At 36.7% G+C, this 57,671-nt stretch carries 53 protein-coding genes (1 of these 53 running past the window's edge); 21 read left to right on the forward strand and 32 right to left on the reverse strand.

Translation table 11 applies throughout. The features are described from left to right. The 4 genes from ACTJIP_RS01685 to ACTJIP_RS01700 form a co-directional block, all read right to left on the reverse strand. On the reverse strand, positions 1-160 hold the beginning of the coding sequence (locus ACTJIP_RS01685; RefSeq protein ID WP_440704038.1) for a TonB-dependent receptor plug domain-containing protein. The gene continues 4,358 nt to the left of window position 1, outside the view; only the first 160 of its 4,518 coding nucleotides appear in the window; it begins with the start codon at positions 158-160; the stop codon falls past the left edge of the window. 3 nt (positions 161-163) lie between these two features. After that, complete coding sequence (locus tag ACTJIP_RS01690) at positions 164-2,932, reverse strand: hypothetical protein (RefSeq protein WP_440704039.1); 2,769 nt, start codon at positions 2,930-2,932, stop codon at positions 164-166. Between the two features lie 63 nt (positions 2,933-2,995). Further along, positions 2,996-5,461, reverse strand: a complete 2,466-nt coding sequence (locus ACTJIP_RS01695) for a vWA domain-containing protein (protein WP_219072981.1) — start codon at positions 5,459-5,461, stop codon at positions 2,996-2,998. Positions 5,462-5,473: 12 nt separating this feature from the next. Next, positions 5,474-5,992, reverse strand: coding sequence for an RNA polymerase sigma factor (locus ACTJIP_RS01700; protein ID WP_077418605.1), 519 nt, complete (start codon positions 5,990-5,992; stop codon positions 5,474-5,476). A 198-nt stretch (positions 5,993-6,190) separates the two neighbouring features. On the opposite strand from ACTJIP_RS01700, the gene ACTJIP_RS01705 reads away from it, so the two are divergent. Both ACTJIP_RS01705 and ACTJIP_RS01710 read left to right on the forward strand, forming a co-directional pair. Continuing rightward, positions 6,191-7,393, forward strand: coding sequence for an aminopeptidase C (locus ACTJIP_RS01705; RefSeq protein WP_077418604.1), 1,203 nt, complete (start codon positions 6,191-6,193; stop codon positions 7,391-7,393). A 194-nt stretch (positions 7,394-7,587) separates the two neighbouring features. After that, positions 7,588-7,752 carry a bacteriocin-like protein gene (locus ACTJIP_RS01710; RefSeq protein WP_157885757.1) on the forward strand — a complete coding sequence of 55 codons (165 nt, stop codon included), beginning with the start codon at positions 7,588-7,590 and terminating at the stop codon, positions 7,750-7,752. A gap of 222 nt (positions 7,753-7,974) precedes the next feature. Here ACTJIP_RS01710 and ACTJIP_RS01715 read toward each other — a convergent pair whose 3' ends face one another. After that, entirely contained in the window at positions 7,975-9,036 is a 1,062-nt protein-coding gene (locus tag ACTJIP_RS01715; protein WP_440704040.1) for an NADH:flavin oxidoreductase, read from the reverse strand. A 165-nt stretch (positions 9,037-9,201) separates the two neighbouring features. Here ACTJIP_RS01715 and ACTJIP_RS01720 point away from each other — a divergent pair, with 165 nt between their 5' ends. Both ACTJIP_RS01720 and ACTJIP_RS01725 read left to right on the forward strand, forming a co-directional pair. Next, a complete protein-coding gene (locus ACTJIP_RS01720; protein ID WP_077418602.1) occupies positions 9,202-9,594 on the forward strand; it encodes a winged helix-turn-helix transcriptional regulator in 393 nt (130 codons plus the stop codon). A 108-nt stretch (positions 9,595-9,702) separates the two neighbouring features. Then, complete coding sequence (locus ACTJIP_RS01725) at positions 9,703-10,119, forward strand: carboxymuconolactone decarboxylase family protein (RefSeq protein WP_440704041.1); 417 nt, start codon at positions 9,703-9,705, stop codon at positions 10,117-10,119. A gap of 166 nt (positions 10,120-10,285) precedes the next feature. Here the strand turns inward: ACTJIP_RS01725 and ACTJIP_RS01730 are convergent, their stop codons facing one another. Then, entirely contained in the window at positions 10,286-12,718 is a 2,433-nt protein-coding gene (locus ACTJIP_RS01730; protein WP_219072984.1) for an alpha-ketoacid dehydrogenase subunit alpha/beta, read from the reverse strand. A 138-nt stretch (positions 12,719-12,856) separates the two neighbouring features. Between ACTJIP_RS01730 and ACTJIP_RS01735 the strand changes: the two genes are divergently transcribed. After that, complete coding sequence (locus ACTJIP_RS01735) at positions 12,857-13,150, forward strand: hypothetical protein (protein ID WP_047388112.1); 294 nt, start codon at positions 12,857-12,859, stop codon at positions 13,148-13,150. Between the two features lie 131 nt (positions 13,151-13,281). Continuing rightward, positions 13,282-14,091: a hypothetical protein gene (locus tag ACTJIP_RS01740; RefSeq protein ID WP_077418599.1), complete on the forward strand. Its 810-nt coding sequence runs from the start codon at positions 13,282-13,284 to the stop codon at positions 14,089-14,091. 67 nt (positions 14,092-14,158) lie between these two features. Here the strand turns inward: ACTJIP_RS01740 and ACTJIP_RS01745 are convergent, their stop codons facing one another. The 6 genes from ACTJIP_RS01745 to queA form a co-directional block, all read right to left on the reverse strand. Continuing rightward, complete coding sequence (locus ACTJIP_RS01745; protein WP_077418598.1) at positions 14,159-15,136, reverse strand: polyprenyl synthetase family protein; 978 nt, start codon at positions 15,134-15,136, stop codon at positions 14,159-14,161. A gap of 72 nt (positions 15,137-15,208) precedes the next feature. Then, positions 15,209-16,117: a hypothetical protein gene (locus ACTJIP_RS01750; RefSeq protein WP_077418597.1), complete on the reverse strand. Its 909-nt coding sequence runs from the start codon at positions 16,115-16,117 to the stop codon at positions 15,209-15,211. A 281-nt stretch (positions 16,118-16,398) separates the two neighbouring features. Then, entirely contained in the window at positions 16,399-17,349 is a 951-nt protein-coding gene (locus tag ACTJIP_RS01755) for a sterol desaturase family protein (RefSeq protein ID WP_077418596.1), read from the reverse strand. Positions 17,350-17,421: 72 nt separating this feature from the next. Further along, positions 17,422-18,456 carry a 23S rRNA (adenine(2503)-C(2))-methyltransferase RlmN gene (gene rlmN, locus ACTJIP_RS01760; protein ID WP_047388102.1) on the reverse strand — a complete coding sequence of 345 codons (1,035 nt, stop codon included), beginning with the start codon at positions 18,454-18,456 and terminating at the stop codon, positions 17,422-17,424. A gap of 34 nt (positions 18,457-18,490) precedes the next feature. Continuing rightward, positions 18,491-18,838 carry a four helix bundle protein gene (locus tag ACTJIP_RS01765; protein WP_077418595.1) on the reverse strand — a complete coding sequence of 116 codons (348 nt, stop codon included), beginning with the start codon at positions 18,836-18,838 and terminating at the stop codon, positions 18,491-18,493. Between the two features lie 40 nt (positions 18,839-18,878). Then, the gene (queA, locus tag ACTJIP_RS01770; RefSeq protein ID WP_047388096.1) at positions 18,879-19,928 is read right to left on the reverse strand and encodes a tRNA preQ1(34) S-adenosylmethionine ribosyltransferase-isomerase QueA; all 1,050 of its coding nucleotides are present in this window, start codon (positions 19,926-19,928) and stop codon (positions 18,879-18,881) included. A gap of 154 nt (positions 19,929-20,082) precedes the next feature. Here queA and ACTJIP_RS01775 point away from each other — a divergent pair, with 154 nt between their 5' ends. The 6 genes from ACTJIP_RS01775 to ACTJIP_RS01800 all read left to right on the forward strand — a co-directional run bounded on the left by ACTJIP_RS01775 (position 20,083) and on the right by ACTJIP_RS01800 (position 26,573). Beyond that, positions 20,083-20,808, forward strand: coding sequence for a hypothetical protein (locus tag ACTJIP_RS01775; protein ID WP_428168264.1), 726 nt, complete (start codon positions 20,083-20,085; stop codon positions 20,806-20,808). A gap of 25 nt (positions 20,809-20,833) precedes the next feature. Next, complete coding sequence (locus ACTJIP_RS01780; protein ID WP_045499102.1) at positions 20,834-21,526, forward strand: AIM24 family protein; 693 nt, start codon at positions 20,834-20,836, stop codon at positions 21,524-21,526. A 55-nt stretch (positions 21,527-21,581) separates the two neighbouring features. After that, the gene (locus tag ACTJIP_RS01785; RefSeq protein WP_219072988.1) at positions 21,582-23,117 is read left to right on the forward strand and encodes a M61 family metallopeptidase; all 1,536 of its coding nucleotides are present in this window, start codon (positions 21,582-21,584) and stop codon (positions 23,115-23,117) included. A 132-nt stretch (positions 23,118-23,249) separates the two neighbouring features. After that, positions 23,250-24,647: a Gfo/Idh/MocA family protein gene (locus ACTJIP_RS01790; RefSeq protein WP_077418592.1), complete on the forward strand. Its 1,398-nt coding sequence runs from the start codon at positions 23,250-23,252 to the stop codon at positions 24,645-24,647. Beyond that, positions 24,637-25,551 (forward strand): sugar phosphate nucleotidyltransferase, encoded by a 915-nt coding sequence (locus ACTJIP_RS01795; RefSeq protein WP_077418591.1) that lies wholly within the window; start codon positions 24,637-24,639, stop codon positions 25,549-25,551. The genes ACTJIP_RS01790 and ACTJIP_RS01795 overlap by 11 nt, the downstream gene beginning before the upstream one ends. Further along, complete coding sequence (locus ACTJIP_RS01800) at positions 25,542-26,573, forward strand: phosphotransferase enzyme family protein (protein WP_440704042.1); 1,032 nt, start codon at positions 25,542-25,544, stop codon at positions 26,571-26,573. The genes ACTJIP_RS01795 and ACTJIP_RS01800 overlap by 10 nt, the downstream gene beginning before the upstream one ends. A 176-nt stretch (positions 26,574-26,749) precedes the next feature. Here the strand turns inward: ACTJIP_RS01800 and ACTJIP_RS01805 are convergent, their stop codons facing one another. From ACTJIP_RS01805 to ACTJIP_RS01815, 3 genes are all read right to left on the reverse strand, one after another. Then, the gene (locus ACTJIP_RS01805) at positions 26,750-26,953 is read right to left on the reverse strand and encodes a hypothetical protein (RefSeq protein ID WP_440704043.1); all 204 of its coding nucleotides are present in this window, start codon (positions 26,951-26,953) and stop codon (positions 26,750-26,752) included. A 212-nt stretch (positions 26,954-27,165) separates the two neighbouring features. Beyond that, positions 27,166-27,660 (reverse strand): DNA-deoxyinosine glycosylase, encoded by a 495-nt coding sequence (locus tag ACTJIP_RS01810; RefSeq protein ID WP_077418589.1) that lies wholly within the window; start codon positions 27,658-27,660, stop codon positions 27,166-27,168. Between the two features lie 320 nt (positions 27,661-27,980). Then, positions 27,981-29,975, reverse strand: coding sequence for a S9 family peptidase (locus ACTJIP_RS01815; protein ID WP_077418588.1), 1,995 nt, complete (start codon positions 29,973-29,975; stop codon positions 27,981-27,983). A gap of 207 nt (positions 29,976-30,182) precedes the next feature. On the opposite strand from ACTJIP_RS01815, the gene ACTJIP_RS01820 reads away from it, so the two are divergent. Next, positions 30,183-31,049: a chitobiase/beta-hexosaminidase C-terminal domain-containing protein gene (locus tag ACTJIP_RS01820; protein WP_440704044.1), complete on the forward strand. Its 867-nt coding sequence runs from the start codon at positions 30,183-30,185 to the stop codon at positions 31,047-31,049. Between the two features lie 51 nt (positions 31,050-31,100). On the opposite strand, the gene ACTJIP_RS01825 is transcribed toward ACTJIP_RS01820, so the two are convergent. Beyond that, positions 31,101-31,445: a phage holin family protein gene (locus tag ACTJIP_RS01825; protein ID WP_047388083.1), complete on the reverse strand. Its 345-nt coding sequence runs from the start codon at positions 31,443-31,445 to the stop codon at positions 31,101-31,103. Positions 31,446-31,563: 118 nt separating this feature from the next. Further along, positions 31,564-31,986 carry a PaaI family thioesterase gene (locus ACTJIP_RS01830; RefSeq protein ID WP_047388081.1) on the reverse strand — a complete coding sequence of 141 codons (423 nt, stop codon included), beginning with the start codon at positions 31,984-31,986 and terminating at the stop codon, positions 31,564-31,566. Between the two features lie 244 nt (positions 31,987-32,230). On the opposite strand from ACTJIP_RS01830, the gene ACTJIP_RS01835 reads away from it, so the two are divergent. The 3 genes from ACTJIP_RS01835 to ACTJIP_RS01845 all read left to right on the forward strand — a co-directional run bounded on the left by ACTJIP_RS01835 (position 32,231) and on the right by ACTJIP_RS01845 (position 34,464). Further along, complete coding sequence (locus ACTJIP_RS01835) at positions 32,231-32,656, forward strand: hypothetical protein (RefSeq protein WP_198424131.1); 426 nt, start codon at positions 32,231-32,233, stop codon at positions 32,654-32,656. Between the two features lie 248 nt (positions 32,657-32,904). Then, positions 32,905-33,759 carry a helix-turn-helix domain-containing protein gene (locus ACTJIP_RS01840; RefSeq protein WP_180564155.1) on the forward strand — a complete coding sequence of 285 codons (855 nt, stop codon included), beginning with the start codon at positions 32,905-32,907 and terminating at the stop codon, positions 33,757-33,759. A gap of 204 nt (positions 33,760-33,963) precedes the next feature. After that, positions 33,964-34,464, forward strand: coding sequence for a hypothetical protein (locus ACTJIP_RS01845; RefSeq protein ID WP_180564156.1), 501 nt, complete (start codon positions 33,964-33,966; stop codon positions 34,462-34,464). 273 nt (positions 34,465-34,737) lie between these two features. Here ACTJIP_RS01845 and ACTJIP_RS01850 read toward each other — a convergent pair whose 3' ends face one another. The 15 genes from ACTJIP_RS01850 to ACTJIP_RS01920 all read right to left on the reverse strand — a co-directional run bounded on the left by ACTJIP_RS01850 (position 34,738) and on the right by ACTJIP_RS01920 (position 50,204). Further along, positions 34,738-36,864, reverse strand: a complete 2,127-nt coding sequence (locus tag ACTJIP_RS01850; protein WP_440704045.1) for a DNA topoisomerase 3 — start codon at positions 36,862-36,864, stop codon at positions 34,738-34,740. A 125-nt stretch (positions 36,865-36,989) separates the two neighbouring features. Further along, positions 36,990-37,421, reverse strand: coding sequence for a hypothetical protein (locus ACTJIP_RS01855; protein WP_077418581.1), 432 nt, complete (start codon positions 37,419-37,421; stop codon positions 36,990-36,992). Positions 37,422-37,503: 82 nt separating this feature from the next. Next, positions 37,504-38,232 carry a M17 family peptidase N-terminal domain-containing protein gene (locus tag ACTJIP_RS01860; RefSeq protein ID WP_440704046.1) on the reverse strand — a complete coding sequence of 243 codons (729 nt, stop codon included), beginning with the start codon at positions 38,230-38,232 and terminating at the stop codon, positions 37,504-37,506. 230 nt (positions 38,233-38,462) lie between these two features. Next, complete coding sequence (locus ACTJIP_RS01865) at positions 38,463-39,827, reverse strand: alginate export family protein (RefSeq protein WP_180564159.1); 1,365 nt, start codon at positions 39,825-39,827, stop codon at positions 38,463-38,465. 2 nt (positions 39,828-39,829) lie between these two features. Continuing rightward, on the reverse strand, positions 39,830-40,255 hold the full coding sequence (locus tag ACTJIP_RS01870) for a DoxX family protein (RefSeq protein ID WP_180564160.1): 426 nt from the start codon (positions 40,253-40,255) through the stop codon (positions 39,830-39,832). Positions 40,256-40,460: 205 nt separating this feature from the next. After that, positions 40,461-42,233, reverse strand: coding sequence for an amidohydrolase (locus ACTJIP_RS01875; protein ID WP_219072994.1), 1,773 nt, complete (start codon positions 42,231-42,233; stop codon positions 40,461-40,463). A gap of 58 nt (positions 42,234-42,291) precedes the next feature. Beyond that, positions 42,292-42,981 carry a hydrolase gene (locus tag ACTJIP_RS01880; protein ID WP_077418576.1) on the reverse strand — a complete coding sequence of 230 codons (690 nt, stop codon included), beginning with the start codon at positions 42,979-42,981 and terminating at the stop codon, positions 42,292-42,294. 42 nt (positions 42,982-43,023) lie between these two features. Next, a complete protein-coding gene (locus ACTJIP_RS01885) occupies positions 43,024-43,899 on the reverse strand; it encodes a pirin family protein (protein ID WP_440704047.1) in 876 nt (291 codons plus the stop codon). A gap of 319 nt (positions 43,900-44,218) precedes the next feature. After that, positions 44,219-44,803, reverse strand: coding sequence for a Crp/Fnr family transcriptional regulator (locus ACTJIP_RS01890; protein ID WP_077418574.1), 585 nt, complete (start codon positions 44,801-44,803; stop codon positions 44,219-44,221). Between the two features lie 10 nt (positions 44,804-44,813). Next, positions 44,814-45,125 (reverse strand): hypothetical protein, encoded by a 312-nt coding sequence (locus tag ACTJIP_RS01895; protein ID WP_077418573.1) that lies wholly within the window; start codon positions 45,123-45,125, stop codon positions 44,814-44,816. 59 nt (positions 45,126-45,184) lie between these two features. Beyond that, positions 45,185-46,795, reverse strand: coding sequence for a Na+/H+ antiporter (locus ACTJIP_RS01900; protein ID WP_077418572.1), 1,611 nt, complete (start codon positions 46,793-46,795; stop codon positions 45,185-45,187). A gap of 227 nt (positions 46,796-47,022) precedes the next feature. Next, a complete protein-coding gene (locus ACTJIP_RS01905) occupies positions 47,023-47,643 on the reverse strand; it encodes an alpha/beta hydrolase (protein ID WP_077418571.1) in 621 nt (206 codons plus the stop codon). 5 nt (positions 47,644-47,648) lie between these two features. Continuing rightward, complete coding sequence (locus ACTJIP_RS01910; RefSeq protein WP_180564164.1) at positions 47,649-48,602, reverse strand: ring-cleaving dioxygenase; 954 nt, start codon at positions 48,600-48,602, stop codon at positions 47,649-47,651. Between the two features lie 314 nt (positions 48,603-48,916). Further along, positions 48,917-49,213, reverse strand: a complete 297-nt coding sequence (locus tag ACTJIP_RS01915; RefSeq protein ID WP_149386463.1) for a GNAT family N-acetyltransferase — start codon at positions 49,211-49,213, stop codon at positions 48,917-48,919. Between the two features lie 58 nt (positions 49,214-49,271). Beyond that, complete coding sequence (locus ACTJIP_RS01920; RefSeq protein ID WP_440704048.1) at positions 49,272-50,204, reverse strand: ring-cleaving dioxygenase; 933 nt, start codon at positions 50,202-50,204, stop codon at positions 49,272-49,274. 681 nt (positions 50,205-50,885) lie between these two features. On the opposite strand from ACTJIP_RS01920, the gene ACTJIP_RS01925 reads away from it, so the two are divergent. The 5 genes from ACTJIP_RS01925 (at position 50,886) to ACTJIP_RS01945 (ending at position 57,118) form a co-directional block, all read left to right on the forward strand. Further along, positions 50,886-51,884, forward strand: a complete 999-nt coding sequence (locus ACTJIP_RS01925) for an EamA family transporter (protein WP_175627274.1) — start codon at positions 50,886-50,888, stop codon at positions 51,882-51,884. Positions 51,885-51,902: 18 nt separating this feature from the next. Continuing rightward, entirely contained in the window at positions 51,903-52,931 is a 1,029-nt protein-coding gene (locus ACTJIP_RS01930) for a methionine ABC transporter ATP-binding protein (protein ID WP_219072998.1), read from the forward strand. Further along, positions 52,924-53,580: a methionine ABC transporter permease MetI gene (gene metI, locus ACTJIP_RS01935; protein WP_047378236.1), complete on the forward strand. Its 657-nt coding sequence runs from the start codon at positions 52,924-52,926 to the stop codon at positions 53,578-53,580. The genes ACTJIP_RS01930 and metI overlap by 8 nt, the downstream gene beginning before the upstream one ends. Positions 53,581-53,658: 78 nt before the next feature. Continuing rightward, entirely contained in the window at positions 53,659-54,468 is an 810-nt protein-coding gene (gene metQ, locus ACTJIP_RS01940; protein WP_077418565.1) for a methionine ABC transporter substrate-binding lipoprotein MetQ, read from the forward strand. 439 nt (positions 54,469-54,907) lie between these two features. Further along, positions 54,908-57,118 carry a glycoside hydrolase family 3 C-terminal domain-containing protein gene (locus tag ACTJIP_RS01945; protein ID WP_440704227.1) on the forward strand — a complete coding sequence of 737 codons (2,211 nt, stop codon included), beginning with the start codon at positions 54,908-54,910 and terminating at the stop codon, positions 57,116-57,118. Positions 57,119-57,671: the final 553 nt, after the last annotated feature.

The following is a 57,671-nucleotide window of genomic DNA, read 5'->3' on the forward strand; positions in this document are numbered from 1 at the left end:
TAAAATACATTCCCTCACCAGGTTTATAAAAAACATGGTTGGTCTGAATGTACGTTTTTTCCTTTTCAAAGTCCTGAAATGAATGCTGTGCTTTCAAAGAAAAGGTTGAAAAGAATAAGCTCAGCAAGATGATATAGGGTGATATAAACTTGAAATTCATGGGTTAAAATTTGAGTGAAACAATACATCCAAATGTTTTAAAAGAGGGAAGGTTGAAAAAATCAAGTCCTCTTCCGTTATCCATATCATAAAAATTCTGATTGGGATCTGCTCCTTTACTGGCCTGCCAAAGCATTAGATTATTCACATAAAAAGTAAGTTTAAGATTCTGTTTTCCATAGTTGATTGGAAAACTGGAAGACAGTGAAATATTGCTGATTCTTATATAATCTGCCTTTTGAATATAGTTTTCTGCCACGCCAAGGTAACCATATCTGGACCACCGGTTTTCCTGTACATTCAGGTTGGGATCATAGAAATCTACAGGAATCTGGTTTCCCGTTCCATTGGCCTGCACGCCCTGAAAAACATAGTTTTTGATATTTCTGTCTTCTCCCGATTCAGAAGAACGGCCATAATAGTCAAGAACTGCCTGTGTTCCATTCCAGAGCTGTCCGCCTTTTTTCCATTCCCAATTGATATCTAAGGAAAAGTTTTTATAGGCAAAACTATGGGTAAATTTCATCACGAAATCTGGTGTAGGATCTGCGATAATTTTCATTCCTTCTGCTTTTTTGGGGAATCCAGACTCATCAATAATCAATTGCCTGTCAGCATTTCTTTCAAAATAGCTTCCCATGACAGCACCCAAAACCTGTCCTTCAGTAAGGGTTTTATAAATGTCTTTAAATCCTGAAACAGCCAGATTCTGATATCCGGGAGAGATACGGTCTACAATATCTTTATATTTGAAAAATGAGACTTTATGGGTTGTAAATATATCGTACCCAAGGCGAAGCCTGTCATAGGTAAAACTGAATTCATATCCACTGTATGTATGATCAGCTATGTTCTTTAATTTCAGTTGATTATTTTCAAAAACAGGAAATATATCATTTATATTCTTTCTGTTGAAATATTCTCCTTCCAAACTTACATTATAACCAAAGTTAAACCTAGTTCCCACTTTCCATTCTCTGGTATTGATATTGGATAAACCTTTGAAGCTTTCCACTTCCTGTACCGGGAAATATTGATTGTAGTTTTGTGCATTCAATAAAGTGGTGGCATAAGAAGCGTATGATCTTGTAATTTCCGGCTCTGAGCTTAGCTGTGTGTAACTTCCCAGTACTTTAAAACTGTAATTATACCAATCGAAAATGTTATTGAATTTCACATAGAAATTAGCTTTGGGAAGCCAATAGCTATTTTTAAGCGATGTATTCGAGATGTAGAATGAATTTCCAAGATTTAAACCTGCTTCAAAATCATAATCCCGGATATCCATATTATAATTAAAAATATGATCCTGCGAAGTTCTCTGATAGAGGTATTTCTGATTGATAAAACTGTTATAAACATCCGATTTTTTATCATTTAAAATAAAATTCAGGCTGAAAATATTTTTAAAATTATAATCTCCCAATGTATAGGAACCCAGTATATTGGAATGGTATGAACTGCTGTTTTGAGTTCTTTCATTCAATACTCCATTGCTAAAACCATAAGCAGAAGGTTTGTACTGATCAAAATTCCAGATGTTGTTACTTTCATAGGACTGGCTGATATTCAGTTTAAGATGATCCCAGTCTTTTATTATATTAAGGCTAAACCATCTTTCGCGGTTTTGATAACTATATTTGCTTTCCTGCTCAAAAAGAAATGAGGGATTGTCAGCATATTTGCTGTAACTTCTCTGAAAACCATTGTTTAGGAAAGTATGTTGTTCATTTGAAAAAGAAACGGGTGTTAACAATGAATTCTGATAAGCTTTGTTGAACAGCCCTATCCTATTGGTATTGGTGGCTTTATCTTCTTCGTAATTAAAAGCAAGATTAATGGAATATCCACTTAGTTCCGTATTAAGCTTGGCTTTAAAGGAATTGGCGATATCAAACTGATCGATAAAATACATTTGGTTTTTCTGCTGGCCAAGGTTCAATGACAAACGGATTTTTTCATTGTACCCATCTTTTATAAAAGCATTTACGTTCAACTGATTGTTGTATCCTACTGTTGTTTTAAAAATATTGTTGTCATATTTCTGCGCGCGCTGAAGACCATCAACCCAGGGGATTAATTTTCCATTCTGATCATATTCATAAGGTAATCCATTAAATCCTAATGTAGAAATATCGGGTCCGAAACTGAACATCTCATTGGTTTCAGGTCCTTTCCAGACAAGACTTCCGTTTTCTGATCTTCCCTGTACATATTTGCTTTGAGTTCCCGGAATAGCATTCCTGTTTTTAATATCTAATGATGTGGTAAAACTTCCGTTAAAAAGTAATGTTTTCCGATTGAGTCTTTTTACAATATAAACACTATCATTCCTTTGCTTTAATCTTCTTATCTGATCAAAATAAGAGTGTGATCTTTTACTTAAACAGGTCTTTGTTTTTTCAATACTGAAATCATCTTTAATTTCCTTTGAAACCAAACTGTCATATGTTTTACTGTAAATATTTTCTACATTTTTATTGCCTGTCTGACTTTCCAGAATGACTTTTAATTCCCTGAGCTCATAGGTAGAAATAACATGAGTATTCTTGCCTTGATTCCAAACGAGTGTGTCATAAGGTTTGGCAGCAATGATTGCAAATCCTTCCTCATCGGTCAGTTCATAAATACCACTGTTTTTATTATGAATCTTTAAAAAATTCTGTGTTTTGTCTTTAGGTGTTAAAAATTTTCCGGAATAGTATAATTGTGAATTTTGTGCCTGTAATACAGTAATGGTAAATGGCAGTAACAGCAGATAATTCTTTTTCATCAGTTATTAGTATGCTTAAAAATATAAAAAAAGAAATTTCCGGGGAAATTTCTTTTTTACAAATTATTTTTTAATTGTTTTATAACTTTCTATCAATCTTATAAACTCTGAACGATAGCCTTCTTCATCTTTATTTTTGCCTTGCTGGGCCAGATTTTCAATCTCTGAAAGATCTTTTTTGGTAATCAGTTCAGAATTTCTTAGTACCAATCCAAACCATGCTACTGAAGAAGCAAATTTAAAATCCGGACTGGCAGAAGATATTCTGTTATCAACGTTTTTAACAATCTGGCTGATTTCACGGCTGGTATTTCCATCAGGCTTTTTATAACGGAATTTTATTGTAGCCAGTTCATCTCCAAATTCTTTCGATGAGGTATTATGAGTATATTTCAGATCACTGTCTTTAGGAGTAAAGTCTGATTTTACATCTGTCGGAATCACTTCATACAAAGCCGTAACAGTATGTCCGCTTCCCAATTCTCCGGCATCTATTTTATCATTTACAAAGTCTTCATTTTTCAATTTTCTGTTTTCATAACCAATCAGGCGGTATGATTTTACGTATTCAGGATTAAATTCAATCTGGATCTTTACATCTTTGGCTATGGCGTACATACTTCCTGCAAATTCTTTTCCCAGAAACTTATTCGCCTCCTGCATATTATCAATATAGGCGTAATTCCCATTTCCTTTATCTGCAAGAGTTTCCAGAGTATTGTCTTTATAATTACCCATTCCAAAACCTAAACATGTTAAAAAGACTCCTGATTTTCTTTTATCTTCAATCAACGTTTTAAGATCTGAAGTTGAAGACATTCCTACGTTGAAATCCCCGTCTGTTGCAATAATAACACGATTGTTACCGTCCTTCACAAAGTTTTCCTGTGCCAGTTTATAGGCCAGTTCAATTCCTGCTCCTCCTGCGGTACTTCCTCCTGCCTGAAGATGATCCAAAGCTTCTATAATCTTATCTTTTTCCCCTGCTGACGTAGGGGGCAGAACCATTCCTGCACTTCCTGCATATACTACAATTCCCACTTTATCTTTGGGTCTGAGCTGATTCAGCAGAACTTTAAAGGAAGACTTCAACAGGGGCAATTTGTTATCCGCATCCATTGAACCTGAAACATCAATAAGAAAAACAAGGTTTGATGCTGGCAGATGATCCATGGGGATATTTTTTCCCTGAAGTCCTATTTTAAGTAATTTATGCTTTGGATTCCATGGCGAATCATTGTATTCGGTATTTATTGAGAAAGGCTCTCCATTTTTAGGCTGTGGATAGTCATATTTAAAATAATTAACCATTTCTTCTATTCTTACTGCATTTCCATCAACTCCCTGTCCGTTATTGATCATCCTTCTTACGTTCGAATAAGAGGCATTATCAACATCAATAGAAAACGTAGATAAAGGCTGACTGCGGGTGAGCTCAAAAGGATTTTCAACAAAGGCATCATAGCTCTCATTATTTTGAGTAACTGGTGAAATCTGTTGTTGTTTATTAATTTCTTCCTGAAGTTTCTTCAACTTTTTTCTTTCCCTTCTTGAAAGGTCTTTGGTTATTACCACAATTACTCCATTTACCCCCTTACTTCCATAAATTGCTGTAGCAGAACTGCCCTTCAGAATCTGCATGCTGTCAATTTTGTTAGGATCTAAATTTCTGAAGTCATCAGCTTTTGTCAATATTCCGTTAACTACGTATAAAGGGTTATTTTCTGGTGAAACAGAAGCTGCTCCTCTGATCAGGATCGGGTTATTGTTACTAAGAAATCCTTGATTAATGCTGTTAACTACATTTTTATTACCCGATGAAGTGCTTATCTGCAAGCCCTGAGCACTTCCCTGTAATGATGAATAAGTGGTGGACTGTGGTAGATTACTGACAGAACTACTTGTTATTGTACTGGATGTTGTTGCATAATTTCTTTTAACTGCCTTTGAATATCCCATTACTACAACCTCTTCAATACTTTTAGTCTGATTGGTATCTTTTCGCTGGCCGGTAGGAATATAATTTGTATTTCTATCAGCATATACATTTTGTTCTCTTTCCATACGGTACTCAGAGATTACCGGTTGATAGATATGATCTGAAGGTACTGGAAGTGGCAAAGGCGGAAGTGGCGGAACTTTCACAGAGTATTTAATAGGTTCCGGATTGACAGCCAGATTTTCTGCAGGTTTAATAATCTTTTTTTCTTTTTGAATATTATTCTTTATAGTACTATCTATTTTTGAAATATCTGTCTTTGTAACCGGACCTCTTAAAGTTGTATTCTCTGCGATTACAGGTTCTGCAGTCTCTTTATTATTCATAAAGTAAAAAGCTCCCAAACCAATTATCAAACTTGCGGCAATACCATATGGCAGCCAAATAGGAATTGTTCTCTTTTTTTCTTCTTTTTTATCTAATTTCTCTTCAATTTTCCCCCATACTTTTTCAAAACCAGGAAAAACAGTTGGCTCTTCTGAAAGCTTGGATGCTTCATTGAATTGTTGATCTATATGATTATTTTCCATTATTGTAAAAGTTTAAATGTTTTGATTCACTAAAAGTTCCTGCAGCTTTTTTCTTGCAAAATTGAGCTGTGATTTTGAAGTACCTTCACTGATGGAAAGCATTGCGGCTATTTCTTTATGAGGATATCCTTCAATAGCGAAAAGATTAAAGATCGCTCTGCAGCCTTCGGGAAGAAAATTCAGTAAACTCAGAATATCTTTTTCAAGGGAAAGGTTCTCTGTGGTTCCTTCAGAAGGATCCATGAAATTTTCTTCAAGAGAAATCAACAATCCCTTACTAGATCTTAATTTCTGCAGGCATTCGTTCACCGCAATTTTTCTGGCCCATGCTTCAAAGGTTTGAGCATTTTGAAGCTGGGTAATTTTCGTGAAGATTTTATAGAACGTATCTGCCAATACTTCTTCTATATCTTCATCGTTTTTCAAATAGCGTCTGCAGACTGCGTAAAGCCTGCCCGCCATTTTCTCGTAAACCTTCCGCTGTGCATTGCGGTCGTTACGCTGGCATTCCAATAATAATTCTTGTTCCATAGTCAGGAGTTATATTATTATAGATGCAGAAACTTTTGCTGGGGTTGGAAACATGGTCAACTTTTTTATTAAAATATCGAAAAAACAAATTTTAAAATAAGCCATTTAATATTTTTTTTTCATTTCAAATTTAACTTTTCCATCTGTAACAAATCTTTATTATCAACGACTCTTAATATAAATAATCTTTTTATAGTAATGAAAAATGCCAAAATTGCATCATTACTTTTTGTTTTGTCTGCAGGAAGTATGATGTTTGCCCAAGATGACTTAATCAACAAGTTAAAAAACAACCAATCACAAAATGCTAATTTTCAGTTCACAACGTTAAAAGACGTTGGTGCAACTTCTGTAAAGAACCAGGGTTCATCAGGAACTTGCTGGAGCTATTCAGGTAATTCTTTCCTTGAATCTGAAATGCAGAGAATGGGCAAAAAACCTGTAGATCTTGCTGAGATTTTTACAGCGAGAAACTCTTATCATGATAAAGCGAAATTATATGTTTTGAATAATGGCGCAATCAGCTGGGGTGACGGAGGAGAACTTCACGACGTAATCAATATGTACAAAAAGTATGGAGCAGTTCCTCAGGATGTGTACACAGGATTAAAAGCCGGACAAACTACGAATAACTTCAAGGAAATGCAGGGGAAACTGAAGCCTGTTCTTGACAGTCTTGTTCAAGCTTCTTCAAAAGGAAAACTTACAGATAACTGGATGGATTCTGTAGATGCTATTCTTGATGAATATTTAGGAAAAGTACCTGCTAACTTCACATATGAAGGGAAGAATTACACTCCGAAAACATTTGCAAAGGAAGTAGTGGGAATCAATGCTGAAGATTATGTAGAATTATCTTCTTATAAAGATTATGCATATTATGAGAAATTTGTAGTTCCGATTCCTGATAACTGGAGCCACGATTCTGATTGGAATGTTCCAATGAAAGATCTTACAGCGATCATCGACAATGCAGTAACGAAAGGATATTCTGTAGGCTGGGCAACTGACGTTTCTGAGCCTTATTTCTCTTACAAAAATGGTGTAGCTTATGTTCCGGATATGGAGCTTGATCAGATCACTGCAGAGAATAAGCAAACTTTATTTACAGAGCCTAAAAAAGATAAAACAATCACTGAAGATATGCGTCAGAAAGCACTTAATAACCTTTCTACAACGGATGATCATGGTATGCATATCGTAGGTTTGGCAAAAGATCAAACGGGTAAAGAATATTATATGGTGAAAAATTCATGGGGAGTAACCAATGATTTCGCCGGATATCTTTATGTAACAAGACCTTATGTTGAATACAAATCAACAGCGATCCTTGTTCACAAAAATGCAATCCCGAAAAGCATCTTAAAACAATTGAAACCAACTAAGAATATTGGTTTATAAGATAAAGAAATCATTTCTGCCGGTTTAAAGGCAGTTTTAGATATTTAAATCTGTTAAAACCCGCTTTCGGAAATTCCGGAAGCGGGTTTGTTTTAAAAAATAATCTTTGAAAAAATATATTTCCCATTTTAGTGTAAAATACTGTTTGATTTACAAAAAATATTATATTTGTATGAATCAACAAATTAATTAACATGAAAAATCTAAAGAAATTAACAAAATCGACATTAAAAAACATCATCGGAGGAAATGCACCACAGTGTGAAGGAGATACTGTTGCCTGCCGCCACAAAGCTGAAAATGGAGTTCCTGCCTACTGGTCATGCGAACCAGCTGCAACAGGATGCAGATTCTTATAAAATGACCTTCAAAGCCTTTAGAAGTTGTTTATAAAACAAATAAGAACCCGATTTCAGAAATTCTGAAATCGGGTTCTTTAATAAATAGGTGAAAATTAAATATAAAATAAAGTGAATTATGCTGATTTAATATCAGGTTGAATGGTCAAATTAACTTTGCAGGTCAATAAATTATGCTGTAAAAAATTGACAGCGAAGTAAATTCACTATTCGTTATTGATATTAAAATAAAACGCCCATACTTTCTGCTGAAAAATCCAAAAGAGCTTCAGTGTTTCCATCTTTGATCTTCTGTACCCATTGATGATCCTGCAAAATGGCTCTTCCTACCGCAACAAGATCGAATTCTTCATTATCAAGTCTTCTGATCAGCTCCGTAAGATCTGTCTTTTCTGTTCCCTGTCCTGCAAAAGCGTTAAGAAAATCTCCGTTCAAACCTACAGAACCTACTGTAATAGTTGGCTGTCCTGTAATTTTTTTAGCCCATCCCGCAAAGTTTAAATCAGAACCTTCAAATTCAGATTCCCAGAAACGACGCTGCGAACAGTGGAAAATATCTACACCAGCTTCTTTTAAAGGTAACAACCACTCTTCCATTTCATTTGGAGTGAATGCCAGTCTGGTTTTATAATCCTGCTGTTTCCATTGTGAAAGACGGATGATAATGATAAAATCATCTCCTACTGCTGCTCTGATAGCCTTTACAACTTCCACAGCAAATCTACTTCTTTCCTTTAATGTTTTACCGCCATATTCATCTGTTCTTGTATTAGTCACCTCCCAGAAAAATTGGTCGATCAGATAACCGTGAGCTCCATGAATTTCAATACAGTCGAAACCAAGGTCTTTTGCTGATTTTGCAGATGCTGCAAACTGTGCAATGGTATCCTGAATATCTTCAATGGTCATTGTTGAAGCCTTTTCCATTGAAACTAAAGGATAATCCTCGGACATTCTTGTATCTCCTACATGCCAAATCTGAGGGCCCATTTTACCTCCATTCTGATGTACGGTATCTATTACGTTTTTCCAGCCGTTTAAAGCTTCTGTACCATAGAAATCAGGAATATGCTGCATGTTTTTTGATCCCGGTCTGTTGATCACAGTTCCTTCGGAAAGAATCAATCCTACTTCTGAAGCGGCCCTTCTCCCATAATAGTCTGCAATATTCTGAGTTGGAACTCCATTGTCAGACTGTGCTCTGGTCATAGGAGCCATTACGATTCTATTTTTAAGCTGTAAATTTTTGTATTGAAACGGTTTAAATAATGATGATGTGCTCATATTTAAATTTATATTTTATAATTGTTACACAAAGTAACTAATAATAGTTCGTTTTTGTATCTTTTATTAAAAAAATAGTGGTAACTTCGCAGTAACTTACATTAGTAACATCAAAGTAACGTATGAAATTTTGGTTCCATATGCTATTTAAATAATAATTTTTCTATGAAAAAGAATGAATTAATGCAATACAGCTGTCCTCTGGGTAAGGCAATGGCCGCTTTAGGAAGCAAATGGAAACCTATTATAGTTCTTGTTATTAAAGACAGGAAGTTACGTTTTGGAGAACTGGCAGTACGCATTAATGTCATTTCCAGAAAGGTATTAACGGATCAACTGAGGGAAATGGAAGCCGATGGACTGGTGATCCGTGAAGAGTTTAAGGAACTCCCTCCAAGAGTAGAATATTCTCTTACAGAAAAAGGACTGGCATTGTTACCGATCTTATATTTACTGGAGGAATGGGAAGCAAAATATCAGGTGAAAGGACAGCATGAAAATAAAGACTGTGCTTTTTTGAATGAAGAAGTAAAAAATAAAAAGGCTGTCAATCTTTGATAGCCTTTTGTATTAAATTGTACTTTCAAAAAGGTAAGTATATAACGAAAAGGTAAGCATATAGGTTCAAAGCCATTTCTGATGCAAATTTGCAGAAAATATTTCATTATGAATTACAAAGAAATTGCAAAAGAAACCATTGGAAATCTATACAAAGCCCACAATAGCATCCGAAAGTCCGGTATTGATGAAAAACTGATCGCTCTGGTAGAACTGCGTGTCTCTCAAATCAATGGATGTGCTTATTGCTGTAGTTATCATGCTAAAGAATTGTCCGATTTTGGCTTTGAACAGGATGCCATTAACAGACTTCCAGGTTGGAAACATACCAATGCCTTCAATGATCAGCAAAAGCTTGTTTTAGAATGGGCTGAAGCTCTCACTTACATCAAAGATGATTGGCAAACGACCAAAGCAAAACTGATAGAGCAATTTACAGAACGGGAAATTGTAGAACTTACAGCAAGTATAACGTTGATGAATACTTTGAATAAGCTGAGGATTGCTTTGGCTGAGAAGGATTAAGAAAATTAAAAGGCTGTCAATGTAAGATGGCTTTTATTTTTACCATTATTAATATCAAATATAAAAGTCTAATTTTCATCATTTATCATTAAACTATTCAAACAAATATAAAACAAAAAACCGCTCCCAAAAAGGAAGCGGTTTTTAAATTTATCTAAAATCCCAATTAGAATATCGCAGGATATTTCTGAGGATTTGTTTCATTAAACATTGCGTAGATTTTTTCTACCATATCGTCTGTAGACGGCTTACTGAAGTAGTCACCATCACTTGCATAGGCAGGTCTGTGATCATTTGCAGAGATCGTCAACGGATCTGAATCCAGATATCTGAATGCTTTTTGCTTTTCAAGAATCTGCTGTAAGATGAATCCTGTAGTTCCTCCTTCCACATCTTCGTCAATCACTACTAATCTGTTGGTTTTCTTAACACTTTCAGCTATTTCGTGAGATAAATCGAAAGGAATCAATGACTGAATATCAATTACTTCTGCCGAAATCCCTAATTTTTCCAATTCGTTAGCTGCTTCTGTTACAATTCTCCACGTAGAACCGTAAGTGACCAAAGTAACGTCTTTTCCTTCTTTTGTTACTTCAATTTTACCTACAGGAACGGTGAATTCTCCTAAGTTATCAGGTTGTTTCTCTTTCAATCTGTATCCGTTCAGACATTCTACGATGATCGCAGGTTCGTCAGCCTGAAGCATAGTGTTGTAGAATCCGGCAGCTTTAGTAAGGTTTCTAGGTACCAATACCAGAATTCCTTTTGAAAGGTTAAGAATACCTGCCATTGGAGAACCTGAATGCCAGATTCCTTCTAATCTGTGACCTCTTGTTCTGATGATCAATGGAGCTTTCTGCCCTCCTTTCGTTCTATAGTGTACGGTTGCCAGATCATCACTCATTCCCTGTAAACAGTAAAGAACATAGTCCAGGTACTGGATTTCAGCGATTGGTCTCAAACCTCTCATTGCCATACCAATTCCCTGTCCAAGAATGGTTGCTTCACGGATTCCTGTATCAGCGATACGTAAAGCACCGTATTTTTCCTGCATTCCTTCCAATCCCTGGTTTACGTCACCAATGTTTCCGGTATCTTCACCAAAAATTAAAGTTTCAGGATATTTTTCAAAAATTTTGTCAAAGTTATTTCTGATCACTACTCTTCCATCAACATCTTCAGAACTGTCGGAATATACCGGCTTAATCTCCTGAATGTTTTCAGACTTCCACTCCGACTGAGAGTATAAGTGAGATGAATAGTTGTCTTTTTCAACAGCAGCCACTTCATTGTATTTCTGCATCAATTGATTTCTTTCTGCAGAGTTCGTTCCTCTTGTTGCCAGTAAAGCTTTTCTTACTAAATGGAAAATATCCTTTTTAGCTTTTGAAACAAGCTTATTGAATTGAGAAATGTATGTTTCAACTTCAGCATTCTGCCCTTTAAGGCTTTCTACTAAAGGTAAAATAGACTGAATAAGTTCTGATACTGCTTTCTGATAGTTTTCCCAAGCCGTTTTCTGTCCTGCTTTTGCTATCTTTTTTGCTTCTTCATCAATGGCTTCAAGCTCCTCAGTAGTAGCAATCACCTCTTCATTTCCATCAATTTCAATAGAATAGTTCAGAATCCATTCTTTAAATTTTGCCAATCCGTCAAACTCAGCTTCCCAAGCCAGACGTTCTTCATTTTTATATCTTTCGTGAGATCCGGATGTAGAGTGCCCCTGAGGCTGAGTAACATCAATTACATGAACCACTACCGGTACACTTTCTGTTCTTGCAAAATGTTCTGCCTTAGCATATGCATCCAATAATGCAGGATAATCCCAAGCTTTCACCTGAATGATTTCACATCCCTGATTATCTCCTTCTTTTCTCTGGAAACCGCTTAGCATCTCACTGATGTCAGCTTTTGCTCTTTGATTTTTAGTAGGAACTGAAATTCCGTATCCATCATCCCAGATAGAAACAATCATAGGAACCTGAAGTGCACATGCCGCATTCAGAGTTTCCCAGAAATGACCTTCTGCTGTAGAAGCATCTCCAATTGTTCCAAAAGCTATTTCGTTCCCTTCTCTTGAGAATTTTTCTGAACCTTCAAATTTTACACTTTTATAAATTGTAGAAGCCTGAGCCAATCCCAATAATCTTGGCATTTGTCCTGCTGTAGGAGAAATATCCGAAGAGATATTTTTCTGAGCCGTCAAATCTTTCCAGCTTCCGTCTTCATTTAAACTTCTTGTTGCAAAATGCCCGTTCATTTGTCTTCCAGCTGAAGCAGGCTCTCTTTCCACGCTTGTATCTGCATACATCTGTGCAAAGAAACTTTCTACCGTTAAGGCATCTATTGCCAATGCAAAAGTCTGATCCCTGTAATATCCTGAACGGAAGTCTCCATTTCTGAAAACTTTCGCCATTGCAAGCTGAGGAAGTTCTTTTCCATCCCCAAAAATTCCGAATTTAGCTTTTCCAGTGAGTACTTCTCTCCTTCCGAGATAAGACATTTCACGAGAGATCCTTCCTAACCTGTAATCTTCAAGTATCTGATTTTTAAAATCTTGAAAGGATATTTGCTGTGTTTCAATATAGGTTGTTTGCATAGCTAAGTAAAAAAGTTTTTTAGTCTTCAAGTATTTTGCTAATATACAATTTTTAAATTAATTTTAATTTTTAATAATCTTTTTTAAAAATTTGATAATAAAAAAAATTGTGCTTTATTTTGAAAAAAATTGTAAAAGATGGAAAAAAAATCACCTCACATTTTGAATGCGTCAAGCAATCTTTTAGGATTTTCATTGATTATCATGACGTCTCTAAAAATCGCTAAAATCAGTCAGAATACATATTTGGACGAATTTGCAGGTCTTGCCAGTATTTTTTTTGCATGCAGCTGCTTCTTCTCATTTCTGGCTATCAGAACGAAAACTGAAAAACGGGAATACACCTTTGAGAGTATTGCGGATTATTTATTTTTAATCGCTTTATTTTGTATAGTTCTAGCAGTTATTATTGTAAGCCTAAAAATAATCTAATTCAAAAAACACCAAATCAATTGTCATTTTTGAACTATAAGCTATAGATATTTATCGAAAACCATTTATTTTCGTTTTTCTGGTATATTATTTGAAATTCACGTTAGTAATTATTTTTAAAACACTATAAGATGACAAAAAAATTACTGACCGTAGTTAAGGTCTTCGCCTTTTCTACACTTTACTTCGCACAGGTAGGAATAAACACCTCGAATCCTCAAACAACCTTTCATATTGACGGAGCTAAAGACAATTCGACATCAGGAGTTCCTACAGCAGTACAACAATCTAATGATTTTGCAGTGACCAATACAGCGCAAGTTGGTATAGGTACAATTACTCCAACAGAAAAACTGGATGTAAGTTCAGGAAATGTACGTGTCCGAAATATTAATTCCAATATTGGAGTTGGAGGAACAGACAGAGTCGTTGTTGCTGATGCCACTGGTGTCTTGAAAACTATTGACTTTACAGCCTATTCATTATTTCATGCACGTTTGGCTGCAGATCAAAATATTGGCAGCGCAGCTTCAATCGTGACACTAATGTTTGCCAGCCCGGTTGCTACTTCCCCATTTTATTCTTACAACACCTCTTCGGGGGTTCTGACTTTTAGTCAGGCCGGTAATTATCTGGTGACTTTGCAGGCAAGTTTCACAAATATTTCTGCAGGAGCGCAATTACTTTTGGGTATCAGACCTGTTCCGGACAGTAACTACCTGGGAAGAGGAAGCCATTATGCAGGAGCCGCAACTCCCACCCTGACTGCTTCCACAAGAATTGGTGAACTAATGAATTATACAACTGTAATTGTAGTGCCTACAGCTGGTTATCAGATTCGTTTTACAGCAGCTCCCAATCAGGCATGCACTATTTTATCAACAGAGATGGGGCCTACAGGAAATGGAAATGTGACCAATGTAACGGTACAGAAAATATAATTAGGGAAACATAAAAAGGATTCGGCGCACCTGTGGTGCGCCGAATCCTTTTTATATATCAGTATTTTTAAAACTTTCTTTCAATTACATAATCTAACATACTATGTAACGATTTTCTTGCTTCAGAATCCGGAAACTCATTGAGGAGATCTTTTGCTTTCTGCTGAAAGTCTTTCATTACCTTAATGGCATATTCCAATCCTCCGGAGTTTTTAACGAATTCTATAAGCTCTTTTACACGTTTCGGGTTGTTATTATAACGTTTTATGGTATCGAAATAATACTTTCTATCCTTCTCATCAGCTATTTTCAGGGTATGAATTAAAGGCAGGGTCATTTTCTGTTCTTTAATATCAATTCCTACAGGCTTTCCAATCACGTTTGAACTTAAATAATCGAAAAGGTCATCTTTGATCTGAAATGCCATTCCTGTAAAGGTCCCAAAATCCATCATCTTCTTAGCCAAAGCTTCGTCTGCATTATTGGAAAGAACTCCTATTTCACAGCAGGCAGCAATCAGAGTCGCTGTTTTCTGGCGGATAATTTCATAATAAACATCTTCAGTAATATCCAGTTTTCTCGCTTTTTCCAGCTGAAGAAGCTCTCCTTCTGACATTTCCCGGATTGTTCTGGAGATTACACCAAGCAAGTCATAATCTTTATGATCTGTAGATAATAGTACGGATTTTGACAAAAGATAATCACCTACCAAAACCGCAATTTTATTCTTCCACAAAGCATTGATTGAAAAGAAATTACGACGTTTAAAACTTTCATCCACTACATCATCATGTACAAGAGTAGCCGTATGAATCAGCTCGATCATAGACGCACCACGATACGTTTTTTCAGTCACTTCACCCACCAGTTTGGCACAGAGAAATACAAACATTGGACGCATCTGTTTTCCTTTGGTGGTAACAATAAAACGGGTTACTTTATCTAATAAAGCTACTTTACTCTGCATTGATTCATAAAACTTCTGTTCAAAAAGTTTCATTTCATCATTGATCGGTCGTTTAATCTCTTCTACTGTATTTGCCACAATCTGCGAATGCTGGGTGAATAATTATTAATTCTCACAAAGATAATTTTTTTCGCTCAATTTTAAGACAAATTAATCTTTGAGTTGATCTTTCGGGATAAAATAAAAAGAGGGTTTTGCAGTTCCCAATGGAGATTTAAATTTTTCTCCGGAAATATAGATTCCGGTTTCATCTACGCTTATTCCTTCAATCTGAGCTAATGAAAGAGCTGTTCCTAAATAATAATGCTTTGGTTTTTCTTTGAAAAATACTCCGGGCTCTGTTTCAGTAAAGATATCTAAAAAGACTTCCGTTTTCTTGGTATATCCCACTAAATAAAGCTTTTTATCAAAATAACAAGCATCTGTAACAACAAAACCTGTTTTATAGGTTTCTATTTTTTCTGCCTTTTGCCGTTCTGAAATCTCTGGATCTACAATATAATGAGAGGTTGCTTTTGCAGCCCATTCTTTAGTAAAGATATGCAGCTTTCCATTCAAATAGATCATGGCTTCCGCATCAAAATCATTTCTGGTATTTTTGGAAATAAATTCGGTTTGTTCAGGATAATAAAAAAGAATTCTAGATCCGTCTAAAGCTCTTTCTGAACCGGGAATTTTAATATTAATAGACGTATCAAGACGTTCGTAAGGAACTTTATAAATCATCAGATCTTTCCTTGTTCCCGTATTATTTCCAAAATCTCCGATATAAAAGTTTTCACCGTCGTTTGCCAAAGCTTCCCAGTCAGTATTAATTAAATTGGTTTTAAGTGTTCGGATAATTTCGCCATTATTTTTATCAATCTCAAAAAGCTCAGCTGGATTTCCGCTATCATTGAAGGTATATAATTTCCCGTTCAAAATATCCAGCCCTGAAGTTTCATCAATCTTCTCATTCAGATAATTAACTCTGTATTTTTTTATTTTCAGAAAATCAGTCTGCTGGGAAAATGCAGATTGAGTAATGATAAGGGCAACAATCAGAAAGAATTTTTTCATAGGACAAAAATAAGGTTTTATTGCAAGTTGAGGGGTTGGGATCTATACGAACATAGATTCTTACGGAATGGACAAACTAAGCGTTTTATTTCTCCACACACCTTGTCATTCCACAGGAATCTGAATATTTTATATAGTCCTTTGAAAAATTCTTGATTTTGTATTGGAGAGTTTAAGAGATTTATTATTTTGTTTATTCACCTTTCTCTCATCTCAAAATAGAAAAACGGGCTGAAATAGCCCGCTTTTCCCTTAGATTTCTATTGATTTTAAAAACAAGTTTAAGCAGTTTTCTGCTCTTCCTGAGTTTGCTGTTGTTCTTTCTTTTTTGCCTGTTTTGCAAAATATTCTTTCTGGTATTGTCTTACCGTTTTTCCGGTTCCGTCATGTCTCCACCCCGGTGAATTGAAAATATAATTGATTCTGTCAGTGAATTTTAATCCTGGCTGTTTGAGATCTTTCCAGATTTTTCTCCATTCATAAAAAAGGACTGTATCTGGTCTGTTATCCGGCATTTTGGGATAAATCCCATACTTTACAGGAATATTAGGATCTTCTTTTTGAAAGGTTCCAAATATTTTATCCCAGATGATCAGGCACATTCCCATGTTCTTATCCAGATATTTTACATTACATGCATGATGAACACGATGGTGGGAAGGAGTGACAAGAATATATTCTAAAAATCCCATACGCTTCACAGTCTGTGTATGAACCCACGTTCCATATACCTGACCAATGGCATAAGCCACCATAATATGCCACGGATTAAATCCTAAAAATGCAAGTGGTGAAAAATATAAATATCTGTAAAGCGGCTGTAGTACAGGGCTTCTGAATCCTGTTGTAAGGTTAAAATATTCTGAACTGTGGTGCGTGATATGAACTGCCCAGAATGCTCTGGAACGATGGTCAACATAATGCAGTACATAATAGGCAAAATCTGTGATTATAAAACAAGCCAGCAGATACCATACACTAAGGTCCCATGAAAAAAGTCTGTGATTGTAGAAGAAAAACATAACGCCCATGGCAAATGCTTTCATGATAAGGTCCAGACCAAAGTTCATCAATGCCAGATAAACATTGGTAGCAAGATCTTTCCCGCTATATAGCTTAGCTTCTGAAACATGGCTGTAAATCATTTCAGCTAAAATAACGGTTGCATGCAACGGGATAGCCCATGCATACACATTTTCCAGCCCATCCTCGCTCATAAGAAAATCCATCATCACAAAATAATTTGTGCAAAGGTAGGGCTTTAACCTTTTTTTAAGAAAGTTTTGATTTTTTTTAAGGAAATTTTAATCTGTTGCTTTGTTGGCCAATTGCCCGCAGGCAGCATCAATATCACCTCCACGGCTTCTTCTGACCATTACAGTAACCCCTGCATTTTCAAGCTGACGGATATAGTTTTCTTCCGCCTGTTTGTTACATTGATCATATTTTCCGTCACCAATCGGGTTGTATTGAATAAGATTTACTTTTGAAGGAACCTGTTTGCAGTATTTGATTAAAGCTTTAATATCTTCATCTCCGTCATTGATTCCTTTCCATACACAGTATTCAAAAGTAATAACAGAACCTGTCTTTTGATACCAGTACTGAAGAGATTCCATTATATCAGTCAACGGAAATTTATCTGAGAAAGGCATGATCTCGTTACGCTTAGATTCGATAGCTGAGTGAAGGGATAAAGCCAATTTCACACGCAGTTCATCATCTGCCAGCATTTTGATCATCTTTGGAATACCGGATGTAGAAACGGTAATTCTTCTTGGAGACATTCCCAATCCTTCCGGCTGGGTAATTTTCCTGATGGCTTCAACGACGTTTTTGTAATTCATCATCGGCTCTCCCATTCCCATAAATACGATATTGGAAAGTGGTCTTTCGAAGTACATTCTACTCTGGCTGTCAATCAGGGCTACCTGATCTACAATTTCAGCTACTTCAAGGTTTCTCATCCTTTTCAGTTTTGCTGTAGCACAGAATTCGCAGTTTAATGAGCATCCTACCTGGGAAGATACACAGGCTGTAGTTCTTGTTTCTGTAGGAATAAGAACAGATTCCACCATCAGCCCGTCATGAAGTTTCACTCCGTTTTTGATGGTTCCGTCAGTACTTTTTTGAAGAAGATCTACGGAAACAGGATTAATGGTGTATTCTTCGGAAATTTTTTCACGAAGTGATTTCGAAAGATTCGTCATTTCATCTATCGAATGGAGATTTTTACTCCATAGCCAGTCATAGACCTGTTTCGCACGAAACGGTTTTTCTCCTAAAGACTCAAAGTAATCTTTAAGCTGGTCCAGTGATAATATACGGATATCTTTCATAATATTAAAGAGCCAAGTTAAAAGTAAAAAGTTTTTAAAGTTTAGTATTGTTAGCTATTGCAGCCAAAATGTTTTTCAATTCGTTACTCTCATTCAATAAAGCTTTAAATTCTTCAGAATCATAACCATCTAATTCTTCTAAAACCCGAAGCCAGAAATTACTTTCTCTTGCTTCTCTTAAAGCAATTTTCACTTTATTTTTAAAGTCAGCTTTAGAAGATCCAGCTTGGGATTCTTCATAATTAGCACCTATTGAAGTAGCTGATTTTCCAAGTTGAAATCTTATTAATTTACTTTCAGAATCATTTGGAAGTGTTCTTAAAAATTTAAGACAATTAACTCCAAATGTAAAAGTTCTTATAAGTAAATCATTTTGTCTCATTTACACTTGTATTACTTTTAACTTGGCTCTTTTTACTTTTTTATAGAATTAACATTGCGTCACCGTAAGAATAGAATTTATACTTTTCTCTTACAGCTTCTTCATAAGCCTGCATTACGAAATCTTTTCCAGCAAAGGCAGCAATCATCATAAGCAGTGTAGACTTCGGTGTGTGGAAGTTTGTGATCATTGAAGTAGCTACTCCGAAATCGTGAGGCGGATAAATGAATTTATTTGTCCATCCGTTGAAAGCAGAGATCTTTTTGTTTGAAGAAACAGAAGTTTCCAATGCTCTCATTGTTGTAGTACCTACCGCACAAACTCTTCTGTGAGATTCTACTGCTCTGTTGATAAGGTCAGCATTTTTTTCATCGATGATGATCTCTTCAGATTCCATTTTGTGCTTAGAAAGATCTTCTACCTCAATCGGGTTGAATGTTCCCAATCCTACGTGAAGTGTTACTTCAGCAAAATTGATTCCTTTGATCTCTAATCTCTTCATCAAATGCTTGGAGAAGTGAAGACCTGCTGTAGGTGCAGCAACAGCTCCTTCTATTTTAGCATAGATAGTCTGGTATCTTTCTGCATCTTCCGGCTCTACTGCTCTTTTGATATACTTTGGAAGTGGAGTTTCTCCCAATTCTTTTAATTTCGTTCTGAATTCGTCGTAAGAACCGTCGAATAAGAATCTTAATGTTCTTCCTCTTGAAGTGGTGTTATCAATAACTTCTGCTACCAAAGATTCATCTTCAGTGAAGAATAATTTGTTACCAATTCTGATTTTTCTTGCCGGATCTACCAAAACATCCCAAACTCTGGTTTCTTTATCAAGTTCTCTTAATAAGAAAACTTCAATTTTAGCACCTGTTTTTTCTTTATTTCCGTAAAGACGAGCAGGGAAAACCTTAGTATTATTGAAGATAAACAAATCATCCTCATCAAAATAATCCACTACATCCTTGAATAATTTGTGCTCGATAGTTTGTGTTTTTCTATCAAGTACCATTAATCTAGCTTCGTCTCTGTGCTCTGATGGGTGTTCTGCTAATAATTCCGCAGGAAGATCAAAATTAAAATCTGATGTTTTCATTTTTTAAATTACGGTTTAAAAATTATTGTAATTACAAGGTGTAATTTTCGGAGTGCAAATATACGACATTGAATACCCCTTTGTCAAGTATTATTTACAATGAAATATAAAACCGTGATTTTACGGGGATTTTTAAGCTTAAAAAGTTCTATTTTTGGGAAAATTAAAATTCAGTATGGAGCCAGTAAGCAAAATATACTTCCTTAATAATCCGTATCCTAACGGACATAAGATCGTCACATTCAACTGGAGTGGACGAATTGATGAGTATGGTTTTATCTGGTTTGATTTTCATTTAAAAACTGAAGACTATTATGCCAATGATGATCATGACAGCGAAGAAGAAGACGAAGATTTATCGGACTGGGACTCTAAAGGCGTATGGGGAAACTACCATGCCTGTACTCTATCGTCAACGTATTGGGGGGAACAAAGAGGAATCAGAATAAACAATCCGGATGAAAAACTGGACTTTGATGCTGTTGTTAAAAAAGATCTTTTCAGTAACGATCTTCCGTCTGAACAACATTTTGACGATGAGGATCTGGCCTTCAATATTTATCTGCTTGGCCATGACAGCTGTGCAGGTCATAAAATCCGGTTTTCAAAAACAGACAACAATCAATATGATATTACATGGACCGGCAAGATAGCATTAACCTACGCGGGTGATGATGAGTTTTCCCATGAGTTCAAAGCAGAGATTTTCAATGCTGAATTTGAAGGATTCCATTATCCTAAAACCTGGTCGGTAGAAAAAGCTGCTGAGGTATTCAAAGCAAAACTTGCCAACTTTGAAGCCTATGAATTTGTGGATCTGAATCCTAAAAGTAATAAGAGAGAATATAAATTAAACAAAATCAAATCGATAACCGCATAAAATAACCAATCAAAAAATTATCATTATGAGTAAATATTCAATTGAAGCCTTTATCAACGAAACAAAAGAAAATCCGCAGCAAAGAGATTATTTTGAGCTGGAAACCAAACATCTTCTGGAAATCAACCTAAATAATCAGGCGGTATGGACTAAAAAAGGAAGCATGGTAAGCTATGTGGGAAATATCAATTTTGAAAGACAGGGAATGCTGGCCGGAGGAATTGGAAACCTTCTAAAAAAAGCAATCAGTGGTGAAGGAAGTAAGCTTATGAAAGCGGAAGGAACCGGAAAATTGTATGTAGCAGATTCCGGGAAAAAAGTACGTATCCTTTATCTGAATAATGAATCAGTATGTGTGAACGGAAATGATGTTCTTGCCCATGAGCAAAGTGTAAACAGTGATATTACTATGCTTAAGAGTATTGCAGGAATGATGTCCGGAGGACTTTTCCAGGTGAAACTTTCAGGAACGGGACATATTGCGATTACAACTCACGGAGATCCATTGACTTTACTGGTAACTCCTGATACGCCTGTATTTACAGATCCTAATGCCACTGTTGCATGGTCCGGAAATCTGAGCCCGGAACTGAAAACAAATGTTTCTTTCAAAAGCCTTATTGGCAGAGGAAGTGGTGAAGAGTTTCAGATGAAGTTCTCAGGCCACGGATGGGTATTGATCCAGCCTTACGAAGAAGTTTATTATATGGAAAAATAAAGTCAGCAAACCTTAGAGGTAATTTTGTATTTTCGTAGTACTTAAAGCAATAGCAATGAATAGTATTATAAAGCTATTTTTTCTGATCGTTATAATTCCTAATATCATTATAGCCCAAAAAACAAAGAATAATTACGAATACAATATAGACCTTCTTCATATGTCCAACGATGAAGTCCGGGTATCTTTTTCGCCCCCAAAGAATGATCTTAAACAGGGCAAGTTTATTATTCCCAAACTGGTACCCGGATTTTATCAGGCTATGAATTTCGGACAATATGTTTCTAATTTCACAGCCACCGATAAAAACGGAAAAAAAATTCTGACCGAACGTCTGGATAAAAACAGCTGGCTGGTACATGATCTGAATCGTGTAAAGAAAATATCCTATCAGGTAGCGGATGGATGGGACTCTTTGGAGAAGGAATCCAATGAGGCAAGATCTGCCGGAAGTATGTTTATAAAAGACAGTGTTTCAGTCATCAATTATAATTCTTTAGTGGGATATTTTGAAGAAATGAAAGATATTCCTTACCAAATTACCATTACAAAAAACAAGGATTTTTATGCTTCCTCTGCTTTAGATTATCAACAGAAAAATAAAAACACGGATGTAGTTTGGGCAAAAGATTACCGGGAACTGGTAGATTCTCCTGTTCTATATTCGGTTCCAGACACAACGTGGCTCAAGATAGGTCATACTAAAGTGCTTGTATCATTTTATAATAAAAAGGAAAGACATTATTCCAAAACAATAGCTCATGAAATAGAGAACATTCTGAAAAATCAGCAGGCTTATCTGGGAGGCACATTACCGGTAAAGAAATATGCATTTCTAATTTATTATGAATCTTCAAATGAGAATGGATTTTTGGGAGATGGTCTGGAACACTCCCACTCTACAGTTTGCCTGTACAGATCCGGAAGTATGAAATTTCTTCCGAATGCTTTAAACAGAGTGGCTTCTCATGAGTTTTTCCATGTTGTTACTCCTCTCAACATTCATTCAGGAGAAATTCAGCATTATGATTTCCTGAATCCTGTCATGTCTAAACATCTGTGGCTGTATGAAGGAATGACCGAATATGCTACGATTCATATGCCTATCAAACAAAAAATGATCAGCCTGGAAGATTTTGAAAAGAGTTTGGAAGAAAAGATACATGGTATGAAAGAGTTTGACAACACATTATCTTTTACGGAAATGAGTAAAAATTCTATGGAAAGACAAGATCAGTATATGAACTTTTATATGAAAGGAGCATTACTCGGACTGTGTTTAGATATAAGGCTAAGGGAACTTTCTGATGGAAAAAAGGGAACTCAGAACCTGATGCAGATGCTTATGAAAAAATATGGAGAAGGTAAATATTTCAATGATGATGATCTGTTTGATGAAATTACAAAAATGACTTATCCTGAAATACGCACATTTTTCAGCAACTTTATAGAAGGCACCCAACCTATTCCTTTGAAAGAATATCTGGAAAAAGCAGGTTTCAACTATGATGAAATTACCGGAAAGGTAACTTCTCTACCCAATCCCGATTCAAAACAAATAGCTTTAAGAAAAGCATGGATTAATCAATAAATCTCCGGGATATTCACCATATGCTTTAAACTCTTAAATTTTTCGACACTCAAACTAATGACCTCTTCAACTCCCTACTATCACAACGTCGGGATTTACAAAAGTTTTTAATATATTTAAGAAAAAAAATAGATGGACAATAGCAATTCGCGCAGGAACTTTCTTAAGACAGCAGCTTTGGCAAGCTTTGGGGCATTGGTTTTACCCAATTCATTATTTGCCTATTCCAATGATTTTAAAACAGATAAAAAAGTCCGTGTCGGTTTCATCGGTGTCGGTCTTCGTGGGCAGGAACATGTAAAATTACTGGCAAAGCGTAATGACGTAGAGATTGTTGCGTTTGCAGATCCAGAGAAAAGAATGCTTGCCGCGTCTCAAAAAATCTTAAAAGACAATAATAAGCCGGCTGCTCAGGAGTTTTCCAACGGTGAATATGACTATCGAAATCTTTTAAAATCAAAAGCAATAGACGCTGTTGTCATTGCTACTCCATGGGAATGGCATCTTACCCAAGGGGTAGAAGCTATGCGCGCTAAAAAAATTGTGGGTATGGAAGTTTCCGGAGCGATAAAGCTTCAGGACTGCTGGGAGTTTGTAAAGGTATATGAGGAAACCAAAGTTCCTATCTTTATGATGGAAAATGTATGCTACCGAAGAGATATTATGGCCATTCTGAATATGGTTCGTAAAGGAATGTTCGGAGAATTGGTACATGGAAGAGGCGGTTATCAGCACGATTTGAGAGGTGTACTTTTCAATGACGGCGTTACTCCTTACAATTCTGGTGCAGAATTCGGAGAGAAAGGATTCAGTGAAGCAAAATGGAGAACTGAACATTATGTAAAGCGTAACGGAGAACTTTATCCTACACATGGATTAGGCCCGGTAGCAATGATGATGGACATCAACAGAGGAAACCGATTAACGAGGCTGTCTTCATTCTCATCAAAATCTGTAGGGCTTCATAAATATATTGTTGAACATCCAAAAGGAGGAGAAAACCATCCTAGTGCCCAAGTGAAATTCAATCAGGGAGACGTGGTAACAACACAAATTGCCTGTGCTAATGGAGAAACCATTCTTCTGACTCATGATACAAGTTTACAGAGACCTTATGATCTGGGCTTCCGGGTTCAGGGAACTGAAGGATTGTGGCAGGATTTCGGATGGGGAGACTTCAACCAGGGTCATATTTATTTTGAAAAAACGATGAACCATACCCACCGTTGGGATAATACTGAAAAATGGATGCAAGAACACGATCATCCGATGTGGAAGAAGTTTGAAAACACTGCAGCAGGAGCCGGTCATGGCGGAATGGATTTCTTTGTGATGAATACTTTTATTGAATGTATTAAAAGAAATATAGAATTCCCGATGGATGTGTATGATCTTGCGTTGTGGTATTCGATTACGCCATTGAGTGAAGAGTCTATTGCCAAAGGCGGTCAGGTGATTGATATTCCTGATTTTACCAATGGAAAATGGAAAACCCGTAAACCTGTATTTGGAATGACCGATGAGTTCTAAGAAAACATTACTCATATTAGCAGGTGGATTAGGAAGCAGATATAAAGGATTAAAGCAGGTAGACGGAATACTCAATAACGGTTCGCCAATTCTGGAGTATTCTATCTTTGACGCTCTGGAAGCCGGTTTCCAAAAAGTAGTTATTATTGTCAATAAACTGATTCCTCAAAGTTATATTGAGAGACTCAATACCATTTCAAAGGCTAAAAACTTTGAACTTCACTGGGTATATCAGGAAATAGACAGTATTCCTATTTCGCTGGAAGGTTTTGATTATCCTGATCGTGAAAAACCATGGGGAACTGCTCATGCTGTACTTTGTGCAAAATATTCTATACAGGAACCGTTTGTGATGATCAACGCGGATGACTTTTACGGAAAAGAAGCGTATCAATTGGCTGCACATGAAATCAACCATCATCATATTTCAGATTCACAATTGGGTATGATTGCTTATCCTGTAGGCACAACATTGAGCGGTAATGGAGCTGTAGCCAGAGGAATATGTACACTGGATCCGGAAAATTATCTGATTAAGGTTGAAGAGCAGACTTCCATTCAAAAAATAAATAACTCCATCGTTTATATTAAAAATGGAGAAAATGTAAAATTAGATTCTGATACTTTGGTATCCATGAACTTTTTTATATTCCATCCTCATATTTTCTGTTATCTGGAAGCTTATTTTTATGATTTTATCGAATCTGATCCGCTGCCTACCCAGGAATTTTATATTCCTACAGCCGTACAGAGAATGATAGATGAAAACAGAGTACAGGTAAAGGTAAAAGCATCTCCGTCTCAATGGATGGGTGTCACTTATGCCGATGATAAAAAGGAAATTATAGATTTTCTGACTTCAGAGATTAAAAACAACAGATACCCGGAAGATTTATGGAGTTAAATGATATTATTAATGAGTTTATCGGTACAGATAATTACGAACTCACTTCTATTACTGACGGATTGATCAATACAACCTATCTTTTGGAAGATAAAGATCAGGGGAAAAAGTTTATTCTGCAGAAAATCAACAATCATGTTTTCAGGCAGCCGGAAGTCATCGTTAATAATCATTTAATGGTTAATGAAATTCTTAGAGCACATGATTATCAGTTTCAAATTATTGAACCTATCCCCTCTCTAAACAACAGGCTTTTGGTAGAAGATGCCGATGGTCAGCCCTGGCGTATGCTAAGTTTCGTAGAAAATAGTATGACCTTTCTTTCCGCCCCATCTTTACAGGTGGCTTTTGAAGCGGCTAAAACCTTCAGTTATTTCCTTACCACCATCAATACCGAAAAATTGCCTGCCATAGAAGATTCTCTTCCGAATTTCCTTAACTTTGAGAAAAGGGTTGCAGATTATAAAAATTCATTAAAGAATGCAGCTCCTTATTTAAAAGAAAATGCAAAGGCTGAAATAGAAATCACCAATAAGTTATTGTCTTTGCCTGATCAATGGATCGAAATGGAGAAAAACAATCGGATTCCCAAAAGAATCATCCATGCAGATGTAAAAATCAGCAATATTCTTTTTGATCAGAATCATAGCCCGCTGGCTGTGATTGATCTGGATACTATGATGATTTCTACTATTTTATATGATTTTGGAACGATGATCCAGTCTTATACCAATACAACCCATGAAGATGATGGCAGTGCCAAAAACAATTTCAACCCTGAAATGTATAAGGCTGTAAAAGAAGGGTTTTTATTTTATCTAAAGGAAAAACTGACCCCGGAAGAGTCTGGCAATCTTGATTATGCTGCACAAGTCGCCATTTATATCCAGGAACTTCGTTTTTTAACGGATTACCTGAACGGAAGCACTTATTATTCTATCACACATCCTGAGCACAATCTGGATAGAACAAAAAACCAGCTGGAGCTTTTGAAAGGACTGAGAGAATATTTGGGAGTTTGAGTATCGGAGAGTTTGAGAATAATAGAGTAAAACAGATTCCTACGAAATGATAAAGATACGGATAGATAAAGCGTTCTGTTTGTCATTCCGTAGGAATCCAAGCCAGCTCTCTAAATCTAATCCCAAAATTAATCTCAAAAACTCCAGAATTCTTTACCGAGAATTACATACAATACTTAGACTCCTACGGAGTGACAAAGTGTACGGATAGATAATACATCGTATTTGTCCATTCCGAAGGAATCTATACTCTTACAGCCCAGCTCTCTAACTCTCCACTCCCAAAAACTCCAGTATCCTCTTCCATTCTTCCAATTTCTTCTCAAAAGATTCCTACGAAATGATAAGGATACGGATAGATAAAGCGTTCTGTTTGTCATTCCGTAGGAATCCAAGCCAGCTCTCTAAATCTAATCCCAAAATTAATCTCAAAAACTCCAGAATTCTTTACCGAGAATTACATACAATACTTAGACTCCTACGGAGTGACAAAGTGTACGGATAGATAATACATCGTATTTGTCCATTCCGAAGGAATCTATACTCTTACAGCCCAGCTCTCTAACTCTCCGACTCTCAAACCTACGAACTCTCAAACTCCCAAAAACTCCAGTATACTCTTCCATTCTTCCAGCTTCTTCTCAAAAGAAACCGTATGAAGAGGACTTGTAGAAGGTAATAGGAAAATGGGCAGTTTATAACTTTTCCCCAACAGTTTTTGTAAATTTTTGTAAGATTTTCCACCATTGCAGAAAATGGCTTTCACGTTTGGATGTTTGTCCAGCAGTTCAGCAATCTGATTGGCTTCTTCATTTTTGATTTCAGAATCCAGGCTTCCTTTTCGCTCGCAGGAATCAATGACATCCCAAAGGGCAATATGATGTTTCTTTAATACTTCGATTCTCTGAGTATAATTTTCAGTAAATTCTTCATTCAGCAATTCAAAGATGATTTTCCAGAATTTGTTCTGAGGGTGGGCATAGTACTGTTGTTTTTCCAGTGATTTTACTCCGGGAATTGATCCTAAAATGATAATCCGAGAATGAACATCAATAAGAGGTGAAAATGAAGAAATCCGGTTTTGCATATTCAAATATAAAGATTTAATTTATTTAATCTGGCTGGAAGCTGGGAGCTTGTAGAAGGAAGTTATTGAGGTTATGAAAAACGGGTTGTCCGTATTTTCATCTTTTTTAAACAGTGATATTATTAATTTATGGCAACCTCTATAAATGTTAAGATTAACAGCAACTTCCAGCCTCTCCTCTTCCAGCTTCCAATAGCCTGAATTTTAATTTCCTTAACCCAACTCAGTTTATTTAAGTTTTGGCTAAAGCCATTGGATTTTTCATCATAAAAAAAAGCGGGCTAAAGCCCGCTCCTATTGATATTTTATTTTTATTGATCTTACAAAGTTTCCTTCAGCCAATCAAAGAATTCTCTCTGCCATACCAATCCGTTTTGCGGATGAAGTACCCAGTGGTTTTCGTTAGGGAAATAAACCAGTTTAGATTTTAATCCCCTTAATTTAGCAGCCTGGAAAGCTTCCTGCCCCTGCTCGTAAGGAACACGGAAATCAATTCCTCCCTGAACGATCATGATAGGCTTATTCCATTTATCTACAAAATTGCTTGGATTGAATTCTGTGTATGCTTTTGGTTGTGGTTTCTCCCATGGTGAACCAAGATCCCAGTTCGCAAACCAAAGTTCTTCAGTAGTCAGATACCATGATTTCATATCAAATAGCCCATCATGAGCGATGAACGTTTTGAATCTGTTTTCATGGATTCCTGCCAGCATAAATACGCTGTATCCTCCGTAGCTCGCTCCTACCGCTGCTACTCTGTCACCGTCTACGTATGGTAAAGTTTTTGCAAAGTCTGTGGCTGCCAGATAATCTCTCATTGGCTGTCCGCCCCAGTCTCTTGAAATTTCTTCATTCCACTTTGTTCCCCAGCCTGGCATACCTCTTCTGTTTGGAGCAACCACGATATAATCATTAGCTGTCATCAGAGCAAAGTTCCATCTTACACTGAAAAACTGAGTAAGAGCAGACTGTGGACCACCCTGGCAGTATACCAAAGTAGGATATTTTTTATTTGGGTCAAAGTTTGGTGGATAGTGGAACCAAACTCCCATTTCTTTACCATCAGAAGTTTTCACCATCTTAAGTTCAGATTTCCCCTGAGCTAACTTAGCATAAGTTTCTTTGTTCGCTTCAGTCACCTGCTTCATTTCTCCGTTTTTAACGTTTACTGAGAAAAGTTCTGTTGCATGGTTTACGTCTGTTCTTCCTACTAAAAGTGAAGATTTATTATCTGTAAAGATTTCGTTAACATCAAAATCTCCTTTTGTAATCTGCTGTACTTTTGCTGATTTTGAATCCAGGGCAAAAAGCTGTTTTGTACCTCTGAATGCTGCTGTAAAGTAGATTGTTTTTGAGTCCGCACCCCAAAGTACGTCTCCTGAAACACTTTCGTCCCAACCCGATGTAAGGTTAGTTGTCTTTCCAGACTTCCAGTCCATGATTTTCACATCATTTTTATCGGCTTCATATCCGTCTCTGGCCATACTCTGCCAGATCAGAGATTTTCCATCCGGACTGAATTTAGGATTTACATCATATCCTTTGTTGGATTCTGTAAGATTTTTGGTTGTACCTGATGCTAAATCGTAAGCAAAGATATCGGTATTGGTACTTGTAGAATAGTCTTTTCCACTTTTAGGTTTTGTAACATATAAAAGCTGTGCAGAATCTGAACTCCAGATAAAATCTTCAGCGCCCCCGAAAGGTCTCTGAGGAGAATCCCACATTTTTCCTTCCAGCAGGTCTTTAGCTGATTCTGCTTTATCAGAAGTATTTACTACAAATACATGGTTGTATTTTCCTTCATTGAAATAATCCCAGTGTCTGTGGTTCAGGTCTGTGTATACCTGAGCCGTCGTTTTAGGAGTATCACTGAATTTATCTTTCCCCATTACTTTCTCTACCAGCACCTGCTTACTGAAAGCAATTTTCTTCCCGTCCGGAGAAATGACAACATTATCAACTTCACCGATGGTATAAAATTCTGTCCAGGTTTTTCCTGCATCTTTAGAAAGATAGATTTTATCACCTTCCTGAGCATAGATACCGTTTTTATCCCATTGAATAAGGGCTTTTTTACCAAAATCAATTTTGGAAGACTGATTATTAAGAACATTCAGAAAATAGTTCTCGTTTTTTGTTTTCTCTGTTTTCAGATCAACCTGTCCTACTTTATAGATAAGGGAGCCCTGATCTGGTGAAACAGCCTGTACTCCAACTTTTTTCAAAGTCCAAAGAATTTCAGGCGTCATTACTTGTTGTGCATTCATTAAAAGCGGAGCTGCCAAGGCCAGCAGACTGTACTTAAGTTTCATATGTTGATATTCATTTTTTAACGGATATACAGAATCCTAATGATTTTATACATCCTTTTATTAAATTCAAAGATTGCCAAAGTTAATATTTAAAATAAAAACGGACGAAAGAATTAACATTTAAGTTTTACGATATTGAAAATAAATAGTTAATATGCAGATGAATTTTTATTAATTTTATAAAAACGAAACTAATATCCATTTTACATGAAAAAATTTCTCCTTTTTTCTGCACTCTTTGTGTCTTCTTTCTTTTTTTCACAGTTAACGATAAGCCCTTTCCCCAATCATTATTATAATGCTTATCAGGCAACTATTTCGGGAAACGGAACTATTTATTATACTACTGATGGGAGCACCCCTACATTGAGTTCCAGTTCAGCAGTCAATAATGTACAGATTCCCATTGATCAGAATAAAGAAATCAAAGCATTTCTTGTTGATGGTCAGGGAAATTCATCAGCTGTCATCAGTAAAAAATATTATACAGGAAGTATTCCTACGGCCAACATTTACTTTAAAATTCCTTCTACATGGACTACCGGAAGCTGTGTAATGATTGATATGGTAAGTCCCAATTCCATTGACGGATTTGCCATGGATACCTTCTGGCCAGGAGTTGTAATGCAGCCTGCAGGATGTGAATCCTGGTATAAGACTGCCAGAAATTTTGAAAGTGCCAATGTACGTTTTAACAATTGTACTCTCTTTGAAAATATTCCTGCAACCATCAGTACCAATTTGATTCCTATGGAAAGTACTTTGTATTATGATTTTACTGACGGAATTATAACAACTCCACCCTCATGTTTATTTTTAGCGACTCATGAAACGCAGCAAAAAAACAGCAATGTTTTAATTAAAGTTTACCCGAATCCTGTTTCAGATATTTTAAAAGTAAATACGGACAGGAATTTTCAGGAATATGAGATTATAGATGTGAATGCAAGGGTAATTGTAAAAGACCGGTTTGTAAAAGAAATTTCTATTCATCAACTTATTTCAGGAAATTATTTTCTAAAACTGAAAGATTCAAAGGGAAATTTGGTATTGTTGAAGTTCATTAAAAAATAAAAAAAATCCGCTTGTTGAGCGGATTTATATTTTGATCTGTAATGTTTTTAATTAATCTCCATCTGAGAACATTGAATTCGCCAGAGAAGTCACAATTGACAATAATATACTGAAGATAAATGCCCACCAGAAACCATCTACCACCATACTGTCTATGAAATAGTCCGCAATCAGAATAATTCCGGCATTGATTACCAAAGCAAAGAATCCTAAGGTAAGGATCGTTAACGGCAGACCAAACAGACTTAAAATAGGCTTTACAAATATGTTCAGAACCCCAAGCACAATAGCAAAGATAATGGCTGAAGAAAATCCTTCAAAATGTACTCCCGGTAAGATTTTGGTCAAAAGATAAGCAACAATCGCTGTTATAAATAATCGGATAATTAAGTTCATTGAGTTATTTTTTAATGTTTATGGGGGATATGGAGCAAAAGCCATTCCATTTCAAAAAAAAGAATTCCGCGAAACCCTTTATTTAAGGAATATTTTATCTGTTATTCCCCTTAATCCGTTATTTTATTTTCATCATAGTGACCAAAGAGGTCGCCACGTGACTTTCTGAGTCGGAATTTTCACTCTGAACATAGATTTCCGTTCTCACCACAATGATTTTCCCTCCCCCTTTGATAACATAGGATTTTGATACTAAAGCATCACCCATTGCAGGACGAAGGTAATTCACTTTCAATTCAACGGTTACCACATAACAGTCTTCTGCATAATGACTCACGGCAGCATATCCGGAAGAAACATCCACAAGAGAAGCAATCATAGCTCCATTGAACATTCCTGCTTTCCGGGTCATCATTTCCATTTTAGGAATCTTCATGGATATAAAATCGGTTTCTACTTCCAGCAGTTCTGCTTTATAGAACTGTAAAGTTTCCGAACGGTTGAAGCTGTCTGTGATGAGTTTTCTTTTTTCTGGAGTCATTACTTTTTGAATTTGCATGTAAAGGTAGAAATTGATTTAAAGATTAAAGAATTTAAAGATTAAAAATTTCCAGTGGCAGGAAGCTTTGAGGAAACTGAGATAAACTTATACTGCTGTTTGATCTCTACATGAATATTTAAACCTTATATATATTGGAAATTTGTACGGGTTTTGTGGTGTGTGGTTTTGTTCAGCAATAATCAAAATTTTTCAGTTCAAAAGGCTAGCTTTGCAGGAAAGCTTTATGATGGGTTTAAAAAGTTTTTTTCTACTTATAGGTTTACTGGCAGGCTTCTGTTTTCAGGCACAGACATTACATTTGTATGGCGGTGCAGATCAGGACCAATATCTGGGATGTTTAACCTGTGATCAATTTGATAAAAATTCTATATGGAATAAGTTCAGCGATTACGGAAATGTTTTCAATTCAAAATCTATATGGAATGCATATGGAAATTATGGAAGTCCTCACAGCACCTACTCTCCATGGAATGAATATGGAGCTTATCCTCCGGCAATCGTTGATCAGGATGGAAATTTCTTTGGGTTTCTTACTACAAATCCTTATAAATCTGAAAGATCTGAACTGGAACTGGCTGTGATTTTATGCAAGCATCATGAAGAGATTAAAAATGATGTTAGCGGATGGTATGAGAAATTGTTTCGGTAATCCATGAATTCTCACCTCTCCTGTTGGAGTATTCGTATAAAAAAGACTGTGAAAACATAAGGCTGGATTCCTGCGGAATGACAAGTATACCGCTTAGTTTATCCACATAGTTTGCTATTCTGTAGGAATCTAACTGTGTAAATTAAGCTTTTTAGAGAATGACTGTGTATATTTGTTGTTGACTCATTTTTTACAGATAAAATTAATTAACTTTCACTTGATTCACTTCAAAACGAAACTCGCCCATTATGCTGAATGATTACAAAAAATATGAATTATTTGGAAAGACTCTGATACAGAAAATTGATATGACAGGGCCATTCAGATATGATTTTCCGGTTTCGGAGCAAGCCTGTTTTCTGTACGTGATCAAAGGAGCGTTTCAATATAAAACAGATGAGCAGGAATTTGATGTTCCCACCAACTATTCCCTGTTTCTGAACTGTATCAGCTCGGGAAAGCATATTCAAAATTCAAATTTAGAAAGTCACTGTCAGGTCGTAATTGTGACCTTCTACCCGGATATACTGAAGAAAATTTACGACAGAGAATTACCTTCCTTATTGCAGAGACCTGCAAACACAGTTTCAAATCAATCCAGTGAGAAAATAAATAATGATTTTCTGATTCAAAAATATGTAGAAGGCTTACTTTTTTACTTTGAAAATCCATCACTCATTAATGAAGATATATTAATTCTTAAGCTAAAAGAGATCATGTTATTGCTGGCTCAATCACAGAATGCCAGTGCCATACAATTGATTTTGTCACAACTTTTCTCTCCAACAGCTTACTCTTTTAAGCAAATTATTGAAGCGAATTTATTTACGCAGCTCACCATTGAACAGCTTGCAGAACAGAGCAATCTAAGTATATCATCCTTCAAGAGAGAATTTGCAAAACTCTATGACGATACTCCCGCCAACTATATAAGAAACAAAAAACTGGAGAAAGCCGCCGAATTGCTCTTAATATCTGATGAACGCATTACTGATATCGCATTTGACTGCGGATTTAATGATCTGGCGACTTTTACAAAAAACTTCAGCGATAAATATCATATTTCCCCGTCAGGTTATCGTCAGGAGCGGAAAGAAAAATAACTAAAAAACTATTTTATACAAATTATACAGGCATTTCTTATTTCAATAAGGGAGTGTTTTTTTTGAACTAAAATCTCAAATTCTTGAACGAAATCACAAAATCATTTCTGTGATTCTACCGCAAATTTGTACCATCAGTTTCAGGGAATGGAAATAGGCCCACAACTAAAAACTGAATGAGTATACATTTAAAATAATATCAATATGCATCTATCAATTTTAGGAATTTTTCATACCATCATTGGCATCACAGCACTTGTTGGCGCCATAATAGGATTTATCAAATATGGTAAAATCAATCTGGCTCAGCTATCCGGAAAGGTCTATTTTTACGGTACGCTCATCACCTCACTTTCAGCATTAGGAATCTCAAAAGCCGGAGGTTTCAATGCAGGGCATGTATTCTCGTTATTTATCATTGTTTTGATCTCTGCAGCGTACTTCCTTTTCTCAGGTAAAAAAGAAAGCAGGAAGGCAAGGTATTTTGAGAATTTTTTGCTGTCATTCAGTTTTTTCCTGTCTCTTGTTCCCACAATTAATGAGACTTTTACAAGAGTTCCCATTGGACATCCTTTGGCTAAAGATATCAAAGACCCGATCATTGGTCAGACTCTTCTTGTCGTTTTCTTGCTTTTTGTAATGGGATCTATCTTGCAGTTTATGAAGCAGAAAAAAGAGAATGTTGAAATTTCACGTCTTCAATAGGATATTTGTATTGAAAATTGGAAAATATAGAAAATAAGGCTGGATTCCTCCGGAATGACAAATACAACGCTTAGTTTATCTGTACCGTTTGTCATTCCGGAGGAATCTCTGTATAAATGAAAAGCCGGAAGATTGTTGGAAAACGCAAAGGCGCAAGGAGTTTTTCCAAGTTGCATATTTTTAAGACGCAAAGATTTTATCTCCGATAAAATGCGATAATGTCAAAAACTGGATTATTTATCTGTATGAAGTTCTTTTTTTATCTCTGAAATATTAGCTAAGTTGTGTCTGAAAGTCGTCGCTCAAAGTCAAAACACCTTCTGCAATAGCATCCGGATGGGTGACAAAGCCTTTCAACTTTGAAGTTTTTCCTTTTAAAACAAGGTCTAAAAGCTGTTTATCAGATAATTTTTTACCGAAAATTTCAAAGGTAATTTTAAATCCACAGTTTTTGAAATCGGAACATCCTACTGCTGTTTTTCCTTTGATCAGGTTGTGTTCTTTACATTTCGGACATTTCGTTTCTTCCCAGGACTGAAGTTCTTTTTTCTGTGCAGGTTCTCTTTTTTTCTTTTCCTTTACTTCTTCTTTTTCTTCTTCCTGAAGGGTAATCACTTTTCCTTTTCCATATACTACTTTTTCAGTAAGTTCAGTAACCATCTGAATCAGTTCTTCTTTGAAAAGATTGGCTTCATACTCTCCTTTCTCAATCCTACGAAGTTTTGATTCCCATTCACCCGTCAGTTCCGGACTTTTTAAAAGTTCGTCTTCAATGGTGTCAATCAACTGAATTCCGGTTTGGGTAGCGATGAGGTTTTTCCTTTTTTTCTCGATGTATTTTCTTTTGAAAAGGGTTTCAATGATGTTCGCTCGCGTGGATGGTCTTCCGATCCCGTTGTTCTTCAACATTTCACGCAGCTCTTCATCTTCAACCTGTTTTCCGGCAGTTTCCATTGCTCTCAGCAATGTTGCTTCGGTATAAGGCTTTGGCGGCGTTGTTTTCCCCTGGTGAATCATCGGATCATGTGGTCCGGTTTCTCCTGCAATAAATTCAGGAATGGTCTGTTCTTCTTCTTTTTCTTTTTCCTTATCGGTGGTTTCTTCTTTAGGTTCTTTGGCATAAACGGCTCTCCATCCTGCTTCAAGAACCTGCCTTCCGCTGGTTTTGAAAGGAATGGTTCCTACTTTTCCTTCCACCAGGGTATTGGAAATTTTACACTCCGGATAGAATACGGCTATAAAGCGCTTTGCAATCAGATCATAGATCAGTTTTTCTTCCCTACTCAGATTCTGGGAAGGTGGAATTTCCGTAGGAATGATCGCATGGTGATCGGTTACTTTGGTATCATCGAAAACGGCTTTCGATTTTGGAATCGGAGCTTCCAGTAACGGAGCAATCAGATCCTGATAAGGATACATTTTCTGAAGAATTCCTGTTATTTTCGGATATAAACTCTCGGATAGATAAGTTGTATCAACACGTGGATAGGTTACGTGCTTCTTTTCATACAGACTCTGGATATAATTCAACGTGTTTTCTGCTGAATATCCATATTTTTTATTGGCTTCTACCTGAAGTCCGGTCAGGTCGAAAAGTCGTGGATTTTTTTCTTTTCCTTCTTTAATTTCGAAAGAAACAATTTCAAATGGGTTGACTTTAAGGTATTCCAATCCTTTTTCTGCACGTTCCAACGTTTTTAAACGATCGATTGCTGCACTGAAAAGAACATCACGGTATTTGGTCTTCAGTTCCCAATATTCTTCTGTGGTAAAGGCATCAATTTCTTTCTGGCGCTGCACCAGCATGGCCAATGTGGGAGTCTGTACCCTTCCAATGGAAAGAACGGCTTTATTTCCGCCAAACTTCTTCGTAAAAAGCCTGGTCGCATTGATTCCCAACAACCAGTCTCCTATGGCTCTGGCATTTCCGGCCAGATAGAGGTTTTTATAATCTTCTGCAGGTTTTAAACTTGCAAATCCTTCTTTAATCGCATCTTCCGTCAATGAAGAAATCCATAAACGCTGGATGGGTTTGTTGCATTTTGCTTTCTGCAATACCCAGCGCTGAATGAGTTCTCCCTCCTGCCCGGCATCCCCACAGTTGATAACCTCATCACATTCTTCAACCAATCTTTCAATCACTTTAAACTGATTTTCAACGCCTTTATTCGGGATCAGCTTGATACCAAAACTGCTGGGAATAATCGGCAGTGAAAAAAGATTCCAGGATTTGAACTGAGGGCCGTAGTCGTGAGGTTCTTTCAGGGTGCAAAGATGTCCGAACGTCCATGTCACGCAATAGCCGTTTCCTTCCATATAACCTTGTTTAGGCGTGGTAGCGCCCAATACTTTGGCGATATCTCTGGCAACACTGGGTTTCTCGGCAATACATAATTTCATGAACTCGGGTTTATGGAAAGAGTGCAAAAATCGGGATTTTTTTTGGATTTTGCTAATTTAGTTGGGAGCTGATCTTTAATAAGTTGTAGGCACCAGTATCCCAAACCTCCCAGCAATATTAATGATTATGAGCTGACAAACATTACTTTTTCTGCACCATTTAGTATATTCAGCTCCAGCCTTTCAATAAGAAAATTGACATCCTCAACAAACTTCTCCTTCAGATAACCATCTTCAATATCATGACCATATACTATCTTTTTATAGAAATCAGGTTGATTTTTTAATGCATTCTTCAATTGTACCAGGTTAGATTTTAAAATCTCCAGATCAATATATTCTTCATAAAAATGCCAGAAATCCAATATTTTCAGGTCTATATGTAAGACTCTTTCTATTTGACACAATAATCGGTCATCATCTTCCGGACTCTCATCTGTCATCACCAGATTTAAACCGTCTCTTCCGTCAAAATAGTATTGATCTCTCAAGTCCAGATATTGCCATAAAGGCTCCTCTTTATCAAATACAAAACTTATTTCAAGTCCGAATCCCATATCATTTTCTTAAAAAGTAAATATAACAAAAAGCCCCCTTATAAAAGAGGGCCGGATCAACAATGTAATGAAACTAGGTTCATTATTTTTTTTGAGCTTCTGAAATGGCATCAGCAATTCCTCCGCCTGCGGTTTCAAAGAAAGCAGGGCCAGCCAGAAGATATACTTTTTCTAATTTTTTTGTAGTGGATAATTTGTGTTCTTTCAGGTAATTTTCAGAACGGTTGGCGTGTACAATTCCTCTTACTACATTTCCGGCTACCAAAACAGTTGGAGAGTCTATTCCGGCATCTTTCAGATCGCTGGCAAAGGCAAAGTTGGTAACACCTAACCTCATCGCTTCGCGGGCAGCCACTTCTCCTACAGAAGTCATTAAATCTGGAGTGAACTTGTTGCGGTCACCTAAGCCAATCAATAATAATTTCTTTGCAGACATAGATCCGGCAGGAGGTGTAATTAAAAGGGTTTCCAAAGAATGTCCCTGGAACTGTCCTGTCTTTCTGATATTGGTTAATTCTCCTTTTAAAGCTTCATCCAGGTGAACCAATCCGTTCAATTTAGCAGGTAAGGCCTGAGCATTGAAGATGTCTCCTTCTGTATATTCAAAAACACAGGCTACCTGAAGCTGGGCATCTGCTGAGGAAGGTCCCTGTACCAGTCCTACCATGGAGATGCCGTCTACGGTTCCCCAGGTTTTGGAGGTTCCGATGGCTGTTGTTTTTGCAGGTGTTGTAGTAGTTGTTTGTGCAAAATTTAACGTTGAAAATGCTAAAGCTGCGATTACCAGTGATTGTTTTAGTATATTTTTCATGAGATTTATTTTTGTTGTCAGTTGTTTTTTGTTGCTTGTTGAGTGTTTTTGTTGGATAACGCAAGGACGCTAAGTTTTTCCTGATGCTTTTTTTAAGGCGCAAGTCGCTTTGCTCCGGCTATTTTTATTTTTTCAAAGGTAGTTTCAGTGATCAAGAGGTACATTGATGTGGGATAATTTTGGTGCAGATTTTAGGATATTCTTGTATTTTTTATAACATCATATTTCTTTTAAAATTTAAATACAATTCTGGAGTTGATAAAGAGTCCGTCTTTGTGGTTATCGATCACCTCGTTGATGAATTCGCCTGTATTGAAATATTGTATTCCTGTATTAAAGGTTAAGAATTTATTGATTTTATAATTAAAGCTTCCTAAGAAAGCAGTTCCGATGTATCTTTTCTTTGAATTTGAGGACGGCAGGTTCAATGTTCCGCTCGGTCTGTAAATTCCGTCCTGGGTAGAATATCTCCAGTTGAAAACGACATCTGCCTGAACGGTTATTTTTTCACTCAAATCTACGGTTGCATAAGGATGGATATCAATCAGATTGACAGGACCAATCTGAGGATTAAATCCAAAATATCCGCCTTTCGGATACAGAGGATTGAATGTTCCCAGTTTTCCGTCTCCTTTATTGCTGTCTCCTGAAATATAATCATTTCTGAGATTGATGGTCGGTTTTCCTTTTACATTTTCAAACATATATCCGATGTCTGCAGAAGCCGTCCATGCACTGATATTTCCTTTATTGAAGTTTCCGAATTGATAAGCTGCTTCAAAATTGTAGATAAAACCACCACCATATCTCCAGAATCTCCCTCCGAAAGTATGTCTGGTCTCATCTGAAATTCCGTCTTCAAAGCGTACATCTTTTCTGTGAATTCCCAAATAATACAGCTCCAGATTTCCACTTCTGGGAATAATCAAGGTATTGTAACTTCCCCAAAGATTGATAGATTTTGAAGAGGTATTATCAAATGCTCCGGGACTGATTTCACTGGCAGCCATCATAAAGGCATCAGATCTGAAATTCCCTCTTTTGTACATGAATTTTACGCCATCGAAATACAATCTTAAATTCGGTCCTTCTCTTACTGAGATCAGTCTTCCGCTTCCATAATCCAGTTCTTGCCTTCCCGCACGCACCGTCAGCTTTTCTTTGTCATTTTTCAGGATATCTACATCAATGAAGAGATTCTGGATATTCAAATGGTCTTCATCAATTGGCCTTGGTCCGTTCTTTCTTCCGTTTTCCCAGGCACTTCTCACCTGTCCGAAAATTCTTACCCGCGAGCCCAGATGCAAATCAGCGTGTATATTATATCTCTGAATCAGAAAGGGATTGCTTCCAATTCCTGATCTTCCCCAATCTTCATTATTAAAATCCACAAATTCCAGTCTTGCTTCTCCTCCCAATGACAGATAGTTGTTGTTTTCTGTAACCGGGATATATTTTATGGAGTTATAAAAAGTTTTTGCAGAGTCTTTATATGCAGCATAATCTTCATCAAACCTCATCAGCTTAAACTGAGCAGAAAGCTGAGTGGGAATAAAAATCTGCAGAAAGAGTACAATAGCAACCAGTTTTTTCATGATTATTTCTTTGTTAAAAAATTATCAACTGAGTATTTTCCAGATCCCATAAACAGTAAAAACAGATAACATAAGCTGTACATAAAGGGGGTATCTTTCACTAATAATGCGTCATTCCAATGAAGGATAAAGTAACCTGTAAGGGTCACCGCCAAGATGGGCAATACTGCAATTCTTGTGAGAAACCCAAAGATGACAAACACCGGAAACACCAGATTGGCGGCATCAGCAAAAAGACTGTTGAATGCTTCCGGAAGGTGTAGTGGATTTGGAACCTGCTCTGCTTCTGAAACGCCTACCCCTAATTTTTTTAATCCGTGGGCTACGATTAATTCTACAGAAAGTAAGATCCTGAAAACCAACAGTGCAGTATCTGTTAATTTTCCTGCCGGATTGGTATTGGTGATAATATGGATTAACTTTTTCATGATTTAAATAGAATTTTTAAGAATGAAATTGAGGGGATTTTGTTTAACCGCAGATGACACAGATGATTGTGCTTACTTTGATGTTGTGGCAGGTTTTGCGTGTAAGACCACCCCGTCAAAAATTCAAAGAATTTTTGCCACCCTCCAGAGAAGGGGAATTTTTACCCTCTTCAGTTGAAATACTTGTAGCTTTTGTGGTTTAAAACTATTTTGTTTGATAACCTCCGTAATATTTTACAGGTGACCAGTCCGGAATGACCGGAAGAGATACCGGAGCGGCAGTTTTATAAGTTTCGTCTCCGTAAACTACTTTTCCGTCTACAATCGTCAGTTTGGAAGTAATATTTTTAATGTCTTCATCATTGACCGTGAAATAATCTTTGTCTAAAATGGTAAGGTCTGCAAAATATCCCTTTTGTATTTTTCCTTTCTGATAGTCTTTTATTAATTCATATCCGCCATAAGTAGAAAGGGATAAGGCTGTCTTTCTATCCAGGGTATTTTCTTTACCCATTACCTGGTTTCCCCCGATTGTTTTTCCTGTAGTAATCCAGTATAAAGCAACCCATGGATTGTAGCTTGCTACTCTGGTTCCATCCGTTCCCAATCCTACAGGAATGCCCATTTCAAGCATTTTTTTCACCGGAGGAGAAGCTAAAGCAGGCTTTTTTCCGTATCTGTGGATGAAGCTTTCTCCCTGATAAGCCATTCTGTGCTGTATGGCAATTCCGCCACCCATTGCTTTAATTCTTTTCATATTGTCTTCAGTCACGGTTTCAGCATGATCAATAAACCAGACCAATCCGTTCAAAGGAGTTTCTTTGTTGACTTCTTCAATGACATTCAAAAATCTTGTAATACTTTCATTATAGGTCGCATGAATTCTGAAAGGCCATTTATTTTTTACCAGAAGGCTTACGACTTCTTTCATATTTTTTTCCATGGTTGCAGGAAGCTCCGGTCTTGGGAAAAGGAAGTTTTCAAAATCAGCTCCATCTGATACCAGGTTTTCCCCGCCTCCATTTACATGATAATCTATTTCGTTGAAATCATTGTGGCCATGGTCGTCAATCTCTACCATCCCTATCCATTTGGTATAATCTGCGAGTTCGGATCCTTTTTTCTGAGCAAATAAATAGTAAGGTAAACGAACAGTAATTTTCCCTTCTTTGTTCAATTGGTCTGTCGTTCCGTAATCATCGGGAAAATTCTGAAATCCTCCTCCTGCATCCATTACCGCAGTAACACCTAATCTGTTCAGCTCAGTCATGTACTGAAGGGTAGAATTTACTTTTTCTTCTTCTTTCAGCTCCGGCAATTTGGCTAATGTTGAATAAAGAATAAATGCATTGGGCTCTGCCACCAGTAAACCTGTAGGATCTCCGTTGTTTTCTTTCTCAATTAAACCTTGTGCAGGATTAGGAGTTTCTCCATTGATATTGAGTTCCTGTAACCCCGCTTTGTTCAGCCATGCTTTCCCATAAAGGTACATGATGAAAGTGGGTACATTTCCTGTTGCTTCATTAATTTCAGCCAGTGTAGGAAGTCGTTTTTCTTCAAACTGATATTCATTCCAGCCTCCAATCACTCTTACCCATTGTCCTTTTGGGGTTCTCTGCGCCTGTTCTTTCAGCATTTCCAGCGCTCTTTTTAAAGATTTCACGCCATCCCAGCGAAGTTCAGTATTGTAAAATCTTCCTCCACGAATCACATGCAAATGGCTGTCAAACAATCCAGGGATTACTCTGTTTCCTCTGGCATCAATGACTTTTGTATTGCTGCTTTTTAATTTTAAAATCTGGGCATTCGTTCCGGTTTGTAAGATTTTATGGTCTTTTATAGCTACAGCCTGTACTTCAGGATTTTTATCATCCATTGTGGTGATCTTCCCATTGGTAATAATCATATCTGCTTTCTGAGCGTGCAGGATTCCTGTCCCTAAAACGGCAGAAAATATAAGTGTATTCAGTAATTTCATTATTTCAATATTTAAGTTTGAAGGTTTCGGCAGGCTTTCAGCCTGCCGAAACAGACCATTAATGTTTTAACATTTCCTGAGCATACTGAATTCCAATACCGTAAGCTCCACCATATTTTTTCATCAAATCATTGACTGGTTTGTAGGTTTCTTTTCTTGCCCAGTCTCTCTGAAGTTCCAATACATACTGAACAGAAGTAATAGGATGTGCTCCGGCCTGAACCATACGGGTGATTGACTGATCATGAGCTTCTTTAGAAATATCCCCTGAAGCATCTGTTACCACATATACATCATATCCCTCGTCAATAGCTGATAATACTGGTCCTACGATACATACACTTGTCCATAATCCTGCGAAAACCAGTTTCTTTTTATTTTTGCCTGTAATTGCTTTGTGAGCATTAAGATCTTCCCATGTATTCATTGTAGTTCTGTCTACATATCCGCTTGTTGCTTCAGGATATACTTCTGAAATTTCAGGGAAAACAGGTCCGCTGAATGATTTTTCTGCCACCGTTGTTACCACTGTTGGAACATTAAAAATCTTTGATCCTCCCGCTACAAGTGCCACATTGTTTCTTAATTCTTCCATGCTGATACTTTTTGTTGCAAAAGCCATCTGCCCTTCATGGTCTATCAATACCACAGCATGATTAGTAGGATTTAATAATGATTTTCCAGGGTTTTGAGCGGATGCTGTTAATGATAATAAACCAGCTGCAAATGATAGGATTAATTTTTTCATAATGATTTAATTTAAGGGTTGCTATTTCTGTTGAATTTTTATTTATAGTGTCATTGGCACGTCAATCACAAGGATTTCTGTACCTTCTTTTAGTGCTTTAATATTGACATCCTGAATATCCCAGACTCCGAATCCATCACGTTCTTCCAAAGTCTCTCCGCCTATTTCTGCGCTTCCTTTAAGAATGAAAACATACATTCCGTTTCCTTTTTTTCTGATCTGATAAAGTGTTTCTGTATTCTGATCAAAAGTTCCCAGATGAAACCAGGCGTCCTGATGAATCCATACTCCTTCGTCATCCGCATTGGGGGAAAGGATCTGTTGAAATTTATTGTGTCCTTTCGTTTTGTCTAAAGTGATCTGGTCATATCTTGGAGTGATATTTCTTTTTTTCGGGTAGATCCAGATCTGAAGAAATTTTACAAGCTTATCACTGTTTTTGTTGAACTCACTGTGCATGATTCCGGTTCCTGCACTCATCACCTGGATATCTCCGCTTCTGATTACTGCTGTGTTCCCCATGCTGTCTTTATGTTCAAGATCACCTTCCAAAGGAATACTGATGATCTCCATATTGTCGTGAGGATGTGTTCCAAAACCTCTTCCTGCTTCCACTTTATCGTCATTCAGGACTCTCAGGACTCCGAAGTGCATTCTTTCAGGATTGTAATAATTGGCAAAACTGAAAGTGTGCTGGCTTAATAACCATCCGTGGTCTGCTTTTCCTCTTGAGTCTGCTCTGTGGATGATAGAGTTATCTTTTATTTTTGATTCTGTATTAGGAAGATGATTGTATCCGATGGGTTCTAATGGTTCGATCTCATCAATCTCGTTTTTCATAGCATTTGCCAGAGAAGCTGATGCTACAAACATTCCTGTTCCGAGTAATCCTTTTTTTAAAAAATCTTTTCTGTCCATATCTACGTTGTTATTTGTTCGTTTTTGATATGACAAATGTAGAGCGCTGAAAAACCCTGCACATTTAACTAGTTTAATAAATGACTTTGCAGCAAAAAAAAATGCCGGATACTTGTGTAACCGGCAGTATGATGATATTTAAACTTTTGAGGTATGTAAGAGTATTTAAGAATAACTATGTTTAGATTCCTACGGAATGACAAATAATACGCTTTTTCTCTCCATACAGTTTGTCATTCCGTAGAATCTCACCGTTGTATTCATCAGTATTTATTCTTGAATTGATAAAATAAAAGAGAGGGTTCTTAAAACCTAAAGGTTATTTCTCCTTTGAGGCAAGACGTTTTCTGATGGTACTTACAAATTCTTTTGAAACCCCAAGGTAGGAAGCAATATAATATTGTGCTACTCTTTGTGGGATTGAAGGATATACTTTAATAAATTCAAGGTATCTGTCTGAGGCAGTTTTGGAAATGGTATTGACCAATCGGCTTTGCAGTGTTGCCAGATTCCTCTGAACCAGCATTCTGAAAACTCTTTCAAATTTAGGGACTTCCTGCAGTAGTTTTTCTTTTGTTGCAGGATTCAGCATATAGATTTCCGAATCTTCCAGCGTTTCAATATACACTTTAGAAGGTTTCTGTTCCTGAAATGAGGCAATGTCACTGATCCACCAGTCTTCAATGGCAAACAGCAAAGTGACTTCAGATCCATTATCATCCAAACAATACATTCTAAGACATCCTTTGTGAATATAGCCTTCAAACTGACAGATCTCTCCTTCTCTCAGCAAAACGGTTTTCTTTGGAAACGACTGGCAAGAGAGCAGATCTGTAAATATTTTTTCTTCTTCGGGGATGATTGAGATAAATCGGGTAATATTTTTGATGATATTTTCAAACATAATGTCAGGTTTACCCCTGCAAATTAGGAAAAAGACTGTAAACTTCATTCTTTAAAAGTCCACTTCCTCCTCCGTAATGCTCAATCACTTTAACATCTTTATGTAAATCAGCGCAAAATATTTTAATGTCTTTTTCAAAATCTTCCTCAAGTCCTGAACTTAGAAGAACAATATCTACCGCATTATCTCTTATATATTCATAACAGAAATTTTCCTCACTTTGTATTTCGGCAGTCCAACCTTCATTATTTTCTATAATTCTTTTTAAAGTCTCGAGAATTTCCTGATTCTTTCCAATGACTAAAAAATGTAATGTTTTCATGTTTTAAGATTTAAAATTCAAGGTTCAGAGTTTAAAGTTTATAGCTGTTGATCTCACTTTTACAAGTGCTTATTCCCTGTAATCTTCAGTTCGTTCAGGTCCAATTGAGATTCTGCTTTTCTTATTTCGTCTTCGCTGAAGCGTTTTTCACGTTTCATTTGAAACAGTTCTTTTCTCTGCAGGGCAAATATATCCAGCATCACATTGTGATATTCTGCCATATCGTTTCGTCTGTTGGTACACATTTCCAAAGAGTTTAAATGATTCTGATGAAGTTTAATATCGGTTTCCAGAGCTTTTTTAAAATTCTCAAGCAGACTATTGCTGTTCACCAATTCATTATATTCTTTATCAAGTTTTTGGACAGCAAGCTTATCCAGTCTCATTTGAATCCCGGCCTGCTGTTCATGGGAAGGAAGAATAGGATCAATTTCCTGAATTTTTGTCAATTTGATCACCAAAGGCAGTGTCAATCCCTGAAACACCAATGTCACAAAAATGACCACAAATGTGATAAAAATGATCAGGTTTCTCATCGGAAATTCGGCCTGACTGTTCATCATTACTGGTATTGACAAAGCTGTAGCCAAAGATACAACTCCTCTCATTCCTGCCCATCCTATAATTAAAGGATTTTTCCATCCCGGACTTGGATCACGGCGGGCTTTTTCACTCAGCCATCTTGGGATATGAGCCACAGGATAAATCCATAACAGACGTACTATAATAACGATCAAACTTATAATTAAACCATATTTGATTCCTTCCATTAATGAAATTTCGCCCAATCCATTGATGATATCCGGAAGTTCAAGACCTATTAATACAAAGACTAAAGCATTCATTACGAAAATCAGAGTATTCCAGACTCCTGTCATATTGATTCTTGTAGTTCCTGTTTTAAAAATTTCATGAGCACGGAAAGACATAAATAAACCTCCACTCACTACAGCCATTACTCCCGAAAAATGAAAATGTTCTGCAGAAAGAAACAGAATATAAGGCGTAATTACGGTAATGGCAGCATCAATAGCGGGTGTAGTAGGTAAAAACCGGTGAATTGCATAAAAAATATGAGCTCCGGCAATTCCTATTACAATTCCCATTCCTGCTACCAGAAAAAACTGCCCTGTTGCTTCATGCATTGAAAAAGCTCCTGTCATTACTGCGGCCAGCGCAAATCTGAAAACAATCAGTGAAGACGCATCATTAATCAGGCTTTCTCCTTCCAGTATAGCAAGAGTGCGTTTTGGAACTTTTAATCCTTTTAAGACTGTGGTGGCAGCAACAGCATCCGGTGGTGAGACAATTCCTCCCAATAAAAACCCTAATGCCAGTGTAAATCCGGGAATCAGCATCTGTGAAGTATAGGCAACTACCAGAGAGGTCAGAAATACAAGACCAAAAGCCAGCAGGCTGATGGGACGTTTCCATTTCCAGAAATCATTCCATGAAGTATACCAGGCTGCTTCATACAAAAGAGGAGGTAAAAAAATTAAAAATATAATTTCGGGATCCAGCTTTAAAACAGGAACTCCTGGAATAAAACTAATTCCTAATCCGGCGAGCACCAGAAAGATAGGATAAGCAATTTTAATCCGTTGTGCCAGCATGACCAGCATCATGACGAGTAATAAAAGTCCCAGTATTAAAAGTAGTTGTTCGTGCATTTTCTTTAGGTTATAAGTTTTGGCTAAAGCCAATGGAATATTTATTTTCTTAAGGCAGGCTAAAGTCCACCTCTATTGAATAATTAATGATGCTTGATAGATTCCTCCGGAATGACAAATATTACGCCTTATCTATCCATTCACTTTGTCATTCCGGAGGAATCGTAACTTTACTTAAACACATTAAAGGTCTTTAAAAATTACGAATAATTTTAAAGTTAAAATACTTATTTAAATAGTATCAAGTTGGCCAATTCAATTTCTTCCTCATTAATAGAATGTCCAAAATTGGCATATACTTTTTCTGTCACCTCAGCATTCATTTCTCGTAAAATATTGGCTGTAGCATATACTCTTTCTACAGGAACATGAAAATCAGGGTTGCTGGTTCCCAGAAAAACAGGGGTTCCGGCGAAATCTCCTTTATAGTTTTCACGATTGATCTTATCTCCTATCACTCCACCAATAATGGCTGCTGCTCCACCGAACTTCTGAGCATTGCGGGCCAGAAATTCAAGGGTAAGGCAGGCTCCCTGAGAAAATCCGAAAAAGTATATATTTTCCGGTTTAATTCCTGCTTTTACGGCAGCTTTTACTGTTTCTTCAACCATTTCAAGGGCTGATGATAACCATGGTTCGTTTTGTTCTACCGGTGCTATAAATGAAAAAGGATACCAGGTATGATTCAAAGCCTGTGGGGCTAATAAAGCATAGTCTTTTACATTCAAATGTTGAGATAAACTCAGAATATCCTGAGCGCTTCCTCCACGTCCATGAACCATAATCAAAGCTTTTTCTGCCTGGTTTAATGGAATTCCTGCTGTTTTTATATTTAAAATATGACTCATTATTTCTATCTGAATTTTTCTGTTGGATAATTAATTGCGGGAAGAACTTCTTTCAGACGTTCTCTTCTTTTTTCAAACTGCTGTGGCAACTGCAGAGCTTCTCCTAAAAACGCTGCTTCTTCATCTACATCGAAACCAGGGCCGGAAGTTGCAATTTCAAATAAAACACCTCCTGGTTCTTTAAAATATACGGAAGTAAAATATTTTCTGTCTTTCACTTCGGTATGTTCCAGTCCGTAGGCATTTAATCTTTTTACCATTTCAAGCTGAGAGGCCGCATCCGGAGTAGCGAAAGCTACATGATGAACAGTTCCTCTTCCAGCTAATCCTTTCAATGCATTAGGAGTAGACAATAGATCTACATATTTTCCAGGCATATTTTCTGTTCCCAATCTCAGTCTGTCAGGAGTTTCCTTAATCACTTTATGATCCATCTGAGTGGTCAGAAGAGCGGCCGTTCTTTCATAGGCATCCTGCCAGATTTCTACGTGATGAATTCCTTTGACGGCATAATCTTTAGGAATATAACCATTGTAATATCCTTTTCTTTCATCCTTATCATTGAAAACCAACTCCAAACCCAATCCGTCAAAATCTTCAAGATAAATAAAAACTTCTTCTGAGAATCTTTGCTGTGGCTGTTTGAAAGGAATATTAAACTGTTCCAGACGGTTCATCCAATAATCCAGAGCTTCTATAGAAACTGAAAATGCAGTCGTATTGAGCATTCCTTTCCCGTGTCTGCCATTGATCAGATCTTTGCCATACGGAAAAGTAGTCATGATCGTTCCCGGTGTTCCGTATTCGTCCCCGAAATAAAAATGATAAACATCTGAGTAATCAAAATTGACCGTTTTTTTGACTAAACGAAGGCCCAAAACGCCAGTGTAAAAGTCTATATTTTCCTGTGCATTGCCGGTAATTGCCGTAACGTGATGCAGTCCTGTGATAAGTTTCATTGTGTTGAAATTGTTAATTAATTATTGTGATGGATAAAAAGGCAAAATTGCGAAAGGGTAAAATAGCAAATAAACGAAGAAGGCGGAATGGTAAAAGGAAGAAAAATCTCTAGGATTGTTTCCAGAGGCAACATACAATGTTTAGATTCCTACGGGATGACAAGGTGGACGGATAAATAAAGCGCATAGTTCGTCCATTCCGAAGTAATCTATGCTCTTACCATCTCAAATTCTCTTACTCTCAAACCTTAAAACTCGTATTCAAAACCCCGAAACTAAAAAACCCGCATCCCGAAACTCGCCTCTCAAACTCACTACAGTTCTTCTTTCATCCACACATCATTATATTCTTCCGGATGACGTTTGAACTGTGCGTGAACATACGGACATAACGGCAGAATTTTTAAATCGTTTTCTCTTGCGTAGGAAACCAGTCTTTCTAATAAAATTTTAGCAAAACCTTTTCCTTCATATTCCGGATGTACCTCAGTATGATAAACCGTCAGTTTTTTTCCAATGACTGAAATATCCATTTTACCTGCTTTATGATCGTCTGAGAAAAGCTGGATTTCTCCTTTTCTTCCTTCTAAAACTATTTCTGTTCTTTCCATTTTATTGTTTTTAATTCTTAATTCAAAATTAGCATCTTTATCAGAGCCGGCCGATGATCTATGATAACTTCGGAAGTACTCCTTCTATTTTCTCACGCATTCCTTCGTACTGTGCAGGAAGCTTCAGGTTTGTTCCCAACTCATTCAATGGCTCATCCACAGTGAACCCCGGATTGTCAGTTGCAATTTCAAACAAAACACCTCCCGGCTCATGGAAATACAATGAATAGAAATAATCTCTGTTGATTTTCGGAGTAATGCTTAGTCCTGCAGATAATACTTTTTCACGATATTCCATCAGAACGTTGTCATCTTTCACTCTGAATGCAATATGATGATTGGTTCCGGCAGCATTTCTTCCCGCAGGAATTGTACTGTTTTCAATAATATCTACAAGATTTGCCGTATCAATTGCATCGGTAGCCAATCTGTATCTTTCTCCTTCCTGTTTCTGCAAATCGTAACCTAAAACATCAGTCAGAACTTTTATTGTAGGATCTGCTTTTTTTAAGGTTAAAGTTACATTATGGAATCCTTTCAATGCATATTCATCTTTGATGTCATCAGTTGTCCATACTTTTCTGCTGTCTTCACCTGCAGGTTCTATCAACTGTAACTGTAGACCGTCAGGATCTTTAAAAGAAATCATCTTTTCTCCAAATACTTCTTCTTCTTCCACATTTACATTAAAGCTTTGCAATCTGTTTTTCCAGAACTCAAGACTTCCTTTGGGTACTGAATATCCAATATGGGTAGCCATTCCGCTTCCGTTATTTCCTTTACCAATTCCTTCCCATGGAAAGAAGGTAAGAATGGTTCCCGGTGTTCCGTTTTCATTCCCAAAATAGAAATGATAAGTTCCCGGATCGTCAAAATTCACTGTTTTTTTCACCAGTCTTACTCCTAAAACCTGGGTATAAAAATCTAAATTTCTTTTGGCATTGTCTGCTATTGCAGTAATATGATGCAGACCTATTATTCTATTGTCCATTGTCTTTAATTTTTATGCTAAATTACAGTGAACAGAAATGCTGCGCATTTAACTAGTTTAATAAATAAAAAGATCCAATGATCTTGTCGCGTTAATCTGATAATAATAAGTTGATTTAAAATTCACAGATTTAATGGGAGTTCCCGCAATAAATAAATCAAGGTTTATAAATAATCTACAAAATAAAAATGCATCAGAATAAATTTCTACCTGTTTTCTTTTTAACAATATAAAATTATTTAATTCTCATAAATTTCAATTTATTTTACATTTTTGATAATGAAAAACAAGCAATATTTTTTATTTTTTTTGAAATAAAAAAGAACTAAAACTGTTTTTTAATTAAAAAAAACAGTAAACAAACAACTAATAAAACACTAACAAACAATATATTAAACTATTAATAATAAATTAATATTTAAAATGTCTACTTTTTTAGTGGACTAATAAAAATTAAATTATATATTTGCAAACGTATTCAGGAAATAGAATAAAATGAAGACAGAATTAAAAAATAATTTAATTAAGAAACATACCATCAAAAACATGATGAAGGATATCTGTATGCCTGTGCATCGAGAATACTGTGGTTGACCTTACTTTTATTTAGACATATTTTAAAGGCTTTACCACATGGTAGAGCCTTTTTTTATTGAACACAACAACATTAAAAAAATAAAAATGAATAATTCTAAAAACAAATGGTTGATTCCATTGGCTTTTACAAACATCTATGTGATATGGGGAATTACGTTTTTAGCTATTTCATTTGGCTTAAAAGGTTTTCCGCCATTCATTCTTTCGGGGTTAAGATTTCTGGTTGCCGGAATTCTGATGATAGGATATCTTCTTTCTAAAGGAGAAAAAGCAAATTCTCTGATCAACTGGAAGAAAAATGCAATTACCGGTATTCTTATTCTTACCGGAGGAACAGGACTCGTAGCCTGGGGAGAACAATATGTAACGGCTTCAGAAGCGGCCATTTCTATTGCAACCGGCCCGTTCTGGTTTATTGCAATCGACAGAAAAAACTGGAAATATTATTTCTCAGATAAATTTATTCCGATAGGACTGGCCATTGGATTTGCAGGATTAATTATGTTTTTAAAAGGCAGTGTAAACTCAAATGCTGCTCATGCTATTGCTAATGAAAATCTACGTATTACCGCCTTTATTGTGTTGGGCTTAAGTTCCATCGCATGGGTACTGGGATCTTTATATTCAAAGAAAAATCCAGCTTCTCAATCTACCTTTATGAATATTGCTCAACAGCTTATAGTAGCGGGATTAGCTTCATTTTTAATTGCTTTTATGAGAAAAGAATGGACTGGTTTTTCAGTTTCTGCAGTTCCATTATCGGCATGGTTTGGGGTTCTATTTTTGATCTTCTTTGGATCGATAGTCGCTTATTTGTCGTACATTTGGCTTCTGTCCGTAAAACCCGCTGCCTTGGTAAGCACTCACACCTATATCAATCCTATTGTAACAGTGATTGCAGGCTGGATTGTTGCCAACCAAAGCATCAATGGAGGTCAGCTGTATGGTTTATTCATCATATTGCTGGGAGTACTTCTAACGAATGTCACCAAGTATTTCAGACTTTCAAAACGGTCAAAGGTAAAAATCAGAAGAGTAAGAAGATTTTTTAACAGAGCAGGCAGGCCATATCAGCCTATTTAAACAGAATACAAAATCAGAATGATAGAAATCAGAAACATATCGAAAACATTTCACCAGAAAAAACAGTCCTTTAAGGCATTGGATAAGGTGAGTTTAAATATAGAGAAAGGAGATATTGTAGGAATTATCGGTTTTTCGGGTGCAGGAAAAAGTACCCTTATCCGTACAGTAAATTTACTGGAAAGACCGGATGAAGGGCAGATTATTATTAATGGAAAAGATTTTACCCAGCTCAATTCTAAGCAATTGGCTGAGGAACGTAAAAAAATTGGGATGATCTTCCAACATTTCAATCTTCTTTCTTCAAGAACTGTTTTTGATAACGTAGCTCTACCTTTGGAACTGGATCATAGCAGTAAGGATGAAATCAACAGAAAAGTCAACGAACTACTGAGGATCGTAGGGCTTGAAGATAAAGCCAATGATTATCCCAGAAGTCTTTCAGGAGGACAGAAACAGAGGGTAGCTATTGCAAGGGCTCTAGCTAATGATCCTCACCTTCTGCTTTGTGATGAAGCAACCAGTGCGCTGGATCCGGCTACAACGCAATCTATTCTGCAGCTTTTAAGAGATATCAATCAGAGACTGGGAATTACCATCCTTTTAATTACCCACGAAATGGAAGTTATCAAAGCGGTCTGCAACCACGTTGCAGTGATCGACAAAGGAAAATTATTAACAAAAGGAACTTTAAGCGAGATTATTTCGGACAAAGAGAACCCGATAATCCGGCAATTTATAAATTCAGACATCATGACCCTGCCACAGGAATTCATTAGCAGACTGCAGAAAGAACCCAAAGACGGTTTATTTCCGCTTGTCGAAATAGAACTTAACGAAAACATCAGTGTTGAACAAATTCTTTCAGCGCTATACAATCAATATAAAATCCCTTATAAACTTTTAAAGGCTGACGTAGAATATTTCGGAAATTCAAATTTTGGAAAAATTTTGCTGCAGCTTCAGGGTGAGGCTGAAGAAAACCAACAGGCGATCTATTATTTCAACCAAAATAAAATTCAAAATACAGTAAAAGGATATGCTTAGTGATACGGTAATTGCCCTTTTGGCAAAAGGAACCTGGGAAACGGTTTATATGACATTTTTATCCGGATTTTTTGGATTTGTACTTGGACTTCCGGTGGGAATCATGTTATTTTTAACCAGAAAAGGACAACTGCTGGAAAATGCAGTCTATCATAGAGGACTATCTATTCTGGTTAATATTTTCCGTGCCATCCCTTTTATTATTCTGATCGTATGGATGATTCCTTTTACGAGAATTCTGGCAGGAACTTCTATTGGAGTAAATGCAGCTTTGGTTCCGCTAAGTGTGGGGGCAGCTCCGTTTATTGCGAGACTTGTTGAGAACAGCCTTATTGAGGTTCCTCATGGTCTTATAGAAACGGCAAGAGCCTTGGGAGCTTCTCCTTTACAGATTATCAGAAAAGTATTGCTTCCTGAAGCACTTCCTTCTTTAATCAACAATGCCACAATCACTTTGATTACGCTTGTAGGATATTCTGCAATGGGTGGTGCTGTAGGTGCAGGCGGACTTGGACAGGTTGGCTATCAGTATGGTTATATCGGATATGATATTGTCATTATGAATACGGTATTAATTTTACTGGTTCTGCTGGTCTTCATCATTCAATTTGCGGGAGACCGGTTATCAAAAAGATTTGATCACAGGTAGTTGAGTTTGGGATGCGAACTGGAAAGTATATTATTTTACTCATTTGTTCTGTCCTAATCCATTTAAATAAAAAATAGAATGAAAAAAATAAAGATTTTTGGTGTAATAGCTGCCGGAATACTGCTGTTCAGTGCTTGTTCGGGAAGAAAAGATGATCCGAACTTTATCCGGGTAGGAATCACCTATGGTCCGGAACAGGAAATTGCTGAGGTTGCCAAAAAAGTAGCTAAGGATAAATATAATCTGGATGTGGAACTTATTCCTTTTAATGATTATGTAGTTCCCAATGAAGCCCTGACAAACGGAGATATTGATGCCAATGCTTTTCAGCATCTTCCTTATCTGGCAGAGCAGTCCAAGCAGAGAGGATACCATCTTGTACCTGTAGGAAATACATTTGTATACCCTATTATAGCCTATTCAAAAAAGATTAAAAATATCAGTCAGCTGCAGGAAGGCAACACTGTTGTTATTCCCAATGACCCAACCAATGGAGGACGTTCCCTGCTTCTGCTTCAGAAAGGAGGTCTGCTAAAATTAAGACAAGGTGTAGGACTTCTGCCAAAAGTAACAGATATTACAGAAAACCCGAAACAGCTGAAAATCATGGAGATTGAGGGAGCCCAGATTCCAAGAGTCTTAGATGACAGGGATGTTGTGGTAGGAATTATCAATAACAATTTTGCAGCTCAGGCAGGATTAGATTCGGAAAAACAGGGGATCTTAATTGAAGATAAAGACTCTCCGTATGTGAATCTGGTGGTTGCCAGACAGGATAATAAAAACAGTCAGAAAGTAAAAAACTTTGTAAAAGCCTACCAGTCTCCGGAAGTGGAAAAGAAAGCCAAAGAGATTTTCAAAGGCGGAGCTGTGAAAGGATGGGATTAATGAGTCTGAGGATTTGAGAGTGAATTCGAGATGCGGGGGTACGGTTTTCGGGTGAGAATTTAAGAATAGGAGGTTTGGTGTAGATTCCTACAGAATAGACAAACTACACGCTTTACCTATACGTCCACCTTGTCATTCCGTAGGAATCCAGGCACTGTGTTAGGAGGGTTGTAGGGTTAAAGGTATTGAGTGAAAATATAGGAGTAGCTTCATTTGTCTTTTACCATTTTGCAATTTCGATTTTTTTCTTAATAATTAAAAATATTTAATAATAAGCTGTCTGCAAATACGTGGACAGTTTTTTTATTCATTAAAATTTATTTTCTCAATTTGAGATAATAAAAAATTTTCTCTATTTTTGCTTTTAATCAAATAGAAAGGCATTATGTTAAAGAAAACCGTCATTATAAGTTTATTCACCTTTATTTCTGCTTCTTATATGGCCCAGACTAATAATATCCTTCCCGTTTATTTAGATGAATCCAAACCTGTAGAACAGCGTATTCAGGATGCATTATCAAGAATGACACTGGAAGAGAAAGTGGCAATGCTTCATGCACAGTCAAAATTCAGTTCGCCGGGTGTTCCAAGACTTGGAATTCCGGAATTCTGGACCACTGACGGTCCTCACGGGGTGCGTCCTGAAGTGATGTGGGACGAATGGGATCAGGCAGGATGGACTAACGACTCCATTATCGCCTACCCTGCTCTGACTGCTTTATCCGCTACATGGAATAAAAAAATGTCATGGAATTATGGTAAAGCTTTGGGTGAAGAAGCCCGCTACAGAAAAAAAGATATTCTTCTGGGACCTGGAGTCAATATCTACAGAACTCCTCTGAATGGAAGAAATTTTGAATATATGGGTGAAGATCCTTATCTGACCTCAAAAATGGTAGTTCCTTATATTAAAGGGGTACAATCTAATGGGGTGGCAACTTCTGTGAAACATTTTGCACTGAACAATCAGGAAATGTTCCGTCATACGAGCAATGTGAATGTAGATGACAGGGCTCTTTATGAAATTTATCTTCCACCTTTCAAAGCAGCGGTAACAGAGGGTGATTCGTGGACAATCATGGGTGCTTATGATATGTACAAAGGCCAGTATGCCAGCCAGAATCAATATCTATTAAATGATATTCTAAAAAAGGAATGGAACTATAAAGGGGTTGTAGTCTCCGACTGGGGTGCTGTAAACAATACGGAACAGGCGATTCATAACGGACTTGATCTGGAATTCGGATCGTGGACCAACGGACTTTCTGCCGGAACTAAAAATGCCTATGACAACTACTATCTGGCAAAACCTTATCTTGATCTGATTAAAGCAGGAAAAGTAGGAACCACAGAGCTTGATGATAAAGTAACAAGATTACTTCGCCTTGCTTATAAAACAACAATGAACCGCAATAAACCTTTCGGGAATATTGCTTCTGAAGAGCATAAAGCTGTTGCCAAAGAAATTGGTGAAGAAGGAATCGTCTTATTAAAGAACCAGGGTAATGTACTTCCTATTGACCTTAATAAAGCTAAAAAAATAGCGGTTATTGGAGAGAATGCCATTAAAATAATGACAGTTGGTGGAGGTTCTTCATCTTTAAAAGTGAAATACGAAGCTCTTCCTTTAGACGGAATCAAGTCAAGGTTTGGAAAGCAGGCAGATGTACAGTATGCGAGAGGTTATGTAGGAGATATCGGAGGTGAATATAATGGGGTAAAATCCGGACAGGATTTAAAAGATACCCGTTCTGAAGCTGAATTATTGAATGAAGCTGTAGAATTGGCCAAAAAATCAGATTATGTAATTTTTGTAGGAGGATTGAACAAAGCTGATTTCCAGGACAGTGAAGGAAATGACAGAAAAAGCTATGGACTTCCTTATAACCAGGATCATGTGATTTCTGCTCTTGCAAAAGCGAATAAAAATCTTGCTGTTGTTTTGGTTTCCGGAAATGCCGTAGCTATGCCTTGGATCAAAGAAGTTCCGACCGTTTTACAGTCGTGGTATCTGGGTTCTGAAGCTGGAAATTCTATTGCCTCTATTCTGGCAGGTGATGCAAATCCATCAGGAAAACTTCCGTTTACATTTCCTGTAAAACTGGAGGACAATTCAGCACATCAACTTGGAGAATATCCCGGGCAGAAAGATGAGTTGGCTGCTGGAAAAGGTAAAGACCAGAAAAACCCTATCAATATTACTTACAACGAAGGCGTTTTTGTAGGCTACCGCTGGCATGATACTAAAAATATAAAACCTCTGTTCAGTTTCGGACATGGATTGAGCTATACGACTTTTGAATTCGGAAAGGCAAAAGCAGACCAGACAAGCATTTCACAGGATGGTAAAATTACGTTTACTGTAACAGTTAAAAATACAGGTAAAAAGGCAGGTGCTGAAGTTGCCCAGCTTTACATCAGTGATTTAAAATCATCTGTTCCAAGGCCTGCAAAAGAACTGAAAGGTTTTGAAAAAGTATATCTGAATCCTGGCGAACAGAAAGAAGTTACTTTCACCATTGATAAATCGGCTTTAAGTTTCTTTGATGCTCAAAAACATGACTGGGTAGCTGAACCCGGAGATTTTGAAGCACTGATTGGAAATTCTTCCGATGCCATTAAAACAAAAGTGAAGTTTACCCTTAAATAAAAACTGAGAGTTAAGAGTATAAACTCTATTTAATAATTATTTGATAGAATGCAAACAGATTCCAAATTGGGATCTGTTTTTTTATAATTTATTTAAACGCAAAGATTCTTAGATTCTGTCGTATGATACAAGGAAGCAAAGTGAAGCGACAACGTCGCGGATGAAGCTAATAGATAATAGAATCAATTACTATTGATTCCATCTCTTTGCTCACTTAAATTCAAAAATATCTCAGATTAAAACTTTACGTTAAAAATAAAAATCTAAATTTTAGATGTGCTCAAATATTCAATCTTCAAAACTTTTTTTAAACCATTAAGGAGTTCTTAAGTGATGAAGAAAAATTAAGATTCAAATAAATTTGAATGAAGCACAGTGTTTTATGAATATCTTCAGATATGCTCTTAATACTCTTAACAGCTTAATATTTTCTTAATGGTTCAAAAACTTCAGTGTAGATTTTTTGCTATACTAAGATCATTAAGCATAAATATTTCAGGAAAATAAAAAGCAGATTCCAATTGGGAACCTGCTTTCATCGATCTAACAAATA

This window comes from Chryseobacterium sp. 22543 (assembly GCF_052044565.1).
Classification (GTDB): domain Bacteria; phylum Bacteroidota; class Bacteroidia; order Flavobacteriales; family Weeksellaceae; genus Chryseobacterium.

Bases quoted from the DNA above. Each gene is read 5' to 3' on its own strand.
- ACTJIP_RS01690 (WP_440704039.1), bottom strand. From the start codon at position 2,932: ATGAAAAAGAATTATCTGCTGTTACTGCCATTTACCATTACTGTATTA.
- ACTJIP_RS01695 (WP_219072981.1), bottom strand. From the start codon at position 5,461: ATGGAAAATAATCATATAGATCAACAATTCAATGAAGCATCCAAGCTT.
- ACTJIP_RS01700 (WP_077418605.1), bottom strand. From the start codon at position 5,992: ATGGAACAAGAATTATTATTGGAATGCCAGCGTAACGACCGCAATGCA.
- ACTJIP_RS01705 (WP_077418604.1), top strand. From the start codon at position 6,191: ATGAAAAATGCCAAAATTGCATCATTACTTTTTGTTTTGTCTGCAGGA.
- ACTJIP_RS01710 (WP_157885757.1), top strand. From the start codon at position 7,588: ATGAAAAATCTAAAGAAATTAACAAAATCGACATTAAAAAACATCATC.
- ACTJIP_RS01715 (WP_440704040.1), bottom strand. From the start codon at position 9,036: ATGAGCACATCATCATTATTTAAACCGTTTCAATACAAAAATTTACAG.
- ACTJIP_RS01720 (WP_077418602.1), top strand. From the start codon at position 9,202: ATGAAAAAGAATGAATTAATGCAATACAGCTGTCCTCTGGGTAAGGCA.
- ACTJIP_RS01725 (WP_440704041.1), top strand. From the start codon at position 9,703: ATGAATTACAAAGAAATTGCAAAAGAAACCATTGGAAATCTATACAAA.
- ACTJIP_RS01730 (WP_219072984.1), bottom strand. From the start codon at position 12,718: ATGCAAACAACCTATATTGAAACACAGCAAATATCCTTTCAAGATTTT.
- ACTJIP_RS01735 (WP_047388112.1), top strand. From the start codon at position 12,857: ATGGAAAAAAAATCACCTCACATTTTGAATGCGTCAAGCAATCTTTTA.
- ACTJIP_RS01740 (WP_077418599.1), top strand. From the start codon at position 13,282: ATGACAAAAAAATTACTGACCGTAGTTAAGGTCTTCGCCTTTTCTACA.
- ACTJIP_RS01750 (WP_077418597.1), bottom strand. From the start codon at position 16,117: ATGAAAAAATTCTTTCTGATTGTTGCCCTTATCATTACTCAATCTGCA.
- ACTJIP_RS01755 (WP_077418596.1), bottom strand. From the start codon at position 17,349: ATGATGGATTTTCTTATGAGCGAGGATGGGCTGGAAAATGTGTATGCA.
- rlmN (WP_047388102.1), bottom strand. From the start codon at position 18,456: ATGAAAGATATCCGTATATTATCACTGGACCAGCTTAAAGATTACTTT.
- ACTJIP_RS01765 (WP_077418595.1), bottom strand. From the start codon at position 18,838: ATGAGACAAAATGATTTACTTATAAGAACTTTTACATTTGGAGTTAAT.
- queA (WP_047388096.1), bottom strand. From the start codon at position 19,928: ATGAAAACATCAGATTTTAATTTTGATCTTCCTGCGGAATTATTAGCA.
- ACTJIP_RS01780 (WP_045499102.1), top strand. From the start codon at position 20,834: ATGAGTAAATATTCAATTGAAGCCTTTATCAACGAAACAAAAGAAAAT.
- ACTJIP_RS01785 (WP_219072988.1), top strand. From the start codon at position 21,582: ATGAATAGTATTATAAAGCTATTTTTTCTGATCGTTATAATTCCTAAT.
- ACTJIP_RS01790 (WP_077418592.1), top strand. From the start codon at position 23,250: ATGGACAATAGCAATTCGCGCAGGAACTTTCTTAAGACAGCAGCTTTG.
- ACTJIP_RS01795 (WP_077418591.1), top strand. From the start codon at position 24,637: ATGAGTTCTAAGAAAACATTACTCATATTAGCAGGTGGATTAGGAAGC.
- ACTJIP_RS01800 (WP_440704042.1), top strand. From the start codon at position 25,542: ATGGAGTTAAATGATATTATTAATGAGTTTATCGGTACAGATAATTAC.
- ACTJIP_RS01805 (WP_440704043.1), bottom strand. From the start codon at position 26,953: ATGACAAACAGAACGCTTTATCTATCCGTATCCTTATCATTTCGTAGG.
- ACTJIP_RS01810 (WP_077418589.1), bottom strand. From the start codon at position 27,660: ATGCAAAACCGGATTTCTTCATTTTCACCTCTTATTGATGTTCATTCT.
- ACTJIP_RS01815 (WP_077418588.1), bottom strand. From the start codon at position 29,975: ATGAAACTTAAGTACAGTCTGCTGGCCTTGGCAGCTCCGCTTTTAATG.
- ACTJIP_RS01820 (WP_440704044.1), top strand. From the start codon at position 30,183: ATGAAAAAATTTCTCCTTTTTTCTGCACTCTTTGTGTCTTCTTTCTTT.
- ACTJIP_RS01825 (WP_047388083.1), bottom strand. From the start codon at position 31,445: ATGAACTTAATTATCCGATTATTTATAACAGCGATTGTTGCTTATCTT.
- ACTJIP_RS01830 (WP_047388081.1), bottom strand. From the start codon at position 31,986: ATGACTCCAGAAAAAAGAAAACTCATCACAGACAGCTTCAACCGTTCG.
- ACTJIP_RS01835 (WP_198424131.1), top strand. From the start codon at position 32,231: ATGATGGGTTTAAAAAGTTTTTTTCTACTTATAGGTTTACTGGCAGGC.
- ACTJIP_RS01840 (WP_180564155.1), top strand. From the start codon at position 32,905: ATGCTGAATGATTACAAAAAATATGAATTATTTGGAAAGACTCTGATA.
- ACTJIP_RS01845 (WP_180564156.1), top strand. From the start codon at position 33,964: ATGCATCTATCAATTTTAGGAATTTTTCATACCATCATTGGCATCACA.
- ACTJIP_RS01850 (WP_440704045.1), bottom strand. From the start codon at position 36,864: ATGAAATTATGTATTGCCGAGAAACCCAGTGTTGCCAGAGATATCGCC.
- ACTJIP_RS01855 (WP_077418581.1), bottom strand. From the start codon at position 37,421: ATGGGATTCGGACTTGAAATAAGTTTTGTATTTGATAAAGAGGAGCCT.
- ACTJIP_RS01860 (WP_440704046.1), bottom strand. From the start codon at position 38,232: ATGAAAAATATACTAAAACAATCACTGGTAATCGCAGCTTTAGCATTT.
- ACTJIP_RS01865 (WP_180564159.1), bottom strand. From the start codon at position 39,827: ATGAAAAAACTGGTTGCTATTGTACTCTTTCTGCAGATTTTTATTCCC.
- ACTJIP_RS01870 (WP_180564160.1), bottom strand. From the start codon at position 40,255: ATGAAAAAGTTAATCCATATTATCACCAATACCAATCCGGCAGGAAAA.
- ACTJIP_RS01875 (WP_219072994.1), bottom strand. From the start codon at position 42,233: ATGAAATTACTGAATACACTTATATTTTCTGCCGTTTTAGGGACAGGA.
- ACTJIP_RS01880 (WP_077418576.1), bottom strand. From the start codon at position 42,981: ATGAAAAAATTAATCCTATCATTTGCAGCTGGTTTATTATCATTAACA.
- ACTJIP_RS01885 (WP_440704047.1), bottom strand. From the start codon at position 43,899: ATGGACAGAAAAGATTTTTTAAAAAAAGGATTACTCGGAACAGGAATG.
- ACTJIP_RS01890 (WP_077418574.1), bottom strand. From the start codon at position 44,803: ATGTTTGAAAATATCATCAAAAATATTACCCGATTTATCTCAATCATC.
- ACTJIP_RS01895 (WP_077418573.1), bottom strand. From the start codon at position 45,125: ATGAAAACATTACATTTTTTAGTCATTGGAAAGAATCAGGAAATTCTC.
- ACTJIP_RS01900 (WP_077418572.1), bottom strand. From the start codon at position 46,795: ATGCACGAACAACTACTTTTAATACTGGGACTTTTATTACTCGTCATG.
- ACTJIP_RS01905 (WP_077418571.1), bottom strand. From the start codon at position 47,643: ATGAGTCATATTTTAAATATAAAAACAGCAGGAATTCCATTAAACCAG.
- ACTJIP_RS01910 (WP_180564164.1), bottom strand. From the start codon at position 48,602: ATGAAACTTATCACAGGACTGCATCACGTTACGGCAATTACCGGCAAT.
- ACTJIP_RS01915 (WP_149386463.1), bottom strand. From the start codon at position 49,213: ATGGAAAGAACAGAAATAGTTTTAGAAGGAAGAAAAGGAGAAATCCAG.
- ACTJIP_RS01920 (WP_440704048.1), bottom strand. From the start codon at position 50,204: ATGGACAATAGAATAATAGGTCTGCATCATATTACTGCAATAGCAGAC.
- ACTJIP_RS01925 (WP_175627274.1), top strand. From the start codon at position 50,886: ATGAATAATTCTAAAAACAAATGGTTGATTCCATTGGCTTTTACAAAC.
- ACTJIP_RS01930 (WP_219072998.1), top strand. From the start codon at position 51,903: ATGATAGAAATCAGAAACATATCGAAAACATTTCACCAGAAAAAACAG.
- metI (WP_047378236.1), top strand. From the start codon at position 52,924: ATGCTTAGTGATACGGTAATTGCCCTTTTGGCAAAAGGAACCTGGGAA.
- metQ (WP_077418565.1), top strand. From the start codon at position 53,659: ATGAAAAAAATAAAGATTTTTGGTGTAATAGCTGCCGGAATACTGCTG.
- ACTJIP_RS01945 (WP_440704227.1), top strand. From the start codon at position 54,908: ATGGCCCAGACTAATAATATCCTTCCCGTTTATTTAGATGAATCCAAA.